Origin of the sequence: Streptomyces sp. NPDC046862 (assembly GCF_040704615.1) — a bacterium.
Classification (GTDB): Bacteria; Actinomycetota; Actinomycetes; order Streptomycetales; family Streptomycetaceae; genus Streptomyces.
The window spans coordinates 1-57,671 of record NZ_JBEYXP010000043.1 but is presented as its reverse complement, the minus strand read 5'-3'; the positions used below and the strand labels follow the sequence as shown (position 1 = coordinate 57,671).

Below are 57,671 nucleotides of genomic sequence, written 5' to 3'. Positions count from 1 at the left end.
CCTCGAGGTCCGGGTCCACCCCGACGACCTCGGCAAGGTGATCGGTCGCAACGGCCGCACCGCGCGTGCCCTGCGCACCGTCGTCGGCGCCATCGGTGGCCGTGGCGTCCGCGTCGACCTCGTCGACGTGGATCAGGTCCACTGACACATCGCAGCACCGGCTCGGGCCGGGGAAGGCCACTGGGCCGTCCCCGGCCCGCAGTCGTTCCGACAGGAGATCTTGACAAGTGCAGCTGGTAGTCGCACGGATCGGCCGCGCCCACGGCATCAAGGGCGAGGTCACCGTCGAGGTACGCACCGACGAGCCGGAGCTGAGGCTCGCGCCCGGTGCCGTACTCCACACGGACCCCGCTTCCACGGGCCCCCTCACCATCGAGACCGGCAGGGTGCACAGCGGCCGGCTGCTCCTGCGCTTCGAGGGCGTACGCGACCGCACCGGCGCCGAGGCCCTGCGCAACACCCTCCTGATCGCCGACGTGGACCCGGACGAGCTCCCCGAGGACGAGGACGAGTACTACGACCATCAGCTGATGGACCTCGACGTGGTCACCAAGGACGGCGTGGAGGTCGGCCGGATCACCGAGATCTCGCACCTGCCCTCGCAGGACCTCTTCATCGTCGAGCGGCCCGACGGGAGCGAGGTGATGATCCCGTTCGTCGAGGAGATCGTCACCGAGATCGACCTGGAGGAGCAGCGGGCGGTCATCGACCCGCCGCCGGGCCTGATCGACGACCGCGCCGAGACGGCCTCGTCGAGGGACGAGGCGGAGACGGCCTCGTCGGACGGGACAGCCTCGTCGAGGGACGAGAACGCATGAGGCTCGACGTCGTCACGATCTTCCCCGAGTACCTCGAACCCCTGAACGTGTCGCTCGTGGGCAAGGCACGCGCGCGTGGACAGCTGAATGTGCACGTGCATGATCTGCGTGCCTGGACGTACGACCGTCACAACACCGTCGACGACACGCCGTACGGCGGCGGCCCCGGCATGGTGATGAAGACCGACCCCTGGGGTGACGCGCTGGACTCCGTGCTGGCCGACGGCTACGAGACCGGCTCCCACGGTCCGGCCCTCATCGTCCCCACGCCCAGCGGCCGCCCCTTCACCCAGGCGCTCGCCGTCGAACTCTCCGAGTGCCCCTGGCTGATCTTCACGCCCGCCCGTTACGAGGGCATCGACCGCCGCGTCATCGACGAGTACGCGACCCGGATGCCCGTCCACGAGGTGTCCATCGGCGACTACGTCCTCGCCGGCGGCGAGGCGGCCGTCCTCGTCGTCACCGAGGCCGTGGCGCGGCTGCTGCCGGGCGTCCTGGGCAACGCCGAGTCGCACCAGGACGACTCCTTCGCGCCCGGAGCCATGGCGAGCCTCCTGGAGGGCCCGGTCTACACGAAGCCGCCCGAGTGGCGCGGCCGCGGCATCCCGGACGTGCTGCTCAGCGGCCACCACGGAAAGATCGCCCGCTGGCGCCGCGACGAGGCGCTGAGGCGTACGACGGCCAACCGGCCCGATCTCATCGAGGCCTGCGACCCCAAGGCGTTCGACAAGAAGGACCGCGAGATGCTCTCCATCCTCGGCTGGTCGCCCGACCCGGAGGGTGAGCCGCACGGCCGATTTTGGCGCAGGACGGACGGCGTGGAACAATAGACCGCTGTTGTGCGTCGTCCGGCGCGCGCCCCTGCCACAGGGGGACACGACGCCCGCCCCGACCCGGACAGCAAACCTCTCGAAGAACCTAGTTCCCGCCGATGACCTGTGGCATGGGCGAAGAAAGCAGACGAAATGTCTCACCTGCTCGACACCGTCGACGCCGCGTCGCTGCGCAGCGACATCCCGGCCTTCCGCCCGGGTGACACCGTCAACGTCCACGTCCGCGTCATCGAGGGCAACCGCTCCCGTGTGCAGCAGTTCAAGGGCGTTGTCATCCGCCGCCAGGGCGACGGTGTCCGCGAGACCTTCACGGTCCGCAAGGTCTCGTTCTCCGTCGGCGTCGAGCGCACCTTCCCGGTGCACACCCCGATCGTCGAGAAGATCGAGCTCGTCACCCGCGGTGACGTCCGTCGCGCGAAGCTGTACTACCTGCGCGACCTTCGCGGCAAGGCCGCGAAGATCAAGGAGAAGCGCGAGAACTGATCGCGCGCTCACCGCGAGCGAAAAGGTCGCTCACCGTGAGCCGAAAGGTGTCACAAAGCGGGGCCGGATAGCATCTGGCCCCGATGGACACCGAAGAACACCACGTGGAGCGCGACCGCTCCTCCCGCCCCTCTGGGGACGAGACACAATCGGACAACTCCGGCCGGACGCCGGGCGGTTCCGAAGAGATCTCGGACACAGCGGAGCCGGAGGGACGGTCGCGTTTCTCGTTGGTCGTCCGCGTCGCCGACTGGCTTCCCGGCGGACGGATCACCCTGACCGCACTGTTTTGCCTGGTTTTTCTGCTGCTTCTCAACACGTTCGTGATCCAGCCGTTCCAGATTCCCAGCAGCTCCATGGAGAGCGGATTGAGGATCGGGGACCGCGTTCTCGTAAATAAGTTGGCGTACCGTTTCGGTTCCGAGCCGCGGCGGGGTGACGTCGTCGTGTTCGACGGCACCGACTACTTCGGGAACGCCGACTACATCAAGCGCGTTGTGGGCGTTGGGGGAGACCATGTGGTCTGCTGCGACAGGGAGGGGAGGCTTGAGGTGAACGGCCGGTCGGTCGACGAGTCGGCGTTTCTGTACCCGGGGGACAGCCCGTCGGACGTGCCCTTCGACGTGGTCGTGCCCGACGGCACCCTGTTCGTCCTCGGTGACCACCGCAGCGATTCCAGCGACTCCCGCGACCACCTCGGGTCGCCGGGCGGCGGAATGATCCCTGTCGGGAGAGTGATCGGCAGAGCGGGCTGGATCGTCTGGCCCGTCGGCCACATGACGGTCCTGGACCGCCCCGGCGCCTACGCGCGCGTGCCCGCCGCGTCCGCCGCGGACGGTGCCCATGGGTAACCGCGGAAGGCCCCGCGGGGCGGTCGCCAGCCCCGCCGAGAACCTGCTGCCCACCGGTGCCCGCCGGGCCGGCGGAGCGGCCCGCCCGAGTCGGGTGGAGCGGCGCAAGCTCGCCCGCAAGATCAAGCGACGCCGGCGCCGCTCGGCCCTCAAGGAGATCCCGCTCCTCATAGGCGTCGCGGTGGTCATAGCCCTGGTCCTGAAGACCTTCCTGGTCCAGGCGTTCGTGATCCCGTCGGGCTCGATGGAGAACACGATCCAGATCGGCGACCGCGTCCTGGTCGACAAGCTCACCCCGTGGTTCGGCTCCGAGCCGCAGCGCGGGGACGTCGTCGTGTTCAAGGACCCCGGCGGCTGGCTGGATGACGAGCAGACGACGGTCAAGCAGGACGACCCCGTCGTGATCAAGCAGGTCAAGGAGGGCCTGCAGTTCATCGGACTGCTGCCCTCCGACAACGAAAAAGACCTGATCAAGCGGGTCGTCGCGGTCGGCGGCGACACCGTCAAGTGCTGCGACACCCAGGGGCGGGTCACCGTCAACGGCATGCCGCTCAAGGAGCCGTACATCCATCCGGGCAACGCGCCGTCGTCGATCAAGTTCCAGGTGACGGTGCCTCAGGGCCGCCTGTGGGTCATGGGCGACCACCGCGCCAACTCCGCCGACTCGCGCTACCACCGCACCGAGTCGTACAACGGAACCGTGGCCGAGAGCTCGGTCGTCGGCCGTGCCGTGGTGATCGCATGGCCCATCGGGAACTGGACCCAGCTGGAGGAGCCGGACACGTACGCTTCCGTGCCGAGCGGGTCGACCACCGCCCTCGGCACGTCGCATAGGGTGGCGTCAGCGGATCTGAACGGATTGATCCCGCTCCCGACCCCTGCGGAACTCCCGCTCGTTATGGGAGTGGTGGGCCTGCACCGGATGAGGCGCAGGCGGCGGTACGGCGTGAGGAGTGGATGTGGGGGATTTGGCGGTCGGCGCACGATCCGGACACGGTGGCCCCGAGGAGCCGGAGCGGCCCGACGAGGCGGCTTCCCCGGCCGCGGAGGACGCAGTGAGCCCCGGGAGTGCCCCAGGCCCCGGGAGTGACTCCCCGGAGGACGGGGCCGCCGGGCAGGGCCCGGACGCCTCGGACGACGAGCAGGGACACAGGCCGAGGAAGAAGCAGCGGTCCTTCTGGAAGGAACTGCCGATCCTCGTCGGCATCGCGCTGGTCCTCGCCCTGCTGATCAAGACCTTCCTGGTGCAGGCGTTCTCGATCCCCTCGGACTCGATGCAGAACACTCTCCAGCAGGGCGACCGGGTCCTGGTCGACAAGCTCACCCCGTGGTTCGGCTCCGAGCCGGAGCGCGGCGAGGTCGTCGTCTTCCACGACCCCGACAACTGGCTCGCGGGTGAGCCCACGCCCGACGCCAACCCCGTACAGCGGGTGCTCAGCTGGATCGGCCTGATGCCCTCCGCCGAGGAGAAGGACCTCATCAAGCGGGTCGTCGGCGTCGCGGGCGACACCATCGAGTGCAAGAACACCGGCCCGCTGAAGGTCAACGGCAAGGCGCTGAACGAGCAGTCGTACGTCTACGAGGGGAACACCCCGTGCAGCGTCGACGACCAGGGCGGTCAGTTCAAGGTGAAGGTACCCAAGGGCAAAATCTGGGTCATGGGTGACCACCGGCAGAACTCACTGGACTCCCGCTACCACCAGAGCGACAAGAACAAGGGCATGGTCCCCGTGGACAACGTCGTGGGCCGTGCCATCGTGGTCGCCTGGCCGCCCACGCGCTGGGCCACGCTGCCGGTTCCCGACACCTTCGACCAGGATCTGAGCGCGGCGGCTCCCGGAGCGCTCGGCCTCGCGGGCGCGGTTCCGCTGGTGTTGTGGCGCCGTCGCCGTCTCCTTACCGACGGAAACCCCAGGGTTTCTGGCGGCGGTACCGCCGGGTAGGGTGCCGTCCCAGATCGCCGATCTCCCGCCGCCGCGCACGGTCGCAGGGAAGTCGATTCTCCGACCTGGGGAGCACTGGGAATGAGCGGGACGACACGTCGTACGGACGAGGGCCACGGACGGCTCGGCAACACGTTGTCGGGGCTGGCCGTGGCCCTCGGCTGTGTGCTCTTCCTCGGCGGCTTCGGCTGGGGCGCCTTCGTCTACCGGCCGTACACCGTGCCGACCGACTCGATGTCGCCCACCATCACGGCCGGTGACCGGGTCCTCGCCCAGCGGGTCGACGGCACTGTGGTCAAGCGCGGTGACGTCGTCGTCTTCCGGGAGAAGAGCTGGGGCGAGGACATGCCGCTGGTCAAGCGGGTCGTGGCGGTCGGCGGCGACAAGGTCGCCTGCTGCACGCAGGGCAAGCTGACCGTCAACGGCAAGAAGATCGACGAGGGCTACCTCCCCAAGGGCCAGGACGCGGAGGCCATGGGCATCCCGGAGATCACGGTGCCCGAGGGGCGTCTGTTCCTCCTGGGTGACGAGCGCAGCGGCTCCCTGGACTCCACGGCCCACCTCACGGAGGCCGGCAGGGGCACGGTGCCCCGGAGCTCCGTGGACGCGCGCGTCGACGCCGTCGTGTGGCCCATGGACGGCATGCTGGCCCGCCCCACGGGCTTCGAGACACTCGGCCCGCTGTCGTCACCGGGCCCGCTGCGGCTGATCACGGCGGCGATCGTCGTGGGCGCGGTGCTCGTCCTGGGCGGCGGGGCGTACGGGCCGATCGCCAAGCGCATGGCCAACCGCCGCCGCACGACGACGGCGGCGGCGACGGAGCCCGCCGGTGCCCGCTGAGGCGCCGTACGAGGGCGGCCCCCGCAAGGTGGCCAGGGTCGTGCTGCTGGACCCGCAGGAGCGCGTCCTGCTGCTGCACGGGCACGAACCGGACGACCCGGCGGACGACTGGTGGTTCACACCCGGTGGCGGTCTGGAGGGCGCCGAGACACGCGAGGAGGCCGCCCTGCGGGAACTCGTCGAGGAGACCGGCATCACCGAGGTCGAACTCGGCCCGGTGCTGTGGCGGCGCAGATGTTCCTTTCCGTTCGCCGGCCGCCGCTGGGACCAGGACGAGTGGTACTACCTGGCCCGTACGCGCCAGACCGTGACCAGGGCAGCCGGCCTCACCGACCTGGAACGCCGCACTGTCGCCGGAGCGCGCTGGTGGACGTGTGAGGAACTGACCGAAGCACATGAGACGGTGTATCCGACCAGACTCGCCGAGCTGCTGCGCAGGCTGCTCGACGAAGGTCCCCCGGCCAGGCCCGAGGTCCTCGACACGGAAATCGTCTAGGGGCTCCCGGGGCTGGCGCACAATAGGGGGACGCACGGCTGAAGGGGAACATGCCATGAGCGCCGAGGACCTCGAAAAGTACGAGACCGAGATGGAGCTCAAGCTCTACCGGGAGTACCGCGATGTCGTCGGTCTGTTCAAATACGTGATCGAGACCGAGCGTCGCTTCTACCTGACCAACGACTACGAGATGCAGGTGCACTCGGTCCAGGGTGAGGTGTTCTTCGAGGTGTCGATGGCGGACGCCTGGGTGTGGGACATGTACCGCCCGGCCCGCTTCGTGAAGCAGGTGCGCGTCCTGACGTTCAAGGACGTGAACATCGAGGAGCTGAACAAGAGCGATCTGGAGCTCCCGGGCGGGTGACCCGCCGCGGCCGCACACCCCGTGTGGGTGACGGAGTTTTCCACAACCGCTGAGTTGTCCACCAAGATCCACTGCGTGGAGGCGGATGCGTGACGGTTGGCGCCGGAGGTGGTGCCGACATGAACACACGCGTCGACACGAACACACGCAACGCAGGAAACGCACGCAACGCACGCAACGCACGCAACGCTGGCAACGCACGCAGTGCGATCGGCAAGTACGGGGAAGAGCTGGCCGCCCGGCGGCTGACCGAGGCCGGGATGACCGTCCTGGAGCGCAACTGGCGCTGCGGCAGGACCGGCGAGATCGACATCGTGGCCAGGGACGGCGACGTCCTCGTCGTCTGCGAGGTGAAGACCCGCCGGGGCGGCTGCTTCGAGCATCCGATGGCCGCCATCACCCAGGTCAAGGCCGGACGACTGCGCGAGCTCGCCGAACACTGGCTCCACGCGCACGGAGGAGCGCCGCCGGGTGGCGTGCGTATCGACCTGGTGGGTGTCGTCCTGCCCGAGCGCGGGGCCGCCGTCGTCGAGCACGTGCGAGGGGTGGCCTGATGGGATTCGCCCGTACGTGTTCGGTGGCGTTGGTCGGCGTCGAGGGCGTCGTCGTCGAGGTCCAGGCCGACCTCGAACCGGGTGTCGCGGCGTTCACGCTGGTGGGACTGCCCGACAAGAGCCTGACGGAGAGCCGGGACCGGGTCCGGGCGGCGGTGGTCAACTCCGGCGCCGAGTGGCCGCAGAAGAAGCTCACGGTGGGACTGAGCCCCGCCTCGGTGCCGAAGGCCGGCAGCGGATTCGATCTCGCCGTCGCCTGCGCAGTCATGGGCGCCTCCGAGCGGATCGACCCGCGCGTTCTCGCGGACATCGTGATGATCGGGGAACTGGGGCTCGACGGCCGCGTCCGGCCGGTGCGCGGCATCCTGCCCGCGGTGCTGGCCGCCGCCGACGCGGGCTACGAGCAGGTGGTGGTCCCCGAGTGCGCGGCGGCGGAGGCGTCGCTGGTGCCGGGCGTGTCGGTGCTGGGCGTCCGCAGCCTGCGCCAGCTGATCGCGGTCCTCACGGACGAGCCCGTACCCGACGAGGAGCCGGACGACGGCCGCCCCGACCCGCTGATGGCCGGCCTGCGCATGCCGGGAGTGGGCGCCGCCACGGGCATGCACGGCGTGGGTGCCGCCCACCCCCACGACCACGGGCACGACCTCGCCGACGTCGTCGGCCAGCTCTCGGCACGGACCGCGGTGGAGGTCGCCGCGGCCGGCGGCCACCATCTGTTCCTGGAGGGTCCGCCGGGCGCCGGCAAGACGATGCTCGCCGAACGGCTGCCGGCCATCCTCCCGACGCTCAGCAGGCAGGAGTCGCTGGAGGTCACGGCCGTCCACTCGGTCGCCGGCCTGCTGCCCGCGGGCAAGCCCCTGGTCGACGTCCCGCCCTACTGCGCCCCTCACCACTCGGCCACCATGCAGGCACTCGTCGGCGGCGGTCAGGGCATCGCCCGGCCGGGCGCGGTGTCCCTGGCCCATCGAGGGGTGCTCTTCCTCGACGAGACGCCCGAGTTCAGCGGCCAGGCCCTCGACGCGCTGCGCCAGCCGCTGGAAGCGGGGCACGTCGTGATCGCCCGCAGTGCCGGCGTGGTGCGGTTCCCGGCGAAGTTCCTGATGGTGCTGGCGGCCAATCCGTGTCCGTGCGGTCGCTTCTCGCAGCGGGACGACCTGTGCGAGTGCCCGTCCGCCGCGATCCGCCGCTACCAGGCCCGACTCTCCGGCCCGCTCCTCGACAGGGTGGACCTCAGGGTGGAGGTCGACCGCGTCACGCGTTCCGAGCTGACGGAGCGCGGTGCGCGGGGCGAGTCCACCGCCGTGGTCGCCGACCGGGTGCGCGCGGCACGGGAGCGGGCGGCCGCGCGCCTGGCCGACACCCCGTGGCGGACGAACAGCGAGGTGCCCGGGCGGGAGCTGCGCAGCCGGTGGTTCGCCGCACCGGGCGCCATGGATGAGGCCGAGCGCGGACTGGAGAGGGGCGCGCTGACCGCGCGCGGCCTCGACCGCGTCCTGCGTGTCGCCTGGACCATCGCCGACCTCGTGGGTCACGACCGTCCGGACGCCCTGGACGTCGGCCTCGCCCTGCAACTGCGGACCGGTGTGCCCCGCGGAGTGCCCATGGCGATCGGAGCGCTGTCATGAGCGGCGTCCAGCGTTCAAGCGTCCGGCGCTCGGGCGAGGAGGAGCCGTGAGCCCGGGCGGTCTCTCCGACGCCGAGCGGCTCGACCGGGTCTTCCTCTCCCGGGTCATCGAGCCGGGGGACGAGCTCGGCGGGCGGTGGCTCCGCGGAGTCGGCGTCCGGGAGACGGTCAGGCGGCTCACCGAGGGCGGACCACCGCTGCCGGGGGCGTCGCAGAAGCGGTGGGCAGGGCTGCGCGCCCGCGCCGAGAGCGCGGACCCGCAGCGGGACCTGGAGCGGGCACGGAGCGCCGGAGCCCGGTTCGTCTGTCCGGGGGACACCGAGTGGCCCGGCCAGCTGGACGACCTTGGGGAGGCGCGGCCTGTCGGGCTGTGGGTGCGCGGGCGGGCCGGCCTGCGGATGTGGGCGTTGCGCTCGGTGGCGGTGGTGGGCGCCCGGGCCTGCACGGAGTACGGGGCCCACATGGCGGCCGTCCTGGGGTCGGGGCTCGCCGAGCGGGGGTGGGTCGTCGTGTCCGGTGGGGCGTACGGCGTCGACGGGGCCGCCCATCGGGGAGCTCTCGGTGCCGGGGGCGCGACGGTCGCCGTGCTGGCCTGCGGGGTGGACCGGCCCTACCCCCGCGGTCACACCCAGCTGATCGCCAGGATCGCCGAACAGGGGCTCGTGGTCGGAGAGCTGCCGCCCGGGGACCACCCGACACCCAGCAGGTTCATCCTCCGCAACCGCGTCATCGCCGCGCTCACGCGCGGAACCGTGGTCGTCGAGGCCGCGTACCGCAGCGGTGCGCTCGTCACGGCGCGGGCCGCTCAGCGGCTGGGACGGTTCACGATGGGCGTGCCCGGACCGGCGACCAGCGCACTGTCGGCGGGCGTGCACGAGCTGTTGCGCGGGGAGGCGGCGCTGGTCACCGATGCCGCCGAGGTCGCCGAACTGGTGGGCGACATGGGCGAGCTGGCGCCGGACCGGCGCGGTCCCGTACTGCCGCGTGACCTGCTGGAGCCGGGAGCCCGGCGGGTCCTCGACGCGCTTCCCGCCCACGGGGCCGCGAAGGCCGGCGCGATCGCCCGCGACGCCGGCACGGCGGAGGACGACGCGGTCGGCCGACTGTACGAACTCCGAGCACTTGGTTACGTCGAACGACATGGCGAGGGCTGGAAGTTGACACGCCAGGCCATGATCTCCGGCTCATCGGACCGACGCCGGAGTTGACCGAGCGTGTTCGTCCGTCCGGGCGAACGCCGACTACCTGGGCAATTCCCCGAGTTGGTGTCTTCGCGGGGTTACACAGCGCGACAGGTGCGACCTCGGGGAGCGCCCGGCGGAGAGGGTTCGCGTACGGGCGATCCCTCGCCCTTCGCGCACTGCGACGCTCCAGTCACGCTACGCTCACGAGGATTCCGGCGCAGACGGCAACTCGACATCACTCCGACACCTCACCATCACTCCGACAGCTCACCCAGGCAGCACCAGTTCACGGCAGAACGGCACAAGGCGACGAATGCCCCAGCACACCTCCGGGTCCGATCGGGCGGAAGTTCCCCCAGCCACCCGCGTCGACGTGCGACCGCCCGCCCCCTCGACGCTCGACGAGCTGTGGCGGTCGTACAAGGCGACGGGCGACGAGCGGCTGCGCGAGCAGCTGATCCTGCACTACTCGCCGCTGGTCAAGTACGTCGCGGGCCGGGTGAGCGTCGGCCTGCCGGCCAACGTCGAGCAGGCGGACTTCGTGTCGTCCGGGGTGTTCGGGCTGATCGACGCGATCGAGAAGTTCGACATCGACCGGGAGATCAAGTTCGAGACGTACGCGATCACCCGCATCCGGGGCGCGATGATCGACGAGCTGCGGGCACTGGACTGGATCCCGCGGTCCGTGCGGCAGAAGGCGCGCAACGTCGAGCGTGCCTACGCCACGCTGGAGGCGCGCCTGCGCCGCACCCCGTCCGAGGGGGAGGTGGCGGCGGAGATGGGCATCGCCGTCGACGAACTCCACGCGGTGTTCAGCCAGCTGTCGCTGGCGAACGTGGTGGCGCTGGAGGAGCTGCTGCACGTCGGGGGCGAGGGTGGCGACCGGCTGAGCCTGATGGACACGCTGGAGGACACCGCCGCCGACAACCCCGTGGAGGTGGCGGAGGACCGGGAGCTCAGACGCTTCCTGGCGCGGGCGATCAACACCCTGCCCGAGCGGGAGAAGACCGTCGTCACGCTCTACTACTACGAGGGCCTCACACTCGCGGAGATCGGCAACGTACTCGGGGTGACCGAGAGCCGGGTCAGCCAGATCCACACCAAGTCGGTGCTCCAGCTGCGGGCGAAGCTGGCGAGTTTCGGCCGTTGACCTGGCCGGAGGACGCCCCGTCCGGCGAAGCGTCTCCCCTGGCCGGTGATTCGTCCGTAAAGTGGTTGACGTGCCAAGGATTCGAGCGGCCTCCGTGGCCGAGCACCGGTCGATGCAGCGTGCCGCCCTGCTGGACGCGGCGCGCTCCTTGCTGTCCGAGGGCGGGACGGAGGCGCTGACGTTCCCCGCGCTCGCCGAGCGCACGGGACTCGCGCGGTCGTCCGTGTACGAGTACTTCCGTTCACGGGCCGCCGTGGTCGAGGAACTCTGCGAGGTCGACTTCCCCCTCTGGGCGGCGGAGGTCGAGGTGGCGATGGCCGTCGCGGACAGCCCCGAGGGCCAGGTCGAGGCGTACGTGCGGCAGCAACTGGCGCTGGTCGGGGACCGGCGGCACCGGGCCGTCGTCGCCATCTCGGCCAGTGAACTCGACGCGGGGGCGCGGGAGAAGATCCGCGCCGCGCACGGCGGGCTCGTCGCGATGATCGTCGAGGCGCTGGGGACCATGGGACACGCACAGCCCCGGCTGGCCGCGATGCTGCTCCAGGGCGTGGTCGACGCGGCCGTGCGGAGGATCGAGCTCGGCGCGGCGGAGGACCCCCGGGCGATCACCGAAGCGGCTGTCTCCATGGCCCTGCGTGGGGTCCGGGGCTGACCTTCCGCTTGCTCCGGCCGCTTACCCCGGCACTCCGAGCATCGGTTGCTCCGGTACTCCGATCACCGGCAGCAGACGCGACGGGCCCCTGCTCAGCAGCCACGGTGGCAGCAAGGACAGCGGGTCCAGGTAGGCGTCGCCTCTGAGCAGGCCCCAGTGCACGCACACCGACGGGCAGTGCGAAGCCGTCGCCTCCACGGTGCCCAGGACATCGCCCGCCGCCACCTCGTCGCCCTTCTCCACCGAGGCGCGGACCGGCTGGAAGGTCGTCCTGAGGGGCGGCTCGCCCGTGCCCGTCAGCTCCACCGAGACGACTCCGCGCCCCGCCACCCGGCCCGCGAAGGACACGCGGCCCGGCGCGACCGCCCGTACCGGGGCATCGGCGGCCGCCGCCAGGTCCACGCCCCGGTGGCCCCTGCCGTACGCCGTCGCCGGGGGCTCCCAGCCCCGTAGGACCGAAGGGCGCAGCCCCACGGGCCAGTTCCGCCCGACGGCCGGTACCGGCAGGTCGCTGTCCGGTGGTTCTCCCTGGCCTTCCGGCGGCTTTCCCCGACCTTTGGGCGCCTTTCCCCGACCTTCCGGTGGCTGCCCCTGGCCTTGCGTGGTCTCCGCCCCAGCCGTCGGCTCCGCGTCGGCCGTCGGCTCCGCGTCGGCCGCCGACGGGGCGGCGCCGGCCAGGGACATGGCCGTCCCGTCGCGCCACGCCGAAGCGACCGTGCCCGCTCCCGGCGAGCTCACCGTCACGCCGACGACCATCAACGCCACCAACGGCCCCACCAGCAGCCCCAGCCCTGGTCCCAGCCCCGGCCACGTCCGTGTCCACGCCCATCTCCCCGTCCACCTCCACGTCCCCGCACATCGTTTCGCTCGCATGCGAGAACCGTGCCGGAAGGTGGACGATCATGGCCGGGATCTGTGGACCACCGGCGGGTTGTGGATATCGGCGTCACCCGGGGCCCCGTGGGTCCATTACACTTCTGATGGCGACCCGGGCCACCGGGTCGACTTCGCACGCCCCGATACGAGGCCCGTCAGCGGTCCGTATCAGCGCCCCTCGGTCCTTAGCGGCACGGCGCGTCGTGGGCGTCAGGCGCGGGTGCCGTCCGGCACGCGCGGCACAACCGAGAAACACAAGGAGAACGGCCATGGCCGTCGTCACGATGCGGGAGCTGCTGGAGAGCGGCGTCCACTTCGGTCACCAGACCCGTCGCTGGAACCCGAAGATGAAGCGCTTCATCTTCACCGAGCGCAACGGCATCTACATCATCGACCTGCTCCAGTCGCTGTCGTACATCGACCGCGCCTACGAGTTCGTCAAGGAGACCGTCGCCCACGGCGGCACGGTCATGTTCGTCGGTACGAAGAAGCAGGCGCAGGAGGCCATCGCCGAGCAGGCCACCCGCGTCGGCATGCCCTACGTCAACCAGCGCTGGCTGGGCGGCATGCTCACCAACTTCTCGACCGTCTACAAGCGTCTGCAGCGCCTGAAGGAGCTCGAGCAGATCGACTTCGAGGACGTCGCGTCCTCCGGTCTGACCAAGAAGGAGCTCCTGGTCCTCTCCCGCGAGAAGGCCAAGCTGGAGAAGACCCTCGGTGGTATCCGCGAGATGCAGAAGGTGCCCAGCGCCGTCTGGATCGTGGACACCAAGAAGGAGCACATCGCCGTTGGTGAGGCCCGGAAGCTGAACATTCCGGTCGTCGCGATCCTCGACACCAACTGCGACCCCGACGAGGTCGACTACAAGATCCCGGGCAACGACGACGCGATCCGCTCCGTCACCCTGCTCACCCGCGTGATCGCCGACGCCGTCGCCGAGGGCCTCATCTCCCGCTCGGGCGTCAAGACCGAGGGCGAGAAGGCCGCGGGCGAGCCGCTCGCCGAGTGGGAGCGCGACCTGCTCGAGGGTGGCGAGAAGAAGGCCGAGGACAAGGCTGAGGAGAAGGCCGAGGACAAGGCCGAGGACAAGGCTGAGGACAAGGCTGAGGAGGCCCCGGCCGCCGAGGCTCCTGCCGCCGAGGCCGAGAAGCCGGCCGAGGCTCCCGCTGCCGAGGCCCCGGCTGCCGAGGCTCCGGCCGCCGACGCCGAGCAGGCCTGACACAGGGCGTTGACGGCGGGAGCGGTACCGCATCCCACCGCGCCTCCGGCGCGGTGAAGTCCGCTCCCGCCGTTCACCCGTAGGTCAACGGCGTGTCAGGGATCCACGGCTGTATGTGGATCGCAGACTCCGCAGATCTTCGATCTTCCAGACTTCGAGAAAGATTCACAGACTCATGGCGAACTACACCGCCGCCGACGTCAAGAAGCTCCGCGAGCTCACCGGCGCCGGCATGATGGACTGCAAGAAGGCGCTGGACGAGGCCGACGGCAGCGTCGAGAAGGCCGTCGAGGCGCTCCGCATCAAGGGCCAGAAGGGCGTCGCCAAGCGTGAGGGCCGCTCCGCCGAGAACGGCGCCGTGGTCTCCATCATCGCGGACGACAACTCCTCCGGTGTCCTGGTCGAGCTGAAGTGCGAGACGGACTTCGTCGCCAAGGGCGAGAAGTTCCAGGCTGTCGCCGCCGCCATCGCCGAGCACGTCGCCAAGACCTCCCCGGCCGACATCGAGGCGCTGCTCGCCTCCGAGATCGAGGCCGGCAAGACCGTCCAGGCGTTCGTGGACGAGGCCAACGCCAACCTCGGCGAGAAGATCGTCCTGGACCGCTTCGCGCAGTTCTCCGACGGCTTCGTGACGGCGTACATGCACCGCACGATGCCCGACCTGCCGCCGCAGATCGGTGTCCTCGTCGAGCTCGACAAGCCGAACGCCGAGATCGCCAAGGGCGTCGCCCAGCACATCGCCGCCTTCGCGCCGAAGTACCTCTCCAAGGAGGACGTCCCGGCCGAGGTCGTCGAGTCCGAGCGCCGCGTCGCCGAGGAGACCACCCGCGCCGAGGGCAAGCCCGAGGCCGCCCTGCCGAAGATCGTCGAGGGTCGCCTCAACGGCTTCTTCAAGGACGCCACGCTGCTCGGCCAGCCGTACGCGCTGGACAACAAGAAGTCCGTTCAGAAGATCCTGGACGAGGCCGGTGTCACCCTGAAGCGCTTCACGCGCATCAAGGTCGGCATCTGAGTCTGAGTCCGTACCGCGATCGACGCGCGACCCCGCTAGGGTCGACAGCAGTCGTCCGTGTCGCTCGCGTATGCCGTCCCGCACACGCGTGACGGACAGCAGCAGATCTGACGAGGAGGCCATTGCCGCGCATGGGATGCGAACCACTCCCCACCGGCAATGGCCTTCTTCGTATGTGGAACAGGTACAAAGAGGCGGGATCTCCATGACCACCAAGGCCCAGAAGAGCGACGACGGCAAAGTACGCGGCCGGTACATGCTGAAGCTGTCCGGAGAGGCCTTCTCCGGCGGCGGGGGCCTGGGCGTGGACCCCGACGTGGTGCACAAGATCGCCCGTGAGATCGCGGCCGTCGTACGGGACGGGGCGCAGGTCGCGGTCGTCATCGGTGGCGGCAACTTCTTCCGTGGCGCCGAACTCCAGCAGCGCGGCATGGACCGCGCCCGCTCGGACTACATGGGCATGCTCGGCACCGTGATGAACTGCCTCGCCCTCCAGGACTTCCTGGAGAAGGAGGGCATCGACAGCCGGGTCCAGACCGCCATCACCATGGGCCAGGTCGCCGAGCCGTACATCCCGCTGCGTGCCGTGCGCCACCTGGAGAAGGGCCGTGTGGTCATCTTCGGCGCCGGTATGGGCATGCCGTACTTCTCCACCGACACCACCGCCGCCCAGCGAGCCCTGGAGATCGACGCCGAGGCGCTGCTGATGGGCAAGAACGGCGTGGACGGGGTCTACGACTCCGACCCCAAGACCAACCCGGACGCGGTCAAGTTCGACTCGCTCGGATACGGCGAGGTCATCACCCGCGACCTCAAGGTCGCCGACGCCACCGCGATCACCCTGTGCCGCGACAACAAGCTGCCGATCCTCGTGTTCGAGCTGCTGGCCGAGGGAAATATCGCGCGGGCCGTCAAGGGTGAGAAGATCGGCACTCTCGTGGGTGAACAGGACAGCCGGGCCTGACCTGGGGCCACCCCTGCCCGGGGGACGGACCCTGACCGGGGGATGGACAATGTTCTGATGGTCGGGAACCGTGCAGGAAGAAGACGCGACGCAGCCGGCCGCCGACGTGACAGAGAACAGCAGCCGGGCCTACTCAAGACACGCAGGAGCAAGTGGTGATCGAAGAGACCCTCCTCGAAGCCGAGGAGAAGATGGAGAAGGCCGTCGTGGTCGCCAAGGAGGACTTCGCCGCGATCCGCACCGGTCGTGCGCACCCGGCGATGTTCAACAAGATCGTGGCGGACTACTACGGAGCGCTGACGCCGATCAACCAGCTGGCTTCGTTCTCGGTGCCGGAGCCGCGCATGGCCGTGGTGACCCCGTTCGACAAGAGCGCGCTGCGCAACATCGAGCAGGCGATCCGCGACTCCGACCTGGGCGTCAACCCGAGCAACGACGGAAACATCATCCGTGTGGTGTTCCCCGAGCTCACCGAGGAGCGCCGTCGCGACTACATCAAGGTCGCCAAGACCAAGGGCGAGGACGCCAAGGTGTCCATCCGCTCCGTCCGCCGCAAGGCCAAGGACGCGATCGACAAGCTGATCAAGGACGGCGAGGTCGGCGAGGACGAGGGCCGTCGCGCGGAGAAGGAGCTCGACGACACCACCGCGAAGTACGTCGCCCAGGTGGACGAGCTCCTCAAGCACAAGGAAGCGGAGCTGCTCGAAGTCTGATGAACGAGTCTTCCTGGGGGGCGCCGCCACAAGCCGGGTACTGGGGGCCTTCCGACCAGGGGCCGGTCCAGGGGGCAGCCCCGGCGGGTCCCGCATACGATGCGCCTGGGGCCCCGCACACTCGGCCCATGCCCATCGTGCCCGACGTGCCCGCGCATGGCGGAAACCAGGATGACGACCGGGGGGCCGCTCGGACGGGCGGCCCCCCGTTCCGCAACGAGACGCCGTCGGCGCAGCCCCACGGGGCCGTGCCGCAGAAGCCGGAGCCCATGCCCGACGCCCCTCAGCCCGCCCCGCAGAAGAAGAGCGCGGGTCGTGACCTGAGCTCCGCGATAGGGGTCGGCGTCGGGCTCGGGGCAGTGATCGTCGCCTCGTTGTTCGTCGTCAAGGCCGTCTTCGTCGGCGTGGTCGCGGTGGCCGTGGTGGTGGGTCTGTGGGAGCTCACGTCGCGTCTGCAGGAGCGCAAGTCCATCAAAGCGCCCCTCGTACCGCTCGCGGTCGGTGGTGCGGCGATGGTCGTCGCCGGCTACGTGCGAGGCGCCGAGGGCGCGTGGGTGGCCATGGCGCTCACCGCACTCGCGGTGCTGGTCTGGCGGATGACGGAGCCGCCGGACAACTACCTCAAGGACGTCACGGCGGGCGTCTTCGCTGCCTTCTACGTCCCGTTCCTGGCCACGTTCGTCGCGCTGATGCTGGCCGCCGACGACGGCCCGCAGCGCGTGTTCATGTTCCTGCTGCTGACGGTCGTCAGCGACACGGGCGCGTACGCCGTCGGCTGGCGCTTCGGCACGCACAAGCTCGCCCCCCGCATCAGCCCAGGCAAGACCCGCGAGGGCCTGCTCGGAGCGATCGCGTTCGCCATGGTGGCGGGCGCCCTGTGCATGCAGTTCCTCATCGACGACGGCACCTGGTGGCAGGGCCTGCTCCTCGGTCTCGCGGTCGCCGTCAGCGCCACGCTGGGCGACCTCGGCGAGTCGATGATCAAGCGTGACCTGGGCATCAAGGACATGGGCACGCTGCTGCCGGGCCACGGCGGCATCATGGACCGCCTGGACTCCCTCCTGCCCACGGCTCCCGTGGTGTGGCTGCTGCTCGTCCTCTTCGTGGGCTCCGGCTGACCGCCGTATCCCCGCGCTCGCTCTTCTCGCCACCCCTTCCGTCCGTAGGATCACCGCACGACGATCCGCGTGACGGGAGGGGTGGGGCGTATGCGGGACCCGCGAAGCCCGGGGAGCCTGGACGAACTCCAGGACTGGCTGCGGAGCAACGGCATTCCGTACGAGTCCTGGGGCGTCGGCGCCGTCAAGTCCGTACGGAACCTGTGGGACGAGATCACCGCGGGTGAGGCGGTCCTGTCCGGAGACCCGCCACTGCGCCGGGTCTCGGTCGTCAGCGTGCGCGTCGTGGTGGACGGCAGGCAACTCACGGAAGTCGGCCAGCAGATGGCGACCGGAGCCGTGCGGAAGAGGAACTCCCCGCCCACCGAGAAGATGAAGCCGGGGGAGACGGCGACCGCGGCGGCGCTGCGGTGCCTGGCCGAGGAACTCGGAGTCAGGGCAACGGACGTCGTGCTCGACCCGCGGTCCCTCTCGGTGACCGTCGAGAAGCTCGCCTCACCGTCGTACCCCGGCCTGCCCGGCGAATACCGTCTCCACACGGTGCACGCCCAGGTCTCCGGCCTCCCCGAAACGGCCTTCACCACGGCAGAGTCCCCCGGCGACGGCGATCCGGTGATCTCCACGCACCACTGGGAGTGGCGCTAGCGGGCGGAGAGGGCTCGCGGCGGGGTCCTGGGCCGTGATCGCCGTGATCGCCGTGATCGCCGTGTGCGGGGCCCGGGAGTCGATCTGCGACACTGGGTGGGTTATGCCTGCACCCGGAGAACTCACTTTCGTCGCGCCGCGCGGAGCCAAGAAGCCGCCGCGGCATCTCGCTGATCTCACGCCTGCCGAGCGCAAGGAGGCGGTGGCCGCGGTCGGGGAGAAGCCGTTTCGTGCGAAGCAGCTGTCGCAGCACTACTTCGCGCGGTACGCGCACGACCCGGAGCAGTGGACCGACATCCCTGCCGGTTCGCGCGCCAAGCTGCAGGAGGCGCTGCTTCCGGAGCTGATGACGGTCGTGCGGCATCTGTCGACGGACCAGGACACGACCCGTAAGACCTTGTGGCGGCTCTTCGACGGCACGCTCGTCGAGTCGGTGCTGATGCGTTATCCGGACCGGGTGACCATGTGCATCAGTTCGCAGGCCGGGTGCGGGATGAACTGTCCCTTCTGCGCCACCGGGCAGGCCGGGCTCGACCGGAATCTGTCCGCCGCGGAGATCGTGCACCAGATCGTGGACGGGATGCGGGCGCTCAGGGACGGGGAGATCCCGGGGGGCCCCGCGCGGTTGTCCAACATCGTGTTCATGGGGATGGGGGAGCCGCTTGCCAATTACAAGCGGGTCGTGGGGGCCATTCGTGCGCTCACCGATCCCGAGCCGGACGGTCTCGGGCTGTCCCAGCGCGGTATCACCGTGTCCACTGTCGGGCTCGTGCCGGCCATTCACCGGTTCGCCGAGGAGGGCTTCAAGTGCCGGCTCGCCATCTCGCTGCACGCTCCGGACGACGAGCTGCGCGACACCCTCGTACCGGTCAACACGCGGTGGAAGGTGCGGGAGGTGCTGGACGCCGGGTGGGAGTACGCGGCGAAGTCCGGGCGGCGGCTGTCCATCGAGTACGCGCTGATCCGGGACATCAACGACCAGGCGTGGCGTGGTGACCGTCTCGGGCGGCTGCTCAGGGGCAAGCCCGTGCATGTGAACCTGATTCCGCTGAACCCGACGCCCGGTTCCAAGTGGACCGCCTCGCGGCCCGAGGACGAGAAGGCGTTCGTCGAGGCGATCGCCGCGCACGGTGTGCCGGTGACCGTCCGGGACACCCGTGGGCAGGAGATCGACGGGGCCTGCGGTCAGCTGGCGGCCACCGAGCGGTAGTCTGAGCCAGTACAACGTCGTACCTGTATATCTTCATATTCCGACAGGGGAGCGCCACAGCGCTGAGAGTGCGGCACAGGCCGCAGACCCTCTGAACCTCGCCCAGGTCATTCTGGGTAGGGAGATCGGTCACCACTCGAGCTGTTGCGCCCTGCCCGGGATCCCCAGGGAAGTCCCGGGCAGGGCCGCGTCTCTTCCTGGTCACCCCAGGAGGAATCCAAGTGAGCACCACCAAGAAGGTCGTGGCCGTCGCCCTCGGGCTCGGTCTGGCCACGCTGTCCGCCTGCACTTCGTCCGGCTCCGGCAGCGGCGGCTCGGACTCCGGTTCGTCCAGGACCGTCACCCTCGTCAGCCATGACTCGTTCGCCGTCTCCAAGAACGTCCTGAAGGCGTTCGAGAAGGAGTCCGGGTACGAGGTGAAGGTCCTCAAGGACGGTGACGCCGGTCAGGCCGTCAACAAGGCCATCCTGACCAAGGACAACCCGCAGGGCGACGTCTTCTTCGGCGTCGACAACACGCTGCTGTCCCGTGCGCTGGACAACGGGCTCTTCCAGCCGTACGAGGCCAAGGGTGCCGATCAGGTCCAGTCGCAGTACCAGGTCGACCAGGACAAGCACCGGGTCACTCCCATCGACTCCGGTGACATCTGCGTCAACTACGACAAGGCCTACTTCAGCGAGAACAGGCTGAAGCCGCCGAGCTCCTTCGAGGACCTCGTCGAGCCCGAGTACAAGAACCTCCTCGTCACCGAGAACGCCTCCACCTCCTCGCCCGGCCTCGGCTTCCTGCTGGGGACGGCGGCCAGGTACGGCGACGGGGGCTGGCAGGACTACTGGAAGAAGCTCAAGGCGAACGGCGTGAAGGTCGTCGACGGCTGGGAACAGGCCTACAACGAGGAGTTCTCCGGGTCGGCCGGCGGCAAGAAGGCGAAGGGCGACCGCCCGCTCGTGGTCTCGTACGCCTCCTCACCGCCCGCAGAGGTGGTCTTCGCCGATCCGAGGCCGAAGACCGCGCCGACCGGTGTCGCGACCCGCACCTGCTTCCGGCAGGTCGAGTACGCGGGGCTGCTGAGCAACGCGCGGAACACCAAGGGCGGCAAGGCGCTCGTCGACTTCCTGATCAGTAAGAAGTTCCAGGAGGACATGCCGCTCAACATGTTCGTGTACCCGGTGCTGATGGGCGCGCAGGTGCCCGAGGAGTTCGTGAAGTACGGCCCGCAGGCCGCGGACCCCGAGACCATGGCGCCTCAGAAGATCGCCGACAACCGTGATCAGTGGGTCAAGTCGTGGACGTCGCTCGTACTGAAGTAGAAGCAGAAGCAGAAGCAGAAGTAGCTGAAGCGGCCGAGGCCGCGCGCGAGGGCAGGCGAACGGGCGTGCGCGGGAGCGCGGCGCGGCTCGGGCTGATGGCCGTGCCCGTTGCGTTCTTCGCGGTGTTCTTCGCCTACCCCGTCGCCGCGATCGTCGCGCGTGGTCTGAAGGTCGACGGGGCCTGGCGGTTCGGGCGGATCTGGGACGTGCTCGCGCAGTCCGACATCCGGCACGTCCTGTGGTTCACCACCTGGCAGGCGCTCGCCTCCACGGTGCTCACGCTGCTGATCGCGCTCCCCGGCGCGTACGTCTTCGCGCGCTTCGATTTCAGGGGCAAGCAGGTCCTGCGGGCGGTCGTGACCGTTCCCTTCGTGCTGCCCACCGTCGTGGTCGGGACCGCCTTCCTGGCCCTGGTCGGGCGGGGAGGACTGCTGGACGAGCTGTGGGGCGTACGGCTCGACACCACCGTCTGGGCCATCCTGCTCGCCCATGTGTTCTTCAACTACGCCGTCGTCGTACGGACCGTGGGCGGACTCTGGGCGCAGCTCGACCCGCGGCAGGAGGAGGCCGCGCGGATGCTCGGCGCCTCGCCGCTGAGGGCCTGGCGGAAGGTCACCCTGCCCGCTCTCGCGCCGGCGGTGGCGGCGGCCGCGCTGATGGTCTTCCTCTTCACCTTCACCTCCTTCGGTGTGGTCCAGATCCTCGGCGGGCCCACCTTCTCCACCCTCGAAGTCGAGATCTACCGGCAGACCTCGGAGATCTTCGACCTCTCCACAGCCGCGGTGCTGACGCTCCTGCAGTTCGCCGCGGTGGGCGCGATCCTCGCCGTGCACGCCTGGACCGTACGGCGGCGGGAGAGCGCGCTGCGGCTGGTCGACCCGGCCGTGACCGCGCGCCGGCCACGCGGGGCGGGGCAGTGGGCGCTGCTCGCCGGTGTCCTCGGGACCGCCCTCGTGCTGCTGGTGCTGCCGCTCGCCGTGCTCGTCCAGCGGTCGTTCGACGCGCCCGGGTTCGCGTACTACAAGCGACTGACCGGCGCCGACAGCGGGATCTTCCTCGTCGCGCCGATCGAGGCCGTGGGGAACTCGCTGGAGTACGCGGTCACGGCCACCGCCATCGCCGTGCTGATCGGCGGCCTGGCCGCCGCGGCCCTCGCCCGACGCGACGCCGGGCGGCTCGTGCGCGGCTTCGACGCGCTGCTGATGCTGCCGCTGGGCGTGTCCGCGGTGACCGTCGGGTTCGGGTTCCTGATCGCGCTGGACGAGCCGCCGCTGAATCTCAGGGCCTCCTGGATCCTGGTGCCGCTCGCGCAGGCACTGGTGGGCGTCCCCTTCGTCGTACGGACCATGCTGCCCGTGCTGCGGGCCGTGGACGTACGGCTGCGGGAGGCGGCGTCCGTGCTCGGGGCGTCGCCGTGGCGGGTGTGGCGCGAGGTCGACCTGCCGATGGTGCGGCGGGCGCTGCTGGTCGCGGCCGGGTTCGCCTTCGCCGTGTCCCTAGGGGAGTTCGGGGCGACCGTGTTCATCGCCCGGCCCGACAACCCGACGCTGCCGGTCGCCGTGGCACGGCTGCTCGGGCACCCGGGCGCCCTCAACTACGGTCAGGCGATGGCTCTGTCGACGATTCTGATGGTGGTGTGCGCGGTGGCGCTGCTGGTGCTGGAGCGGCTGCGCACCGACCGGACCGGGGAGTTCTAGATGACGGTCGGGGAGTTCCAGATGGCGACCGGGGAGTTCGGGATGCTGCTGAGCCTTGAGGGTGCGACCGTGCGGTTCGGTGGGCGGGCCGTGCTCGACGCCGTGGACCTGGGTGTCGCCGAGCACGAGATCGTGTGTGTGCTCGGGCCCAGCGGCAGCGGCAAGTCGACGCTGCTGCGGACGGTCGCGGGGCTGCAACCCCTGGACGCCGGGCGGGTGTCGCTCGACGGGCGGGACCAGGCGGGCGTGCCCGCGCACAAGCGCGGTGTCGGCCTGATGTTCCAGGACCACCAGCTGTTCCCCCAGCGGGACGTGGGCGGGAACGTGGCGTTCGGGCCGCGGATGCGCGGCGAGTCGAAGGGTGAACGGGCGGCGCGGGTCCGGGAGTTGCTGGAGCTCGTCGGGCTGCCGGAGGCCGAACGCCGGGCCGTGGCCTCCCTCTCCGGCGGCGAACAGCAACGCGTCGCGCTGGCCCGCGCCCTCGCTCCCAGGCCCAGGCTGCTGATGCTCGACGAACCCCTCGGCCAGCTGGACCGGTCGCTGCGTGAGCGGCTCGTCGTGGAACTCAGGGAGCTGTTCGGCGAGTTGGGCACCACCGTGCTGGCCGTGACGCACGACCAGGGCGAGGCGTTCGCGCTCGCCGACCGGGTCGTGGTGATGCGGGACGGGCGAATAGCCCAGTCGGGCACGCCCCTTGAGGTGTGGCAGCGGCCGGCGGACGAGTTCGTGGCGCGCTTCCTCGGCTTCGACAACGTGGTCGCGGCGACCGTGAGCGGTCAGGTCGCGGACACCCCGTGGGGCAAGGTGCCCGTACCGGAGGGCACGCCGCAGGAGACGGTCGCGCTGCTGGTCAGGCCCGCGGGCGTACGGCTCGTGGAGCCCGCGGAGGGGGTGCGCTGCACCGTGGCGGCGCGCACGTTCCGGGGCACCCACGTCACCGTTCACCTCCAGCCGGAGGACGCGCCGCGACTGGAGGCGGCGTGCGCCCTGCGCGAGGCACCGGAGCCCGGGGACGAGGTCGGGGTGACGTTCGACGCAGCCGAAATTGTCGTACTCCAAGGGCCGTCCGCCCTCTAGGGTCAGGACCATGACGCCACTTGGACATGACCGGTACTGCGACGAAATCGACACCCAGGTACGGCAGTTGAGAGCGGTGGTGACCTCCGGCGCCGACCTCGCGGCGACCGTGCCGACCTGCCCCGACTGGTCCCTGGAGCAACTGGTGCGGCACACCGGAGGGGCACTGCGCTGGGTGGACCACATCGTCCGCTCGCGGGCGCAGGGGGAGGTGCCCGAGGGGGAGGTACCGCACGCGGAGGGCCCCGAGGAGAAGGGCGATGCGGCGGCACTGGACGCGTGGCTCGCCGACACCGGGGCGTCGGTCGTCGAGGCGCTGCGCGAGGCAGGGCCCGACACGGCGGTGTGGACCTGGGGCTGGGAGCACACCACCGGCTTCTGGGCCCGGCGGATGGCCCACGAGATCACGGTCCACCGCGCGGACGCGACGCTCGCGGCCGGACTGCCGTACGAGGTGGCACCGGAGATCGCCGCCGACGCGATCGATGAGTGGCTGCAGATCGTCGAGTACGTGCAGCGGGTGATGCCGGACGATCCGGCGAGGGACCTGCGGGGGCCGTATCGCAGCATCCACCTCCACGCGACCGACGCCCCGGACGGAGTGCACGCGGAGTGGGTGGTCGAGCTCACGGAGGAGGGTGTCCGCTGGCGCCGGGGCCACGAGAAGGCGACGGTCGCGCTGCGCGGTCCGCTCACCGAGGTGCTGCTCGCCTTCTACCGCCGGCTCCCGCTCGATGGCGGGCGGCTGGAGGTGCTGGGCGAGCGGAAACTGCTGGAGTTCTGGCTGGAGCGGGCGACGTTCGGCTGAGCGCCTCGCGCGTCACGGGCACGCGAAGGCCCGCCCTCTGGTCGAGAGGGCGGGCCGACAGGGCCGTACGGTTCTACGAGTGGTGCGCGGCGTACGGCCTGGAGCGCGTCAGCGGGACGAGGTCCCGCGGCGGCGCGTGCCGTAGTAGATGGCGCCACCGCCCACCGCCAGGAAGGCGGCGGCGACCCCGGTGATGACCGGGGTGTTGGAGTCGGCACCGGTCTCGGCGAGGTTCGAGTCGCCCTCGGGCGCCGGGGCGTTGCCGTCCCCGGCAGGAGCCGGGCTGGTGCTCTCGGACTCCGACGGCGTGGGCGTCGGCGTGTCGGTGTCCGCGGGGGTGGACGGCTTGTCCGACGGCTTCGGGGTCTCCGATGCCGGCGGCGGGGGGTTGTCCGAGTTCTTCTTGCAGGCCTCGGCCGGCGTCACCAGGTTCGGCTTGATGTCCTCGTCGACGTAGCCCTTGGCCGTGACGTGGATCCGGTACTCGGCGTTCGGCTTCCAGTTCTCGGAGAACGTGACGGTGACGCCCTTGGCGGTCGAGTCCTTGATCGTCTGGGTTCCGACCAGCCGCTCGTCCGCCCCGTTGTTCTCCAGGAAGACGGAGACCTCGGCGGTGACGCCCGTCGGGTCCACGTCGGTGACGCTGATGACGCCCTTGCCCTTGGCGTCGCACTCGGCCTTGGCCGAGAAGTCACGGATGGTGCAGGCCATTGCGTTGCTCGCGACGCCGAGTACGAGGGCGGCGGACGCGGAGACAACACCCAGGAGCCGCACCGATCGTGCGGTACGTGGAGATATGGACACGGTTGCCCTTCACGGGAATTGCGGGGGGTTCGGGTTACATGTGTGGCAGCTGTAACCCCATGTGGCACCCAGGTTTATAAGCGCGGCATAAGTACTGTCAATCCGGAGGCCGGTCTCCGCAGTTGGCTTTGCCGCTTCATTAACCACCGTGACGTTTAGGCGCCCAGACGTTCGAGTGCCTCCGGGGCCTCCTCGATACGGTCCACCAGCGCGATCCGTGACTCCATCGAGCGCTCGCGGGCCAGGGCCTTGAGGAGGGGCCAGGTGGGGAGGTGGTCCGTCCAGTGGGCGCGGTTCACGAGGACCATGGGGGTGGGTTCGCCGCGGGACTCGTAGTAGTTCGGGGTCGCGTTGTCGAAGATCTCCTGGACCGTGCCGGCGGCGCCGGGCAGGAAGACGACGCCCGCGTTCGAGCGGGCCAGCAGACCGTCCTCACGGGTGGCGTTGGCGAAGTACTTGGCGATGTGGGAGGCGAACGCGTTCGGCGGCTCGTGGCCGTAGAACCAGGTGGGGATGCCGACCGAGGTGTTGCCCTTGGGCCAGCGGGCGCGCACCTCGAAGGCGAATTGGGCCCATTCGGTGATCGAGGGAGTGAACGAGGGTGCCTTCCCCAGGAGTTCGCAGGCCTCCTCCAGCATGGCGTCGCGGTAGGGCGCCGCGTACGCGCCGAGGTTCGCCGCCTCCATCGCGCCCGGGCCGCCGCCGGTCGCCACCGTGAAACCGGCGCGGGTCAGGGCGCGGCCGAGGCGGGCCGCGCCCTGGTACTCCTCCGTGCCGCGGGCCATCGCGTGGCCGCCCATCACGCCCACCACCCGCGCCCCGCGCAGGAGTTCGTCCACGGCGTCGGAGACGGAGTCGTCGTGGATGGCGCGCAGCATCGACGCGTGGATGTCGCCGTCGGCCTTGGTGCGCTGGAACCAGGCGTACGCGAGAGCGTCCGGTGTCTCCTCGTAGCCCTTGTCGAGCGCGGCGAACAGTTCGTCGGGCGTGTACACATGTCCGCGGTAGGGGTCGAAGGGCAGGTCCGGGACGGGCGGGAAGACCAGGGCGCCGTCGGTGCGTATCTTCGCCGCCGCGTTCTCCCGCATCGGGCAGCCGAGGAAGACGGCGCCCGCGGTGTCCGCGGCGAGCAACTCCCTTGTACGGTCCGTCAGGTCGACGGCCTGCACGCGATATCCGGCGAGGGTGCCGCGGGCCGAGACGGTCGCGTCGAACTCCTCCAGCGTCTCGATCTCACGGTCGTTGTGGTGGGCCGCATGGGCGGGGCTCGTCTGCACCCGCCCATGCTAGGCACGGCCGGTCAGCCCTGGATGGCTTCCGGGTTCATCCACACGATCTCCCAGGTGTGGCCGTCGAGGTCGTCGAAGGAACGGCCGTACATGAAGCCCTGGTCCTGGATGTCGGGGTTGGCGGTGCCGCCGGCCGCGGCCGCCTTCTCCACCAGCTCGTCGACCTTCTCGCGGCTCTCCGCGCTCAGGCAGATCGCCACCTCGCTGGTCTTCGTGGCGTCCGCGATCTCCTTCTTCGTGAACGTCTGGTAGAAGGGCTTGGTGAGCAGCATCGCGACGATCGTGTCGCTGATCACCACGGAGGCCGCGTTCTCGTCGCTGAACTGAGGGTTGATCGTGTAGCCGAGCTCCGTGAAGAACTTCTTCGAGGCGTCCAGGTCGTTCACGGGCAGGTTCACGAAGATCATCTGCTGGTACATGCGCGGTCTCTCCCGTCGGTGTCGATCCGTTCGGTGGGTAGACCGGGGTGCCGCGCGGAACTCATCGCCGATCGCGGAACTTTTCTCGCGGGGTTTTCCGGCGGCTTCCGTGGGGCCTCGGCGGCTGCTTCCCTCGGGCTACGGCAACGGCTTCCGTGGGGCCTCAGGGAACCAGTGGCGTGGCCGCCAGCTCCGCCACCGCCCAGGTCAGCGGGCCGAACACGGCGAGCAGGGTGCCCGCGCGGAGCAGGGCCGCGGAGCGCAGCACGGTCGCGGGCGCCCCGAGGCGCAGCAGAGCCGCCACTGTCTCCACGCGCGCGTTGCGTGCCTCGACCGCGGCCGTCGCCAGCGTGAGGAGCGCGCAGCCGATGACCAGGAGCGCGCCCAGCCCGGTGAGCGGACCGATGTCGGGGCGCGTCCCGGAGTGCATCGTGGCCAAGGCGTACGCGCCGGAGGCGGCCGCGCACACCACGCCGAGGGGGCGCCCGATCCGGCGCGCCTCCTCCTGGAGAACGCGCCCGGCGAGCAGCCGCAGCGCTCCCGGTCGTGCGGACTGCAACAGCCGCCCGCACAGATGCGTCAGTCCCGGCCCGGTGAGGATCAGCCCCAGTGCCGTCAGCATCCATCCGCCCAGCACCCCCGCCGGGCTGTCGGCGGAGCCCCCTGGGAGCGCGAGGCCGGGCGCGGCACCGGGCGCGGGGGCGGAGCGGCTCGCGTACATCTCCATGGCGAGCCCGGCGGCGAGTACGGCGATCCCCCAGGGCAGGCCGCCGGGAGCGGGCCGGGGGGCGGTGGAGCGGTAGGGGTCCGACTGGCTGGCGGTCCCGGGCGCAGGGGCGTACGAGCCGGACGCGCCCGGCGCCGGCGCCTCGGACAGGGCGTGCGAGCCGGTGTTACCGCCCCGCGCGTCCTGGTGCTGAGGGTCCTCAAGGCCCTGAGGGGCCTGGGCCTGGCCCTGAGACCCGGCCCGGTGTTCCGCGTCCGTGGTCCGCGCCGTAGCCGTCCGCCGCGCGCCGTCCCGTGCCCCGGCCCGCGGGCGCAGCGCCAGCGCGGTCGCCAGTGAGGCGATCGCCGGGAGGAGTGACAGCAGGGTCAGGGCGGCCGGAAGGGGCAGGGCGTGGTTCGCCGCCAAGGTGTCCGGTGCGGGGCCGTCGAAGCGGGCACCCGTCAGGTCGCCGCGCAGGTGGAGGAAGCACACCAGGGCGAGCAGCGAGCCGAGCGCGGTGGACAGGGCCGTCGTCAGCGCCGAGACGGCCATCAGGCGGGCCGGGCCGAGACCGATCGCCGACAGGCCCGGGCGGGGGCGCGTCCCCGGGTCCGTACGGGCGACCGTCACGGCGAAGTACGCCGTGGCCGCCAGCGGCGCCCCGCACCACACGAGCCGCAGCACGGAAGAGGCGGCGGCGTCCGGGTGGGCCAGCGCGTGCCCCAGCGCGCACAGCAGCAGGAAGCCCGTGCCCGCCGACGCCGCGGTGACCAACAGGCGGCGCAGGTGGACGGCCGGCTGGGCGCCACGGGCTAGACGGAGAGCGAGCACGCGGCCCGGCCTTCCGCCTCGGGGGGCTGGGGCAGGCTGACGTTGTGCACGCGCCGTCCGTCGAGCAGCGTCACCGTACGGTCGGCCAGCGCGGCGGTGTCCGCGCAGTGCGTGGCGAGAACGACCGTGATGCCGTGCGAACGGGCCGCCGCGGCGAGGGTCCGCAGGACGTGGGAGCACTCGGCGCGGTGCAGCGGCGCGGTCGGCTCGTCCGCGAAGAGCACGGTGGGGGAGCCGACCAGCGCGCGGGCGACCACCACGCGCTGACGCTCGGAGTACAGCAGGGCGTGCGGGCGCTTGCGGGCGCAGCCGCCGATGTCCAGGCGCTCCAGCCACTCCAGCGCGGCCGTCTTGGCTGCCCGGCGGCCGGTGCCCCGCAGCATCAGCGGCAGAGCCGCGTTCTCCCAGGCGGTCAGTTCGGGGACGAGGGCCGGTTCGGGGTCGATCCAGCCGAAGCGGTCCCGGCGCAGCCGCTCGCGGGTGAGCGGCCGCATGGTGTGCACGGGCGTGCTGTTGAACCACACCTCGCCCTGCTGCGGCAGGATCTGTCCCGACAGACACCGCAGGAGCGTGGTCTTGCCGCTGCCGCGTGGACCGCTGACCGCGAGGATCTCGCCCTCGCGGACGCCGAGCGACACACCGTGAAGCGCGGGCGAGCCGTCGTGGGCGTGGGTCAGGCCGCGTGCCCAGAGCACGTCGTTGTCCGGCGGGGCCACCATGGGCGTACACCTCGGTTCAGATCAGTATTGCCGTGGGGAGTCCCCCGTCCGGGGGAACGAAGGCAGGGCCGATCGGTCACTGGGCACGCTAGGCAGCGGGTGGAGCGGGGCCGGACAGCACATGGCCCCGGGCCGCCGTTTCTCACTCGAACGGACGACGCCGGGGCCGGTGTTGATCACAGATTCAGCTCATCGGACCGCGAAGACGGTCTGTGAAGACGGCCGTGAAGAGGACCGTGACGATCACAGCTTGGTCCACGCCTCCGACAGGGTCGCCCGCAGGATCTGCTCGATCTCGTCGAACGTCCCCTGGTCCGAGATCAGCGGCGGCGCGAGCTGGACGACCGGGTCGCCGCGGTCGTCGGCGCGGCAGTACAGGCCGTTGTCGAAGAGGGCCTTGGACAGGAAGCCGTACAGGATCCGCTCGGTCTCGTCGTCGTCGAACGTCTCCTTGGTGGCCTTGTCCTTGACGAGTTCGATGCCGTAGAAGAAGCCGTTGCCGCGGACGTCGCCGACGATCGGCAGGTCGTGCAGCTTCTCCAGGGTGGAGCGGAAGGCCGCCTCGTTGTCGAGCACGTGCTGGTTCAGGCCCTCGCGCTCGAACAGGTCGAGGTTGGCGAGGCCGACCGCCGCCGACACGGGGTGGCCGCCGAAGGTGTAGCCGTGCAGGAAGGTGTTGTCGCCCTTGTAGAAGGGCTCGGCTATGCGGTCCGAGACGATGCACGCGCCGATCGGGGAGTAGCCCGAGGTCATGCCCTTGGCGCAGGTGATCATGTCAGGCACGTAGCCGAACTTGTCGCAGGCGAACATCGTGCCGAGCCGGCCGAAGGCGCAGATGACCTCGTCCGAGACCAAGAGCACGTCGTACCGGTCGCAGATCTCGCGCACCCGCTGGAAGTAGCCGGGCGGGGGCGGGAAGCAGCCGCCCGCGTTCTGCACGGGCTCCAGGAAGACCGCCGCGACCGTCTCCGGGCCCTCGAAGAGGATCTCCTGCTCGATCTGGTCGGCGGCCCAGCGGCCGAACGCCTCGGGGTCGTCCCCGAAGATCGGTGCCCGGTAGATGTTGGTGTTGGGCACCTTGTGCGCGCCCGGGACGAGCGGCTCGAAGGGCGCCTTGAGGCCGGGCAGGCCGGTGATGGACAGGGCGCCCTGCGGGGTGCCGTGGTAGGCGACCGCGCGGGAGATGACCTTGTACTTGGTCGGCTTGCCGACCAGCTTGAAGTACTGCTTGGCGAGCTTCCACGCGGTCTCGACCGCCTCGCCGCCGCCGGTGGTGAAGAAGACCTTGTTCAGGTCGCCGGGGGCGTAGTCGGCCAAACGTTCCGCCAGCTCCACCGCCTTCGGGTGGGCGTACGACCAGACCGGGAAGAACGCCAGCTCCTGCGCCTGCTTGGAGGCGGTCTCCGCCAGTTCGCCGCGGCCGTGACCCGCCTGGACCACGAACAGACCGGCGAGGCCGTCGAGGTAGCGCTTGCCCTTGTCGTCGTAGATGTGGGTGCCCTCGCCCCGGACGATGGTGGGGACGGGGGACTTCTCGTACGAGGACATGCGGGTGAAGTGCATCCACAGGTGGTCGTACGCGGTCCGGCTGAGGTCCTTGGTGTCCTGGGGGTCCTTGGGACTGTCGGTGCTCACGGCTATCGGGTCCTCACGGTTATCGGGTTCCCCACATGTAGGTCTGCTTCTTGAGCTTCAGGTAGACGAAGCTCTCGGTGGAGCGCACCCCGGGGACGGCCCGGATGCGTCTGTTGATGACCTCCAGGAGGTGGTCGTCGTCCTCGCAGACGATCTCCACCATCAGATCGAAGGAGCCGGCGGTCATCACCACGTACTCGCACTCGCCCATGGCGCTCAGCGCGTCGGCCACGGACTCCACGTCGCCCTCGACGTTGACACCGACCATCGCCTGGCGGCGGAAGCCCACGGTGAGCGGGTCCGTGACGGCGACGATCTGCATCACGCCCTGGTCGAGCAGCTTCTGGACGCGCTGGCGCACGGCCGCCTCGGAGAGGCCCACCGCCTTGCCGATCGCGGCGTACGGCCGGCGGCCGTCCTCCTGGAGCTGCTCGATGATGGCGAGGGAGACGGCATCCAGGTGCGGAGTGCCGCCGTTCTTGGACTCGCGGGTGCCCCGGGACTCCCGGATGTCCCGGGAGTCCCTGGGGTCTGCGCTTCGACTGGCCACGGGCTCACTGTGCACGAGGAGTCGACAGTTTCGCAAGGCTCGATCAATGAAATCCGTTGTTTACACACCTTGAACTTGCGGATTCCGTAGCCATGTCGCGATCCCCGCTGTTGAAAACGTGGCTGGGCGGACTAGGGTGGGTGTCTCAGAGATTGGACACCCGGGCCTGTCCGGGCACGGGGACACCAGGACTTGGAGGGCCGGGAGTGAGCACCGAGCTGCGTCGTCTGCGCAACTACATCGACGGTGAATTCCGCGACGCCGCCGACGGGCGGACCACCGAGGTCGTCAATCCCGCGACCGGCGAGGCCTACGCTACGGCGCCGCTGTCCGGGCAGGCGGACGTCGACGCCGCGATGGAGGCCGCGGCCAGGGCCTTCCCCGCGTGGCGCGACACGACCCCCGCCGAGCGCCAGAAGGCCCTGCTGAAGATCGCGGACGCCTTCGAGGAGCGCGCCGAGGAACTGATCGCGGCCGAGGTGGAGAACACGGGAAAGCCCATCGGGCTGACCCGCACCGAGGAGATCCCGCCGATGGTCGACCAGATCCGCTTCTTCGCGGGTGCCGCCAGGATGCTCGAGGGCCGCGCGGCCGGCGAGTACATGGACGGCATGACGTCGATCATCCGCCGGGAGCCCGTCGGTGTCTGCGCCCAGGTCGCCCCCTGGAACTACCCGATGATGATGGCCGTGTGGAAGTTCGCCCCGGCGCTCGCCGCGGGCAACACGGTGGTCCTCAAGCCGTCGGACACCACCCCGGCCTCCACGGTCCTGATCGCCGAGATCATCGGTTCGATCGTGCCCAAGGGCGTCTTCAACGTCATCACCGGCGACCGCGACACCGGCCGCCTGATGGTGGAGCACGACACCCCGGCCATGGCGTCCATCACCGGTTCCGTACGCGCCGGCATGCAGGTCGCCGAGTCCGCGTCCAAGGACCTCAAGCGCGTCCACCTGGAGCTGGGCGGCAAGGCCCCCGTCGTCGTCTTCGAGGACGCCGACATCCCCAAGGCCGTCGAGGACATCTCGGTCGCGGGCTTCTTCAACGCCGGCCAGGACTGTACGGCCGCCACCCGCGTCCTCGTCCAGGAGTCCATCCACGACGAGTTCGTGGCCGCGCTCGCCAAGGCGGCCGCCGAGACCAAGACGGGCCACCCGGACGACGAGGACGTCCTGTACGGGCCGCTGAACAACCCGAACCAGCTCAAGCAGGTCTCCGGCTTCATCGAGCGGCTGCCCGCCCACGCCAAGGTGGAGTCCGGCGGCCACCAGGTCGGCGACAAGGGCTACTTCTACGCGCCGACCGTCGTCTCCGGCCTGAGGCAGGACGACGAGATCATCCAGAACGAGGTCTTCGGACCGGTCATCACCGTCCAGTCCTTCTCGGACGAGACGCAGGCGATCACGTGGGCGAACGGCGTCGAGTACGCCCTCGCCTCCTCCGTCTGGACCAAGGACCACGGGCGTGCGATGCGGCTGTCCAAGGCGCTCGACTTCGGCTGTGTGTGGATCAACACGCACATCGCGCTGGTCGCCGAGATGCCCCACGGCGGCTTCAAGAAGTCCGGGTACGGCAAGGACCTGTCGGCGTACGGCTTCGACGACTACACGCGGATCAAGCACGTGATGACGTCGCTGGACTGAGCCAGGAGAGAGTAATTGGCTTCTGAGTCCCGGCGACACGCCGTGCATGCGGCGTGTCGCCGGGACTCCAGAGCCAATTGAGGCCTCGCCACGCATGGCGGCCGGGTGCCCGTTGCCCGTACTCCCTCCGCACCGGCATGCTTCCCGGATGTCCCGAGCACAGACCGCCCGCATCTCCCGCCTCTCCCGCCGCTCCCTGCTGCGCACCCTCGGCGGCGGCGCGGTGCTCGGCGCCCTCGCCGGCTGCGGAGTGCCCGCCGCGTACGTGGCACCCGGCGACCGGGCCGCCGCCGACCGCTCGGCGCGCGAGAGGCGGGTGACGTTCGCCAACTGGCCGCTGTACATAGACACGGACGACTCCGACGCCTCGAAGCGGCCCACGCTGGAGGCGTTCGAGAAGCGCACCGGCACAGCGGTGGACTACGTCGAGGAGATCAACGACAACGACGAGTTCTTCGGCAAGATCAGCCCGGCCCTGATGAACCATCAGCCGACGGGCCGCGACCTGATCGTCATCAGTGACTGGATGTGCGGCCGCTTCGTCCGGCTGGGCTGGGTCCAGGAGATGGACCGGGCGAGCCAGGCGAACGTCACCAAGTACCTGGATCCACAACTGCGTTCACCGGCCTTCGACCCCGGACGCCGGTACACCGTGCCCTGGCAGTCCGGGATCACCGGCCTCGCGTACGACCGGCGCCGGCTGGGACGGGAGATCCGGCAGGTCTCCGACCTGTGGGCCGACGACCTGAAGGGCCGTGTGACGCTGCTGTCGGGGCTGGACGAGGCGTTCGCGCTGCTCATGCAGGGCAACGGCGTCGACATCACGCGCTGGACCGCGGACGACTTCCACACGGTCTGCGACCAGGTGGAGGCCCGCGTCCACGACGGCCACATCCGCCGCTTCACGGGCAACGACTACACGAAGGACCTGGTCAGCGGCGACGTCCTGGCCTGCCAGGCCTACTCGGGCGACGTGATCCAACTCCAGGCGGACAACCCGGACATCCGCTTCGTCGTCCCCGAAGAGGGCGCGGAACTCTGGTCGGAGTCCCTGATGATCCCCGACCTGGCCCGCCACAAGACCAACGCGGAACGGCTGGTCGACCACTACTACGACCCCGAGGTCGCCGCGGAACTGGCGGCCTGGGTCAACTACGTCTGCCCGGTCCCGGCCGCCCAGGACGTCCTCGCCTCCGCCGGTGACAAGGACACCGCCGCCCTGGCCGAGGACCCCCTGATCTTCCCCGACACCACCATGCGCCGCCACCTCGCCGTCGCTCGTGACATCACGCCGGGGGAGCGGAGGGATTTCGCGAAGCGGTGGAACGGGATCGTGGGGTTGTGAGGGGGCGGGCGACGCGCGCTTCCGCCCGAGTGGGGGTGGTCGCCCGAGGGGAACAGCGCCCGGCGGGCCCTGCCGCTGTCCCTCCCCGGGCGTCGTGCACCGTGAGCACCGCACACGCCCGGCCGACCGGGGGCCCCTCGACGACCTAGCAGTCCCGGGCACACGCATCCAGTACGACCATGGTGTAGACCCCTCCCCTCTGCCGGGCGGCGAGAACGGTCGTCGGGTCGGCCTGCCAGCGTCCGTCGACCCACTGCATCGGGAACGAGCGGCGGTGTGCGTTTCCGAGGCTCAGCAGTATCTCGACGGAGGTCTCGTCGTCGTTCACCTTTCCGATCGATGACGAGACTCGGAGAACCGCACGGCGGGCAGGCTTCGATGCCTCGAAGCTTCGTTCCATGGTGGTCGTGCAGTTCCTCGAAGCGGGATCGGCGAGGACGCACCACGTTCTGCCCGCACCCTGGTACTCGGCAATCTGGATCCGCCTGGCCGTTTCGTAGGCCCCGAAGGCATCCGGGCGCTGAATTGCCGAGTCGCCGTCGGTGACGCTGTCGCGCTCGGATTCGTCCCTGTCCGGAAGAGGGGTCTCTTGGAGGAGACTTCGTGGCGTCTCGTTCCGGTCGCCTCCGCCCACGCCCCTGAATTCGGATGATCCGGGCGCGGCGGAAGTGTCCCGTGGAGGAGCGAACCGCTCCTGGGAGAGCAGGGGGAAAATGCTGACGAGGACCGCCAGGACGGCCACCATGGACATCCAGTGGCCGTGCTTCACAGCATGCGTTTCGGCGCGGGGCAGTTCCTCTTCGGTGTCGTTGGAGGAGTCCTGGTCGAGGACGCCCACGTTCGACCGCGTATCACCGGAGGGAAGCGAGCCGGCCGAGGCCTCCTTCCTGCCCGAGGCCGAGTTCCTTTGCTGGCCGGCGGCCTGAACGCCCGAACTCTCCTGTGCCGTCGTCGCGGGCGCGAGTGATGTCATGAGGTCGGCCATCAGGTTCACTTCGGCGCGTTTCCGTTCGAGTTGCTCGGGTCCCCACTGCCCGAGCGAGGACCCGAGTGCCTCCGACAGTTGCCGATCCCGATGCCGGCGCGACTCGGCCCGAGCGGCCGCGCGCTTCTTCTCGGCTGCCCGCAGCGTCCGTCCCAGCGGGGAGAAGCGGCGCCATCCCCAGCCCGATGCGATGCTGATGAAGGTCCTCAGCACGGGTGCGATCCGGGCGCGCATCATCGGACCTCCTTCGTGACCTTCTGCGTCAGAGTCCGCCGCAGCTCGCCGTCACAGGTGTGATGGAACCTCTCCCGGGCGCGGCGCAGGCGCTGACGAATGGTCACGGGCTTTTCGTCCAGCAGGTCGGCAATCTCTGTCGGGGTGTGTCCCGCGTAGGCCAAGACCAGCACCTCCTTGTCTTTGGGGGGTAGTTGGTGCACCACCTCCAGGACTCGCCTGAGCAAGTCGCCACTGGTTGTCGACTCTTCCGGAGTGGGAGCCGAGTCGGGAGGGTCGACGGAGAACACCTCGCCGTCCTGCGAGGTCTGCAGGAGCGGAATCATGCGGGGGCGATTCCGTCGAGTGTGTGAGGAAAGGGAGTTCGTCAACGCGTGCCGGGCGTAGCCGACCGCTTTGGCATGGTCGATGGTGTTCCAGTTGATCTTCATCCTGGCGAGGATCATGTTCATTTCGCCCTCGCCGTCGAAATCGGGAACACCCCAGGACAGATAGTGAGCGAATCTGTACAACTTTTCCGCGCAGTCGGTGAAGAACTCGTCCCACGTCTCAAATGGCTTACCTCGCACTCTTTTACGGGGCAGTGGAGTCATGGGCGCGCTGCTCCTCGTTTGACAGGTGCCGACTGACTTCACCCATGACGCGCCCGCCGCGAGGAGCGTTACCGACTTTCCTCGCCATCACCCATTCGGGTGATCGATCGGTGTGGGGCAAGCCCTGCGAAAGCGGCGGCGGTAACGCGCGCCACCGCTGCCGCGTCTACGGCGCGGGGAACGCCCCCGAGCCCGAGGACGCAAAGGAAGTGGCGCACCGTGGAAAGGCGCACCGGAAGTTGCCGCGACGTGTCGACCCAGACCCTTCAACGAGTGGCCCTGCACACCGGAGTTCCCGGGGTGCTGGGGACGGCCCTGCTGGCCGTGGGCGCGGACGGCGCCGGCCAGACCGGTCCGGATCCGCTGGCCGTGCTGTGTGTGACCGTGGGCGCCCTCTGCGTGGGATGCGGGGTGGTGAGCCTCCTCGGCTGGGGGCTCCCGTTGCTGGCCCGCTCGGCGCGCGGCCTTCTCGGCCGTGCCGCGAAGCACACGGCGTACGGCACCCTCGCCCACTGGTGGCGGGAGTCGAAGGCCGCGATGGTCTGCGCCCTGCTGGCCGCCGTGGCGATCGAGCCGGTCTGGCACGTGCTGACGTACGTACTGCACGACCTGGGGCTGGTGTGGCCGTGGGAGTTGTACTTCCCGCTGCACTGAGGGAATGGAGGCGCACGGACGGGAACTGAGGGGCACGGACGGGAACCGATGGGCAGGGACGGGAACTGAGGCCGATTCACGCACCGTGGCTGCCGGGTGCCGTTGCTCCTACCATGGGAGGTCGCCGTCGGGGGAGGGTGGGACGTGACGCGTAACGCACCGCAGACGTCCGGGCGCCGGCTCGAGGACCGGATCGCGTGGGCGGTCAGGAACGCGGACGGTGTCGTGGCCATCGGTGTCGCGCTGGTCATCGGCGTACTGGACGTCCTGGACGAGAACTTCGACAACAACATCGTCTCCGGCGCCACCCTGCTGGTCCTGGCGGCGCTGGTCTACGGGTCGCTGACCGAGCGACGGCGGCGGGTGGCCGACATCAGGGGCGCGACCGAGGGCACGAGCCGGGCGATCGAGGACCTGGCCATGGTGCGGACCCTGTCCGGACCGGAGGTGGCCGTGGCGCACGAGAAGGCCCGCCGGAACACCGCCCGCTGGGTGTTCAAGGGCGGCACCGGCACCTATCTGCGCGCCGTCACGCTGCCGGAGTGCGTCGAGGAGGCGAAGCGACAGCGCCGCTCCCTCAGCATGAAGATCGACATCCTCAATCCGGCCGACGACCGCGTGTGCGCCGCGTACGCGCGGTTCCGGCGCACCTTCGGACACCGGGGCGAGGGCGGGGCGCTCCCCGAGTGGACCGCCGAGCGCACCAGCAAGGAGTCGTACGCCACCGTGCTCGCCGCCGCCTGGTACCGGCAGCGGCTGGACACCCTGGAGATCGACGTGCACCTGTCGTCGGTGGCACCGACCCTGCGTTTCGACCTGTCCGACACCTGCCTGATCATCACCCAGGACGACCCGCGCCGGGTGAGCCTGTACGTGGAGCGGGGCCGGCCGCTCTACGACTACTACGTCACCGAGTTGCACCAGAGCCGGGAACAGGCGGTCAAGCTCGATCTGCGGGAGGCCACACCCCTCAGCGACGAGCCGACCGTGGACGAGGCCGGACGGCTGCTCGACCGGCTCGGTCTGCCGCTGCCGACGAGTTTCACCGACCGGGATGTCGGCGACATCATCGACAGGGCGTTGAAGGCGGAGGACCCCTATCGAAGATGAGCGGCGTCTCGGAGACGAGCGGCGCGTTGGCGGTGACAACTCGGCCCACATGTGGTCTGAAGGGGGAGCGATGGACTACCCGGCCCTGGAACGGGCCGCCCGGCGGGAAGCCGCCGCCGAGCTGATGCGGCACGCCGTGTCGGAACTGGAGCAGGTCGTCTCGGGACGCCTTGCCCTGCGCGCCGTGCGCCATCCGCTCGGATTCATCTGCCTGCCGATCCTCCGCGACGGTCCGCGGGGGGTCTGCGTCCATGTCTTCGGAGGAAGCGGGGCCGCCGGGCAGCCCGGTCCGCCGGAGCCCGCCCCCTCGGTCCCCCAAGTGCACTCCCACAGCTGGGATCTGACCAGCACGGTGCTGTACGGGCGGCTCGGCAACCGGCACATGGGGGTCTACGAGGAGACCGTGAAACCCACCCACCGGGTGTTCGAAGTGCACAGCGATCCGTCCGGGGTGGACGAACTGCGGCCGACCGAGCGGCTGGTGCGTTGTCTGCCCGGTGTCGAACGGACGAGCGTACGAGGTCAGACGTACGCCCTTCCCGCGGGCGAGTTCCACACCACCGTGCTGCCGGACGACCGCCCCACCGCCACGCTGGTGCTGGGACGGACACGGCCCGGCCGGGCGGACCTCTCACTGGGCCCGTTACGGGCTCCGGGACACCGGATGGTCCGCAGGACCTGTGACGCGACCCAGACGGCCCGGATCGCCGCGAGCGCCGTCAGGAGGATCCATGAGCCCGAGTCCCCTGCTGCCGAACCACCCGCCTGACCCTTCGGCCCGCTTCGCCTCCGAGTGCCGCACGGCGGTGGCCGCCGCCGAGGAGGCCGGGGCGTTGCTGCGGTCCCGGTTCCCGGACGGCTTCGCCGCCCGCCCCAAGGGCGCACACGGCGACGTCGTCACCGATCTGGACCTGATGGCCGAACGCCTCGTCGTGGACCGCATCCGCGATCGCTTCCCGCACGACCGGATCCTCGCCGAGGAGTCCGGGGAGCTGTGCGGCGACGGCGACGGGGGTGACGGCGACGGTGGTGACGTCTGTGGCGGCCGCACCTGGCTCGTGGACCCGCTCGACGGCAGCAACAACGTGGTGATCGGGCTGCCCGCCTACGTCGTGGGCATCGCCCTGTGCGTCGACGAGGCACCGGTGGTCGGCGTGGTCCACGACCCGGTGACCGGACGCACCTGGTCGGCGCTGCACGGCGGCGGCGCGCACGGGCCGCACGGACGGCTCGCCCGCGTCGCCGACGGCCGTCCGCTCTCGTCGGCGGGACCGCTGCTGGCCTGGACCCAGGGCCACGCGGTGGGCCGCGACGACCCCGCCGCCCGCGCCCTGAAACACACCCTGGAGACCCGGTCCCGGCGGCTGCTCCAGCTGTGGGCGCCCCTGCTGACCTGGGCCATGCTCGCCCGTGGGGACATCGACGGGTTCGTCGGATACCGGGCGGAGGCGATCGACCTGCTGGCCGGGGCCCTCTTGGCCCGCGAGGCGGGAGTGACCGTCCGGCACCTCGACGGCCGCGAGTTCCGCGGTGGCTTCACCGGGCCGGACACCGAGCGTTCCTTCGTCGCGGGGCGGCCGGAGGTGCTGCCGTATCTGCTGGAGCTGGTCGCGGCGTCCGCCGCCCCAGGGCTCGGCCGGCCTTCGTTCGCGTCCGAGGGCGACTCCGTCCCGTGACCTCGCCTACTCCGGCTACTCCGCCTACCCCGTCAGCGTCAGCGCCAGCACCGACGCCGCCACCGCGGCGACGGCCAGTACCGCGCCCGTCCCCATCAGCCGCGCGACCGGCACCCGCACCCCGTACGCATGGCACCGCTCGTACCACAGCAGCGTCGCCAGCGAGGCCCACGGCGTCACCACGGGGCCCACGTTGGTGCCGATGAGCAGCGCGAGCAGCTGGTCGTGGTTGCCCATCGGGACGGCCGCCTCACCGGCCAGGTAGACGGGGAGGTTGTTCAGGACGTTCGACAGGCCCCCGCCGACCGCGGCCGCCCGGAACAGGCCCCACAGGCCGCCGTCGTGGCCGACCGCGGAGGCCAGCAGGTCGTGCAGCCCGTTGGCGTTGACCGTCTCCACGACCAGGAACATCCCGGGCACCATCACCAGCAGCCGCCAGGGGACCAGCGACAGTTTCAGCGTCGAGCGGCTGCGCACCGCGAACGCCGCCACGGCGACTGCCGCGGCCGTGGCGGACGCCACCCACAGCTCCACGTCGGCGACCAGGATGGCGAGCAGGAAACCGGCGCAGGCCAGCCCGCAGGCCCGGAACAGCACCGGGTCGGCGGGCCGGTGCACCTCGGGCGGCCGATAGCGGTCGGAGTTCCCGGACCGCGGGTCGCCTGCGCGTACGTCGTCCGCGCGGGCCGCGCCGGGCCCGGACGCCGGAACGCCGGTACGGGCGGGCACACCCGTCTCCGGGCTCTCCGTCTCCGGGCTCTCCGTCTCCGGGCTCTCCGTCTCCGGATCCAGGCTCTCCGTCTCCGGCCCCAGGGCCTCCGCCCGCCTTCCGCGCCGCCAGTAGAACAGCCACAGGCAGACCATGGTCACCGCTATGGCCGCCAGCTGCGGTGCCCACATCCGGCCGGCCAGGCCGAGTGGGGACAGCGCGACCCGGTCCGCGGCCAGCAGGTTCGTCAGGTTGGAGACCGGCAGCAGCAGACTCGCCGTGTTGGCCAGCCACACCGTCGTCATCGCCAGTGGCACCGGCGCGATGCCGACCCGTGAGGCGAGCGCCAGCATCACCGGTGTCAGCAGCACGGCGGTGGTGTCCAGGTTCAGGGCGATGGTCGTGACGGAGGCGAAGGCCACGCACAGCAGGAACAGGGCCGCGTAACTGCCCCGGCCGGCCCGTGCGACACGCGCCGCCACCACGTCGAACACCTCGGCCTTACTGGTCAGCTCCGCCAGCACGATCACCGTGCCCAGGAACGCCAGCAGCGGGGCGATCCGCGTCATCGCGTCGCCCGCCGACCCGGTGGGCAGTAACCCCGTCGCCACGCACAGCAGCCCGACCGCCAGCAGGCCGATCGCCACCCGGTCGAGCACATGCAGACGCAGAAAAACACGCACGCAGGGAAGGGTCGCACATCTGTGCCCGGCTGTGACCAGGGGCTGTTCGCGACCACCGGCCCCGGTCGGGCCTTTCAGCCACAGGAGTCGTCGCGGAAACGGTTCATACCGACGCTCTCTCGTTGCATCATGAATATATGGTGGCTCGTCAGATCACCCCGGGGGAAACCGGGCCATTGGACTTCTTCGTCAGCTACTCACCGGCCGACGAACGCTGGGCGTCATGGATAGCGTGGACCCTGGAGGAGGCCGGGTACCGCACCGTCCTCCAGGCATGGGACTTCGTACCCGGCACCAACTTCGTCGACTTCATGGACCGTGGGGTCAGCGAGTCCGCCGCCGTGATCGCCGTACTGTCCCGCAACTACGAGCGCTCCCGCTACGGCCGGATGGAGTGGCAGGCCGCGTTGCGCGCCGACCCCGACGCCCCGGAGCGAAGACTCCTCACCGTCCGTGTCGAGGACATCCCGGTGGAGGGCCTGCTGGCCACCATCACCTACGTCGACCTGGTCCCCGTCACCGACGCGTCGGCCGCCCGGGAGCTGCTCCTGACCCGGGTCCGCCAGGCCCTCGACGGCCGCGCCCGGCCCAGCCTGCGCCCCGGCTACCCCGGCGGGAACGGCAGCCACCCGGCGCACCCCGCCCCGACGGCGCCGCCCGCCCCGCCATCGCCCGCACGACCCCTCGGCCGCCCGGGCTGGGCCGGACGGCGCAGGCCCGCGGCTCCGCCGGTGTACCCGCGCACCCAGCAGGACGCGCGGGCGCGCGAGGCCGTCACCGTGCTCCACCTGGCCGGGCCCGCCTTCGGCCGCGGGCAGGACCCCGCCGAGTTGCAGGCGGCGATCTGGGGCGACCTCGTCGAACTCACCGACGCCGGGGCCCCCGCTCCCGACCTGCTGGTGGTCACCGGCGACCTGACCGCCTCCGGCAGCCCCCGGGAGTTCGAACAGGCGCTGGCCTTCCTCACGGGCCTGCGGGCGCTGCTCGGCCTCGAACCCCACCGGGTCGCCCTCGTCCCCGGCGGCCGGGACGTCAACCAGGCCGCCTGCCGGGCCTACTTCAGCACGTGCGAGGCCGACGAGATGCCGCCCCGGCCGCCGTACTGGCCCAAGTGGCGCCACTTCGCCCGGCTCTTCCAGGAGCTCTACCAGGGCCTCGACGCCGTCTTCGACAGCGACCAGCCCTGGACCCTCTTCCCGGTGCCCGAACTGCACACGGTCGTCGCGGGCCTGAACTCCTCCATGGCCTACAGCCACCGCCTCGACGACCAGTACGGCATGGTCGGCCCCGAGCAGGCCGCCTGGTTCGCGCAGGCGCTGCGTCCGTACGAGGAGGAGGGGTGGCTGCGGATCGGCGTCCTGCGCCATCCACCCGGGGCGGCGGCTCGTACCGCCGCGTCCCGCACCGGCTCCCCGGACGGCGCCGGTCCGTTGCGCGACATCGACGTACTGACCCGGCTGACCGCACCCAGGCTGCACCTGCTGCTGCACGGCCCGACCGGCCCCGGGGCGCAACCGGTCCTGACCACCGCCTCCGGTGAGGTGCAGGTGCTCGGTGCCGCCGGGCCCGGCCGGCACCAGCTGCTCCGCATCAGCCGCGACGGCCTGACGAGTTGGCAGGGGCAGGGCCAGGGGCAAGGGCATGGGCATGGGCACGGCCAGGACCTGGGGCACGGCCAGGGAGAGCAACAGCAACAACAGGCACAGCCGCGGCGGCGACCGGTCGAGTGGCGGCGGGCCCACCGCGCGTTCGGTCCCGACCCGGACGAACCGCCGGTCGCCGGGGGCCCGGGAACCATCACACCCGACACCGCGGAAGGCCCGGCCGCCATGCGCGAACCCGAGCCCCGCGCCGTGCAGTCCCCGGCCGAGGCGCTGCTCGCGCGCGTCGCGGAGGTCTGCCGCACCCGCCACGAGGGCGCCCAGATCCGCCCGGTGGCCGGACCGGTGCCCCAACTGCTGGTCACCTGGACCCAGTCGGGCTTCGTCCGGCAGCAGCGGGTCGCCGTGCACACCGGCACCCCGACCGCACAGGACGTCGAGCGTTTCGTGGCCCTCGTGCACGCCGCGGACTCCGAGACCGAGGCCGAACTCGTCCACGACGGCCCGCCGCCCGCCCGCGAACTGCGCGACCTGGCCCGCCGCAGGGGCGTGCGGGTGCGCAGCTTCACCGAGTTCCAGGGCCTGCTCGACCTGCGCGGGTACGTGGGCGCGCAGAGCGAGCGGCTGCGCACCGACCCCCGCTACCCCCCGGACATGTACCTTCCGCAGCGGTACCGGGAGGTGGAGCGCCTCGGTGCCGAGGAGCGGGACGGGCTGGTCGACGACATGCTCCGGCTGCTCGACTCCGACCAGGGCCGCTTCCTGCTGCTGCTCGGCGACTTCGGGCACGGCAAGACGTTCGCGCTGCGCGAGCTGGCCCGCCGTATCCCGGCCGAACTGCCGCACCTGGTACCGCTGTTGGTGGAGCTGCACGCGCTGGACCGCGCCTACTCCTTCGAGGGACTGGTCGCCGCCCACCTCGCCGCCCACGGCGTCGACAACATCGACCTGCGGGCCTTCCGCTACATGCTCCAGCAGGGCCGGATCGTGCTGCTCTTCGACGGCTTCGACGAACTCGTCACCCAGGTCAGCTACGACCGCGCCGCCGAACGCCTCCAGGTGCTGCTGGACTCCGCCGTGGACAGCGCCAAGATCGTGGTCAGCAGCCGCACCCAGCACTTCCGCTCCCAGGGGCAGGTGCTGACCGCGCTCGGCGAACGCGTCGGGCTGCTCCCGCAGCGCCGGGTGCTGGCGGTCCAGGAGTTCACGCCGCGGCAGATCCGCGCCTACCTGGTCAACCGCTACGACGGCGACGAGCGCGCCGCCGACCGCCGCGTGCGGCTCCTCGACGCGATCCCCGACCTGCTCGCCCTGTGCCGCAACCCCCGGCTGCTCGGCTTCGTGGCCGACCTCGACGACGACCAGCTGCGCGCGGTCGCCGGAGCGGGCCGCGCCCTCAGCCCGGCCGGGCTCTACCAGGAGGTCCTCACCGCCTGGCTGCGCTTCGAGGCGCACCGCGGCAGCGGCGGCCCCGGCAGGGCACCCGGACTCGGCCTCGACCAGCTGTGGGACGCGGTCACCGCACTCGCCCTGCGACTGTGGGAGAGCGGCCAGGACTCGCTGCGGCTCGACGAGCTCACCGACGTCGCCGAGACCCTGACCGGACTCGCCGACAGCCGCCTGTCCGTGCCGCAGGCCGCGCACGCCGTCGGCTCCGGCAGCCTGCTGGTCCGCAGCGAGGACGGTGTGTTCCGGTTCATCCACGGCTCGGTGGTGGAGTGGCTGATCGCCCGCGAGTGTGCGCGGCGGCTGGCCACCGGCGACACCACGCTGCTGGCACGACGTCAACTGAGCCGCCTCGCCGTGGAGTTCCTGTGCGACCTCGCCGACCACCGGGTCTGCCAGGAGTGGGCCGAGGGCGCGCTCGGCGGCACCGCCGGGGACGAACCGGAACCGACCGTGCGCGGCGAGGAGACCGCCCGCGCCAACGCCGTGAAGATCCTCACCCGGCTCCGCGTCCCCGCCCACACCGACCTGCGCGGCGCCGCCCTGGCCGGGGAGGACCTGTCGTACCGCGACTTCTCCGGTGTCGACCTCACCCGCGCCGACCTCACCGACGCCCGGCTGATCGGCGCCAACCTCTCCGGCGCCGTGCTGCGCCACGCCCGGCTGACCGGGGCGTGGCTCGACGGCGCCGACCTCACCGGAGCCGACCTGCGCGGCGCGGATCTGCGGCGGGCCCGGCTGATCCGTACGGACCTGACCGGCGCCCGGGTGGAGGGCGGCCGGTGGCGACGGGCGGCGCTCGTCTCGGCGACCACCGGGCCCGGCCTGACGGACAGCCCCGAACTGGCCACCGCAGCCGTCGCCCCCAAGATGGCCGTCGACTCCGGCTTCCGGCCCTCCGCGGTCGGCGTGCCGTACGGCTACGACATGCGCACCAGCCGCCTGCCCGAACCCATCTCGTACAGCCCCGACGGCGAACTCCTCGCCGTGGGCAGCGAGGACGGCGGCGTACTGGTCTGCGACGCCGTCACCGGCACCGCCCTGCGCACCCTCCAGGGCCACACCGGCCGGGTCTACGCGGTGAAGTTCCGCGACCGGGTCCTGGCCACCGGCAGCGCCGACGGCACCGTACGCCTGTGGGACCCGGTCTCCGGACGGTGCCGCCACGTGCTGCGGATCCACGCAGGCGGCGTCTGGCCGGTCGCCCTCGACGCCGACGGTTCCCTGCTGGCCACCGGCGACGCCGACGGCGTGGTCACCCTGTGGGACACCGCCTCGGGCACCCCGCTGCGGCGGCTGCCGGGCCACTCGGCGCCCGTCTACACGGTGGCCTTCGGACCGGACGGCACCACCCTCGTCACCGGGGACGCCTCCGCCGCCGTACGGCTTTGGGACATCGCCACCGGACAGCGGCTCGGTGAACTGCCGGGCCACCGGGGCGCGGTGTTCCGGGCGAGGTTCAGCCCCGACGGGACACTGCTCGCCACCGGCGACATGGGCGACGGGCAGGGAGCCGGAACGGTCCGGGTGTGGGACGTCACCGGGCGAAGGGTGCTGCACGAGTTCACCGGCCACCCTGGCCGCGTCTACACCCTGGACTTCCACCCCGGCGGCCGGTTCCTGGTGAGCGGGGACACCGAAGGCGACGTACGGCTGTGGGACCTGGTCGCGGGCGGCCCCGCCGGGCTGCTCGGCGGCTGCCGCGGCGCCGTCTACCAGGTGCTGTTCGACCCCGACGGGACGCTGCTCGCCGCGGGCGACAGCGCCGGAGTGGTCCGGCTGTGGCGGATCGACCCCGAGGCCGACCCGGCCTCCGGCGGCCCGCCCGTCGCCGTCCCCCTGACCCGGCAGCCCTCGGAGCACCGCGGCTCGGTCTGGGTGTGCAAGTTCCGTCCGCACGGCGACACGCACGCCCCGGAGCCGGGGTCCCTGCTGGGGGCCGGATCGCTGCTGGTGACCGGCGGCAACGACGGTGTCGTACGGATCTGGGACCCGGCCACCGGACAGGGACGGCGCATCCTGCGCGGCCACGGACGGCGCGTCGGCACCCTGTCGTTCAGCGCCGACGGCTCCCTGCTGGCGGCCGGCGGCAACGACGGAGTCGTCGGCGTGTGGCACTGTGCCTCCGGACGGCGGCTGCGTGAGCTGACCGGCCAGGGCGACCGCCTGGTCTCGGCGGTGTTCAGCCCGGGCGGCACCCTGCTGGGCACCGCGAGCAGCGACGGCGACATGTACCTGTGGAACGCCGCCACCGGCGAGTACCAGCGCGAGATGGACGTCGAGACCGACCACGTGTGGGCCGAGGCGTTCAGCCCCGACGGCGAACTCCTCGCCACCGCCAACGACGACGACACCGTGCGGCTCTGGTACCGGGCCACCGGCGCCCACGTCACCACCATCGGCGAGCACTTCGGCCGGGTCCGCTCGATCGCCTTCCGGCCCGACGGCGCCGTCCTCGCCACCGGCTGCGACGACCGCAAGGTGCGGATCTGGGACCTGGCCGACCACCGGATCACCGCTGTCCTCGACGGACACACCGACCGGGTGTACGCCGTGGCGTTCGCGCCCGACGGATCCTGGCTGGCCAGCGCCTCCTGGGACGGGCATGCCGTGATCTGGCAGGACGGCACGCCCGTGCACCGGCTGACCGGCCACACCGGCAAGCTGTGGACGGCCGCGGCCCATCCCCTGCGCCCTCTCCTGGCCACGGCCGGCGACGACCGCACGGTACGTCTGTGGGATGCCCGCACCGGCCGCGAGACCGCCGCCCTGACCGGCCACACGGGCCGCGTTCTGACGGTCGCCTTCAGCCCCGACGGCTCCCTGCTGGCGAGCGGCGGCGAGGACGGCACGGTACGGCTGTGGAACGTGCCCGGCGACGCACCCGTGGATGGCTCCGCCGACGCCCCCGCCGACGCCCTCGCCACCTTGCGCGCCACCCTCGTCGGGATGCCGGGCGGCTGGGCCGCGCTGTCGCCGTCGGGCGGCTACAAGTACGAGGGCGACGTCACGGGCGAGTTCTGGCACGTGGTCGGCATGTGCCGTTTCGAGCCGGGCGAACTCGACGGCAATCTGCCGGGGGTGCGTCAGGTGCCGTTGGAGGAGCAGTTGGGGTGAGGCGGGCTCGGCTTCTTGTCGCGGTATCCGAGCGCGGCCTGGACGATCCGGTCGGTCACCGGGTTCACCTCCTCGGACTTCGCGTCGGTCGCGTTGACCGAGTACACGAGGGTGAAGCACAGGTCCTCGGTGGCGCCGATGGCCGTGCTGTAGCCCGGGCGGGCACCCGACTTGAACCACAGCTTGCGGCCGTCAGGGAGCTCCTCCAGTGCCAGTCCCGCGCTCATCTTCGCACCGGGGACGTCCGCCACCGTGAGCATCTCCTTCTTCAGCAGCGGTTGCGGCACGACCTCTGCCCTGAACAGCGCGACCAGGAACTTCTCCAGGTCCTCCGTGGTCGAGATCATGTCGCCCACGGCCCACCGGTCGGACATGTTCCACTCGGTGGCGTCGGCCAGACGGCCGTCCGCGAGGAGCTGGTAGCCGCGGTTGTGCGGGCCGTGGATACGGGGGTCCGGGCCGCCGGGGAAGGAGGTGTCCCGCATACCGACCGGCTTCAGCACGCGCACGTACGCCTGGTGCTCGTAGGAGTCGCGCGTCACCCGCTCGATCAGCAGGCCGAGGACGGTGTAGTCGATGTTCTGGTACTTCTGCTGGTCCCCGGGATCGAAGGCGGGGCCCTGGGCGACGGACGAGGCCACGACCTCCTCGGGAGTCAGGGTGACGTAACGGTTGTCGTAGCCCTCGCCGTTGACCGGGCCGAGACCCTTGCCCGGCTTCAGCCCGCTTGAGTAGGTCAGCAGGTGCCGCACCGTGACGGGCTTGGTGAAGGCGTCGGGGAGGAGGCCCGGGAGGTACGTCTCCACGTTCTCGTCCAAGTCCACGCGGCCTTCGGCGGCAAGCTGCAGCACCATCGCGGCCGTCACCACCTTCGTCGTGGAGCCGGCGCGGAAGCGCCCGTTCTCCAGGGCCGGGCGGTTCGTCCTCAGGTCGCGGACCCCGGCGGTGCCCCGCCAGGCGCCCTCGGCGCCGCCGACCCGGACGAGCGCGGCCGTCGCGTCGTCGTTCGGCAGCCCGGAGATCGCCTCGCACAGCGCGGTGTGGTGCGGGCCCGTGGTGTCACAGCGCGCCGCCGGCGGCGCCGCCGCGGGGGAGGCGGCGGCCACCGCGGGGCCGGCCGCCATGCCCAGGGCGAGGACGGAGGCGAGGGCGACGGCTAAGCGCGTACGGGTGGGCATCGGCAACTCCTCGGTGAGGGGCGGGTGTTGATGTTGATCATGCGGCGTGGAGCGCGTCCCGCGGATCATCACTGAGAAGGGCGGCTGCCCCCGAACCGGCCCCAGGGGAACCCTTAGGGGGCGGGAAAAAACCGTTATCCGTGCCGCCTCCACCCCGTCTCCACACGCATCACCTGTTCCCCACGCACAGGAGCGAGACTGTGATCTCCGTCGCGAGCCGAGACCGGCTTCGCCCGGATTGGGATGCCCTGCGGCGATTCAATAGTCGCCGTTCAGGACTCCCGGGCCCGTCCCTCGCCAGGTTGGCTGAGAAAGTACCTCCGGAGGGAGCGTGACGGCGGAGAGGACGCACGTGGACGGGCGACAGTGGCGCGCCACCATCGCGGCCGCGCAGGCCGGCGACCGGCGTGCCCTGGACGAACTCGTCGAGGGCTGGCTGCCGCTGGTCTACAACATCGTCGGCCGCGCCCTCAACGGCCACGCGGACGTCGACGACGTCGTGCAGGAGACCATGCTGCGGGCCGTCGACAACCTCGGCACGCTGCGCGATCCGGACAGTTTCCGTTCCTGGCTCGTCGCGATCGCCATGCGGCAGATACGGGACCGGGCGCGCCGCAGGTCCGCCGACCGGCTGACCGAGGACGTGGCCCACGAGGCCGCCGACTTCGCCGAACTCACGGTCTTGCGGCTGCAGTTGGAGGGGCAGCGGCGCGAGGTCGCCGAGGCGGTGCGCTGGCTCGACGACGAGGACCGGCAGCTGCTGTCCCTGTGGTGGCTGGAGGTCGCCGGCGAGCTGACCCGGCGCGAGCTCGCCGCCGCGGTCGGCATCAGCCGGCAGCACGCCGCCGTGCGCGTCCAGCGGATGAAGGCCCGCCTGGAGACCGCGCGCGGCATCGTCCGGGCCCTCGGCGGGGCCTGCCCCGAGCTGCGCGAGCTGACCGGCCGCTGGAACGGCCGGCCCGACTCCGTATGGCGCAAGCGCTTCGCCCGGCACATCAGGGGCTGCGCCTACTGCGCCGCACCCGGCCGGGCGGTCGTGCCGGCGGAGCGGCTCCTCGTCGGGATCGCGCTCGTCCCGGTCCCGGTCGGGTTCACGCTGTCGCTGGTGTTCGGCGGCAAGACCGCGGTGGCCGCCACGGCCACCACCGTCGGCTGGTCCGCCAAACTCCTGGGCGCGCTCACCCAGCCCGCCGTGGCGGTGACGGCCGGAGCGACGCTCGTCGCGGGCGGCGCGTACGTCGTCACGCAGCCCCCGGACGCCCCGCCGCCGCGCGCGGCGGCCCCCACGGCCGCGAGCACGGCCCGCCCACCGGCGCGCACCCCGTCGTCGTCCCCCGCCCCGTCCGCATCCCTCTCCCCCTCACCCTCGCCGACGCGCACGAAGAAGGCCGACCCGTACGGCACGGTCGTCGACGCCGTCGACAGGGCCCCCGACCCGGACACCGAGCCCGCGGCCCTGCCGCACCGGCCCGAGTCCGGCGTCACCAGCACCGGCGGCGCCCACGCCACCATGAACCACCGCGGGGACAGCGTGACGCTTCAAGGGGAGGGCTATGTCCTCGTCCGCTGGCAGATCTCGCCGCAGTACCGGGCGGGCAGCCTCGTCATGCCGGCCTGGACGGGCCTGAAGGGCGAGCTCTTCCACGTGGCCTCGGGCGGCGGCCGCCGCATGGACGACCCCGTCAGCAGCACCGACCCCTCCGCCACCGGCATGGGCAACTCGACCACCGGTTACGCCGTCCTGCCTCCCGGCACCCAGCAGATGTGGCAGAACGAGTACTTCTACGTCGACGGCAGCGTCACCCTCACCGTGAACGAGCGGGGCGCCGACTACGGCCTGAACGTCTTCCCGACCACCTGGGACAAGGCGGAGGAGGACGTGCGGACCGGTCCCCTCGACGGCGCGAAGCGCTACGGCCTCGTCCGCGACAACGGCAAGGAAACCGCCCCGGTCCCGCAGTACCTCACCCGCAAGACCCCGGCCGACCCGGCGACCGTTGCTCAGGAGTCGCGCGTGTAACGGTTCCTGTCCCGTGTACGGCGGCCGGTCGGCTCCGCACTCCGCAACGCGCACAGCATCTCGATCCGGTTCGTGGTGATCGAGTCGACTCCCGCGTCCAGCAGCCGCCGCATCGAGCGGCGGGTGTCGGGCGTCCACACCGACAGCAGGTAGCCGTCCCGGTGGACGCGGGTGGCGAGCTCCCGGGTCACCAGGGCGAATCGGTAGTTGAGCCAGCGCGGGCGAACGGCGTCGAGGAGCGCCGGGCGGGGCGGGGCGAGCGTCGTCCAGGTCAGGGCGATCTCGGCGGAGGGGGAGGCGGCGCGTACGGCGAGCATCGTGTCGGCGCCCGCACAGTAGTAGACCCGCTCCTCGGCCCCGCACTCCCGGACGACGTCCACGACCTGCCGAACCGCGCGGGGATCGGCCGCGCCCGGCAGGTCGATCATCAGGCGGCTGTCCCCGGCGGCGAGGAGCGCGTCCGCCAGCGTTGGAACCCCGCCGCCGGTGAGGCCGCGCACCTCGGCCGAGGACAGCGTGGCCAGCGGCCGGTCCTGCTCCCACAGCCGCTTCAGGGTCGCGTCGTGCAGCAGGACGGGCACGCGGTCCCGGGTCAGCCGTACGTCGATCTCCACCGCGTCCGCGCCCGCCTGGAGCGCGAAGCGCAGGGAGTCGATCGTGTTCTCGCGGACACGGTAGGGGTGGCCGCGATGGGCCACGGCTGTCACGGTGCGCATGGCCCCCATTGTGGTGGTTCAGGGGCCGGGACCAGAGTGCGGGATTTCGTGGATTTCGCCGGTCTTGTGGTTCTCGTGGGTCTCAGGGGGCGAGCCAGGCGGAGGTGTACGTGTCGATCTCGCCCGTGATCCGTGCCTTGCCCGCCGCGTCGAGGAAGGACGCCTCCACCGCGTTCTTGGCGAGCGCGGCCAGCCCTAGCTCGTCAAGGTCGAGGAGGCGGGCGGCGACGGCGTACTCGTTGTTGAGGTCCGTGCCGAACATCGGCGGGTCGTCGGAGTTGATGGTGACCAGGATTCCGGCCCGCACGAACTCCTTGATCGGGTGCTCGTCGAGCGTGCGGACCGCGCGGGTGGCGATGTTGGAGGTCGGGCAGACCTCCAGGGCGATGCGGTGCTCGGCGAGGTGGGCGAGGAGCTCGGGGTCCTTCGCGGAGCTGGTGCCGTGCCCGATGCGCTCCGCGCGCAGCTCCTTCAGGGCGTCCCAGACCGTCTCCGGGCCGGTGGTCTCGCCGGCGTGCGGCACGGAGTGCAGACCGGCGGCGATCGCCCGGTCGAAGTACGGCTTGAACTGCGGCCGCGGTACGCCGATCTCGGGCCCGCCGAGCCCGAACGAGACCAGGCCCTCCGGGCGCAGACGGTCGGTCGTGGCCAGCCGGGCCGTCTCCTCGGCGGAGCCCAGGCCCGCCTCGCCGGGGATGTCGAAGCACCAGCGCAGTACGGTCCCGAAGTCGGCCTCGGCCGCCTTGCGGGCGTCCTCGATCGCGTCCATGAAGGCGCGCTCGTCGATGCCGCGCCGGGTGGACGAGTACGGCGTGATGGTCAGCTCGGCGTAGCGCACCTGCTGCCGGGCCATGTCCCGGGCGACCTCGTACGTGAGCAGCCGCACGTCCTCGGGGGTGCGGATGAGGTCGACCACGGACAGGTACACGTCGATGAAGTGGGCGAAGTCCGTGAACGTGAAGTAGTCGACGAGGGCCTCGGGGTCGGTGGGGACCTTGGAGTCGGGGTGCCGGGCGGCCAGTTCCGAGACGATGCGGGGGGAGGCGGAGCCGACGTGGTGCACGTGCAGTTCGGCCTTCGGGAGACCGGCGATGAAGGCGTGCAGGTCGCGGGCGGCGGCGCCGGCGGCGCTGGTCGGGCCTTCGGGTACGACGACGTGGTGGTCGGTCAAGGTTCCTCCCCGGGAACGGCGTCCCCCGGACCGTGGCCGGGGACGCGGGTGATCGGCTGATCGATGACTCGGGGATCATCGTAGGCGGCGGCCCGTGCGGGGGAGGCGTGGGCCGTAGCATGACGGAACGTACGACAGAGGGGATCCCGCGCATGTCCGACGAGGCCCAGCCGCCGCACACGCCGGACACTCCGGGTTCCTCGGATATATGGGGCGCGTCGGACTCCTCGGGCTCCTCGGACACCCAGGGCGCGTCGGACTCCTCGGGCGCCCCGGCCACCCGGGGCGCGTCGGTCCAGGACCCCTGGGCTTCCCCGGAGAACCGCGTCCCGGCCGCGCCCCAGCCCTCGGAGAACCCGCCGTCGACACCTCCGACCGGTCCTGGCGCCGATCCCGGCCCCGGCCCCGGCCCCGGCCCTGACCGTGACCGCGGCTTTGTCTCCGGGGCCGAGCCTGTCCCTGGCCCTGGCCTAGATCCGGGCCCCCGTCTGGGCCTCGGCCCCGGCCCTGACCGTGACCGCGGCTTTCCCCCCGGGGCCGAGCCTGTCCCTGGCCCCCGCCTCGATTCCGGCCCCGGTCCGGGCTCCGACCCGGGCCCCGAACTGGTTCCCCATCTCGGTCCTGGCCCGGATCCCGAGCCCGGCCCGGCCACCGAGACCCGCGCGGGCACCGATCCCCGCCCCGAACCGCAGGACGCCGTCCCGGCGCCCGAGGTCCGGCTGGACAAGCCGGTCTCCGCGTCGAAGGTGCAGCTCGACAAGCCGTCAGCGCCCGCGCCGAACCCGGCCGGCCCCGCGCCGAACCCGTGGGCGCCTCCCGCGGACTCCGTGTCGTCGGCGAGTACACCTCCGGTCCCGTCCCCCGCTTCCCACCAGCAGCAGGTCACGTACGGGTATCCGATGGCCACCCCGGCATCCCCGGCGCCCGGCACTCCGCCGCCCCCGCACGCCCAAGCCCAGCAGTGGGCCAATCCCTTCGCCCCGCCCCAGTCCCCGCCTCACGCCTCCTACCCGCCGCCCACGGCCCAGGCGCCCTTCGCGCCGCCCGCCGCCAACGCCTCCTACGCACCCCCTGGCCACGGCGAGCCCGTCCCTCCGCCGCCCATCGGCCCCGACGGCCCGGGACACGTGCACGTGCCGTACGGATACCCCCAGTACCCGGGCCAGTACGCGGCCTACCCCGCCTATCCGGCCTACGGCGACCAGATCGCCTCCCATCACGGCGCCCCGTACCAGGGCACTCCCGGCTACGGCACCCCCGGCTACGGCACCCCGGGCTACGGCTGGCACGGCATGCCGCTCGCGCCGAGCAACGGCATGGGGGTCGCCTCGCTCACCCTCGGGATCATCGCCGCCGCCGGGTTCTGTCTGTGGCCGCTGGCCATCGTGCTGGGCGTACTGGCGGTGATCTTCGGTGTGATCGGCCGTGCCAAGGCACGCCGGGGCGAGGCCACGAACCCGGGGCAGGCCCTGGCCGGGATCATCTGCGGAGCGGCCGGCCTCGTCCTCGCAGTGGTCGCGTTCGTCGTCCTCGTCATGGTCTCGGACGATGGCGGAAGCTCGGACGGCGACGGCTACTCCGCCTCGCCGGCCTCCACGTCACTCGTGGTGGGACACATGGTGAGCCACACCGACTAGGCGAGCCGCTCGCGCGCCTGCATGAGGGCGAACCCCAGCAGGTTCGGCCCCCGCCAGCGCTCGGGATCCGCGGCCCGCTCGTCGTCCGCGGCCAGGCCGATGCCCCACACCCGGTCCAGCGGGCTGGCCTCCACCAGGATCCGGTCGCCCGTGCCCAGCAGGAACTCCCGCAGGTCCGCGTGCGCGGCGAACTTGTGGACGCTGCCCTCGACGACGATCCCGAACCGCTCCCGCTCCCATATCGACTCGTCGAAGCCGCGCACCAGCCGTCCCGCCTTCTTGGCGACCGCCGGGTTCGCGGCCGTGACCGCCTTCTTCTCCGCCTCCGCGTCGCCGAACAGCCGGGCCTTCGACGCCATCATCCAGTGCTCGGCCGTCGCGTACTCCACCCCGTCCACTGTGAACGGCGAAGGCCACCACTGGCTCAGACAGCTCGCGCCGACGCGCCCGTCGGGCCGCGGCCGATGCCCCCAGAAGTGCAGGTACTTGACCCTCGACCCCGCGCGGACCGCGCCCACGAGGGCGTCCCACGAATCGATCTTCCCCATGCCGACGAGTCTGGCACGCACCACTGACAGTCCGTCCTTTGTTTTCCATGCCGACTGGACACCCGGTCGACAGATTCCGTCGCGTAACCAAAAGGCAACAACGGAATCCCTTGTTGAGGTGCCGGTGCTCTGCCAGGATCGGCACTCAAATCGAGCCTGAGCTACGCCGGCCCTCGGTGAGGGACGCGGAGGAGAGCCATATGGACCACCCGGGCACCGCCACCCCGGACCGTTTCCCGGCCCAGGACCGCCTCGCGGACGGCGCGCAGTTCATCGCGGGCCGCCTGAGGAAGGGAACCTCGGGCCGTACCCACGCCGTGGTCGACCCGGCCACGGGAGCCGAGGTGTACACCTACGAGCTCGCCGGTGCCGAGGACGTGGACGCCGCCGTCGCCGCGGCCCGCGCGGCCTTCCCGGGCTGGGCCGCCGCCACCCCCGGCGAGCGTTCCGACGCGCTGCACCGCTTCGCCGCCGTGCTCGCCGGCCGTGCCGAGGAACTCGCCCGCGCCGAGTCGCTCCAGTGCGGCAAGCCGCTGAAGCTGAGCCGTGAGTTCGACGTCCCGGGCACCATCGACAACACCGCCTTCTTCGCGGGCGCCGCCCGGCACCTGCAGGGGCAGTCCGCCGGCGAGTACTCCGGCGACCACACCTCGTACGTACGCCGTGAACCCATCGGTGTGGTCGGCTCCATCGCGCCCTGGAACTACCCGCTCCAGATGGCCGCCTGGAAGATCCTCCCGGCGATCGCCGCGGGCAACACGATCGTCCTGAAGCCCGCCGAGCTCACCCCGTTCACCTCGCTCCTCTTCGCCGAGGCCGCCACCGAGGCGGGCATCCCGGACGGGGTCGTCAACATCGTCACCGGCACCGGCAAGGAGGCGGGCGAGCGCCTCGTCGCGCATCCGGACGTGGCCATGACCTCGTTCACCGGGTCCACCGCCGTCGGCAAACGTGTCGCCGAGATCGCCACCGCCACCGTCAAGCGGATCCATCTGGAGCTGGGCGGGAAGGCGCCCTTCGTCGTCTTCGACGACGCCGATGTCGAAGCCGCGGCGCACGGCGCGGTCGCGGGCGCGCTGATCAACACCGGGCAGGACTGCACGGCCGCCACGCGCGCGTACGTGCAGCGGCCGCTGTACGAGGAGTTCGTCGCGCGGACGGCCGCCCTCATGGAGACCGTCCGGCTCGGCGACCCGTTCGCGCCCGGCACGGATCTCGGGCCGCTCATCTCGCACGCCCAGCGCGACCGGGTGGCCGGTTTCGTCGACCGGGCGCGTGCCCACGCGCGCGTGGTGACCGGCGGCGAGGCTCCCCAGGGCGAGCTCAAGGGCGGCGCCTACTACCGGCCCACGCTCATCGCCGACGCCGCCCAGGACAGTGAGATCGTCCAGTCCGAGATCTTCGGGCCCGTCCTCGTCGTCCTGCCCTTCGACACCGACGACGAGGGCATCCGGCTCGCCAACGACACCCCGTACGGCCTCGCCGCCTCCGCCTGGAGCCGTGACGTCTACCGGGCGAACCGCGCCACCCGCGAGATCAAGGCGGGCTGCGTGTGGGTCAACGACCACATTCCGATCATCAGCGAGATGCCCCACGGCGGGTACAAGGCGTCCGGCTTCGGCAAGGACATGTCCGCGTACTCGTTCGAGGAGTACACGCAGATCAAGCACGTCATGTTCGACAACACCGCGGTCGCCGCGAAGGACTGGCACCGCACGATCTTCGGGGACCGGCCCTAGGGCCCTGGCCACCGCACCGCCCTCCGCCGACCACGGCCACACCTCCCGAAAGGGCACCACGCGCATGGAGCAGTACGAGCCCGACCGGCTGTCCCCGGTCCAACTGGCCGCGATACGGCGCAGTTTCCGCAACGGCCGGGCGTCCCTGACGCGCCGCTCGCTGCTGCGTGCCTCCGCCGCGGGCGCGCTCGCGGTCGGCGGTGCCGGCGCGCTGAGCGCCTGCGGCATCCCCGCGGCGGGCAGGACCCAGGGAGGGGTCTCCGCGGAGGACCACTCGGCGAAGGAGAAGGTGGTCGACTTCTCCAACTGGACCGAGTACATGGACGTCGACGACAGCGAGAAGCACCACCCCACACTCGACCGGTTCACCCGGCGGACCGGCATCAAGGTCAAGTACACCGAGGACATCAACGACAACAACGAGTTCTTCGGCAAGATCAAGCCGCAGCTCGCCGCGGGCCAGGACACCGGTCGCGACATCATCGTCCTCACCGACTGGCTGGCCGGCCGGCTGATCCGCCTGGGGTGGGTCCAGAAGCTGGACCCGGAGAACCTGCCCCACGCCTACGCCAACCTGTCCGCCCAGTTCCGCAGCCCCGACTGGGACCCGGGCCGCGCCTACTCGTACCCCTGGCAGGGCATCTCGACCGTCATCGCGTACAACAAGAAGGCACTCGACGGCATCGAGGTGACGTCGGTCTCCGACATGCTCGACAACCCCCGGCTCAAGGGGCGCGTCGGCTTCTTGTCGGAGATGCGCGACAGCGTCGGCATGACCCTGCTCGACATGGGCAAGGACCCGGCGACGTTCACCGACGACGACTACGACGCCGCGATCGCCCGTCTGCAGAAGGCCGTCGACAAGGGCCAGATCCGCCGCTTCACGGGCAACGACTACACGTCCGACCTCACCAAGGGCGACCTCGCGGCCTGCGTCGCCTGGGCCGGTGACGTCGTCCAGCTCAAGGCGGACAGCCCCGACGTCGACTTCGTCATCCCCGACAGCGGCTACCTGACGTCCAGCGACAACATGCTGATCCCCAACAAGGCGCGTCACAAGACGAACGCCGAACGGCTCATGGACTACTACTACGAGCCCCGGCCGGCCGCCGAGCTCGCCGCCTACATCAACTACGTGTGTCCGGTCGACGGGGTGAAGGCGGAGCTGGAGAAGATCGACAAGGACGCGGCGGACAATCCGCTGATCATTCCCGACAAGGCCATGGCCGCGAAGTCCCATGCCTTCCGGCTGCTGAGCGGGAAGGAAGAGACGGCGTACGAGGAGAAGTTCGCGAAGCTGACGGGGGCGTAGGCCTCCGGCGGGTGCGGCAGGGGGTTCCTCGCCGCCGCCGCCCCTGCCCGTCCCATCCTGTCCCTGGGGGCTGCGCCCCCAGACCCCCGCATCGGCCTGCTGGCCTCGTCCTCAAACGGCAGACATATTAACGGTCTGAGTCTCGAGGTAGAAGGCATT

The 57,671-nt window shown here is 71.0% G+C and carries 51 protein-coding genes, 1 pseudogene and 1 riboswitch (1 of these 53 running past the window's edge); of the genes and pseudogenes, 37 read left to right on the top strand and 15 right to left on the bottom strand.

Going from position 1 to position 57,671, the window contains the following annotated elements:
* The 15 genes from AB0959_RS36955 to AB0959_RS36885 all read left to right on the top strand — a co-directional run.
* A protein-coding gene (locus AB0959_RS36955; RefSeq protein WP_030361979.1) for an RNA-binding protein crosses the window boundary here: on the top strand, positions 1-145 show its 3' portion. Its footprint begins 95 nt before the window's first position; 145 of the gene's 240 nt are visible here — the last part of the coding sequence; the start codon falls outside the window, past its left edge; its stop codon occupies positions 143-145.
* A gap of 82 nt (positions 146-227) precedes the next feature.
* Entirely contained in the window at positions 228-818 is a 591-nt protein-coding gene (gene rimM / locus AB0959_RS36950; RefSeq protein ID WP_366831135.1) for a ribosome maturation factor RimM, read from the top strand.
* On the top strand, positions 815-1,648 hold the full coding sequence (trmD, locus tag AB0959_RS36945; protein WP_366831134.1) for a tRNA (guanosine(37)-N1)-methyltransferase TrmD: 834 nt from the start codon (positions 815-817) through the stop codon (positions 1,646-1,648). The genes rimM and trmD overlap by 4 nt, the downstream gene beginning before the upstream one ends.
* A gap of 135 nt (positions 1,649-1,783) precedes the next feature.
* Positions 1,784-2,134 (top strand): 50S ribosomal protein L19, encoded by a 351-nt coding sequence (rplS, locus tag AB0959_RS36940; RefSeq protein WP_152772491.1) that lies wholly within the window; start codon positions 1,784-1,786, stop codon positions 2,132-2,134.
* An 83-nt stretch (positions 2,135-2,217) separates the two neighbouring features.
* The gene (gene lepB / locus AB0959_RS36935) at positions 2,218-2,985 is read left to right on the top strand and encodes a signal peptidase I (protein ID WP_366831133.1); all 768 of its coding nucleotides are present in this window, start codon (positions 2,218-2,220) and stop codon (positions 2,983-2,985) included.
* On the top strand, positions 2,978-4,075 hold the full coding sequence (gene lepB / locus AB0959_RS36930) for a signal peptidase I (protein WP_366831132.1): 1,098 nt from the start codon (positions 2,978-2,980) through the stop codon (positions 4,073-4,075). Before lepB (AB0959_RS36935) ends, lepB (AB0959_RS36930) begins: the two co-directional genes overlap by 8 nt.
* Positions 4,041-4,928 (top strand): signal peptidase I, encoded by an 888-nt coding sequence (lepB, locus tag AB0959_RS36925; RefSeq protein ID WP_366831131.1) that lies wholly within the window; start codon positions 4,041-4,043, stop codon positions 4,926-4,928. Before lepB (AB0959_RS36930) ends, lepB (AB0959_RS36925) begins: the two co-directional genes overlap by 35 nt.
* Positions 4,929-5,009: 81 nt before the next feature.
* On the top strand, positions 5,010-5,768 hold the full coding sequence (lepB, locus tag AB0959_RS36920) for a signal peptidase I (protein ID WP_366831130.1): 759 nt from the start codon (positions 5,010-5,012) through the stop codon (positions 5,766-5,768).
* A complete protein-coding gene (locus tag AB0959_RS36915; RefSeq protein WP_366831129.1) occupies positions 5,758-6,264 on the top strand; it encodes an NUDIX hydrolase in 507 nt (168 codons plus the stop codon). Before lepB (AB0959_RS36920) ends, AB0959_RS36915 begins: the two co-directional genes overlap by 11 nt.
* Before the next feature lie 55 nt (positions 6,265-6,319).
* Positions 6,320-6,628 carry a DUF2469 domain-containing protein gene (locus AB0959_RS36910; RefSeq protein WP_003965949.1) on the top strand — a complete coding sequence of 103 codons (309 nt, stop codon included), beginning with the start codon at positions 6,320-6,322 and terminating at the stop codon, positions 6,626-6,628.
* A 119-nt stretch (positions 6,629-6,747) separates the two neighbouring features.
* Positions 6,748-7,182, top strand: a complete 435-nt coding sequence (locus AB0959_RS36905) for a YraN family protein (protein WP_366831128.1) — start codon at positions 6,748-6,750, stop codon at positions 7,180-7,182.
* A complete protein-coding gene (locus AB0959_RS36900; RefSeq protein ID WP_366831127.1) occupies positions 7,182-8,807 on the top strand; it encodes a YifB family Mg chelatase-like AAA ATPase in 1,626 nt (541 codons plus the stop codon). Before AB0959_RS36905 ends, AB0959_RS36900 begins: the two co-directional genes overlap by 1 nt.
* A gap of 46 nt (positions 8,808-8,853) precedes the next feature.
* The gene (gene dprA / locus AB0959_RS36895; protein ID WP_366831126.1) at positions 8,854-10,014 is read left to right on the top strand and encodes a DNA-processing protein DprA; all 1,161 of its coding nucleotides are present in this window, start codon (positions 8,854-8,856) and stop codon (positions 10,012-10,014) included.
* A 289-nt stretch (positions 10,015-10,303) separates the two neighbouring features.
* Positions 10,304-11,140, top strand: a complete 837-nt coding sequence (gene whiG, locus AB0959_RS36890; protein WP_366831125.1) for an RNA polymerase sigma factor WhiG — start codon at positions 10,304-10,306, stop codon at positions 11,138-11,140.
* A gap of 94 nt (positions 11,141-11,234) precedes the next feature.
* Entirely contained in the window at positions 11,235-11,792 is a 558-nt protein-coding gene (locus AB0959_RS36885) for a helix-turn-helix domain-containing protein (protein WP_366831169.1), read from the top strand.
* A 21-nt stretch (positions 11,793-11,813) separates the two neighbouring features.
* On the opposite strand, the gene AB0959_RS36880 is transcribed toward AB0959_RS36885, so the two are convergent.
* The gene (locus AB0959_RS36880) at positions 11,814-12,536 is read right to left on the bottom strand and encodes a peptidoglycan DD-metalloendopeptidase family protein (RefSeq protein WP_366831124.1); all 723 of its coding nucleotides are present in this window, start codon (positions 12,534-12,536) and stop codon (positions 11,814-11,816) included.
* Positions 12,537-12,937: 401 nt separating this feature from the next.
* Between AB0959_RS36880 and rpsB the strand changes: the two genes are divergently transcribed.
* The 11 genes from rpsB to AB0959_RS36825 all read left to right on the top strand — a co-directional run bounded on the left by rpsB (position 12,938) and on the right by AB0959_RS36825 (position 24,442).
* Complete coding sequence (gene rpsB, locus AB0959_RS36875; protein ID WP_366831123.1) at positions 12,938-13,888, top strand: 30S ribosomal protein S2; 951 nt, start codon at positions 12,938-12,940, stop codon at positions 13,886-13,888.
* A gap of 175 nt (positions 13,889-14,063) precedes the next feature.
* Complete coding sequence (gene tsf, locus AB0959_RS36870; RefSeq protein WP_366831122.1) at positions 14,064-14,900, top strand: translation elongation factor Ts; 837 nt, start codon at positions 14,064-14,066, stop codon at positions 14,898-14,900.
* Positions 14,901-15,105: 205 nt separating this feature from the next.
* Positions 15,106-15,864, top strand: a complete 759-nt coding sequence (gene pyrH, locus AB0959_RS36865; protein ID WP_366831121.1) for a UMP kinase — start codon at positions 15,106-15,108, stop codon at positions 15,862-15,864.
* A gap of 155 nt (positions 15,865-16,019) precedes the next feature.
* Positions 16,020-16,577 (top strand): ribosome recycling factor, encoded by a 558-nt coding sequence (gene frr, locus AB0959_RS36860; RefSeq protein WP_131559753.1) that lies wholly within the window; start codon positions 16,020-16,022, stop codon positions 16,575-16,577.
* A complete protein-coding gene (locus AB0959_RS36855) occupies positions 16,577-17,695 on the top strand; it encodes a phosphatidate cytidylyltransferase (RefSeq protein ID WP_366831120.1) in 1,119 nt (372 codons plus the stop codon). Before frr ends, AB0959_RS36855 begins: the two co-directional genes overlap by 1 nt.
* Positions 17,696-17,785: 90 nt before the next feature.
* Complete coding sequence (locus AB0959_RS36850) at positions 17,786-18,340, top strand: NUDIX domain-containing protein (RefSeq protein WP_366831119.1); 555 nt, start codon at positions 17,786-17,788, stop codon at positions 18,338-18,340.
* A gap of 103 nt (positions 18,341-18,443) precedes the next feature.
* Positions 18,444-19,550, top strand: coding sequence for a 23S rRNA (adenine(2503)-C(2))-methyltransferase RlmN (gene rlmN, locus AB0959_RS36845; RefSeq protein ID WP_366831118.1), 1,107 nt, complete (start codon positions 18,444-18,446; stop codon positions 19,548-19,550).
* Between the two features lie 35 nt (positions 19,551-19,585).
* Positions 19,586-19,691, top strand: a riboswitch (TPP riboswitch).
* Between the two features lie 80 nt (positions 19,692-19,771).
* The gene (locus tag AB0959_RS36840) at positions 19,772-20,860 is read left to right on the top strand and encodes a thiamine ABC transporter substrate-binding protein (protein WP_366831117.1); all 1,089 of its coding nucleotides are present in this window, start codon (positions 19,772-19,774) and stop codon (positions 20,858-20,860) included.
* Positions 20,861-20,955: 95 nt separating this feature from the next.
* On the top strand, positions 20,956-22,557 hold the full coding sequence (locus AB0959_RS36835; protein WP_366831116.1) for an iron ABC transporter permease: 1,602 nt from the start codon (positions 20,956-20,958) through the stop codon (positions 22,555-22,557).
* A gap of 42 nt (positions 22,558-22,599) precedes the next feature.
* Positions 22,600-23,634: an ABC transporter ATP-binding protein gene (locus tag AB0959_RS36830; RefSeq protein ID WP_366831168.1), complete on the top strand. Its 1,035-nt coding sequence runs from the start codon at positions 22,600-22,602 to the stop codon at positions 23,632-23,634.
* Positions 23,635-23,644: 10 nt separating this feature from the next.
* A complete protein-coding gene (locus tag AB0959_RS36825; protein WP_366831115.1) occupies positions 23,645-24,442 on the top strand; it encodes a maleylpyruvate isomerase family mycothiol-dependent enzyme in 798 nt (265 codons plus the stop codon).
* Positions 24,443-24,550: 108 nt separating this feature from the next.
* On the opposite strand, the gene AB0959_RS36820 is transcribed toward AB0959_RS36825, so the two are convergent.
* From AB0959_RS36820 to AB0959_RS36790, 7 genes are all read right to left on the bottom strand, one after another.
* Positions 24,551-25,216: an LAETG motif-containing sortase-dependent surface protein gene (locus AB0959_RS36820; RefSeq protein ID WP_366831114.1), complete on the bottom strand. Its 666-nt coding sequence runs from the start codon at positions 25,214-25,216 to the stop codon at positions 24,551-24,553.
* 185 nt (positions 25,217-25,401) lie between these two features.
* Complete coding sequence (locus AB0959_RS36815) at positions 25,402-26,523, bottom strand: LOG family protein (protein ID WP_366831113.1); 1,122 nt, start codon at positions 26,521-26,523, stop codon at positions 25,402-25,404.
* Between the two features lie 23 nt (positions 26,524-26,546).
* On the bottom strand, positions 26,547-26,954 hold the full coding sequence (locus AB0959_RS36810; protein WP_366831112.1) for a VOC family protein: 408 nt from the start codon (positions 26,952-26,954) through the stop codon (positions 26,547-26,549).
* A gap of 163 nt (positions 26,955-27,117) precedes the next feature.
* Entirely contained in the window at positions 27,118-28,491 is a 1,374-nt protein-coding gene (locus AB0959_RS36805; RefSeq protein ID WP_366831111.1) for a hypothetical protein, read from the bottom strand.
* The gene (locus AB0959_RS36800) at positions 28,473-29,210 is read right to left on the bottom strand and encodes an ATP-binding cassette domain-containing protein (protein WP_366831110.1); all 738 of its coding nucleotides are present in this window, start codon (positions 29,208-29,210) and stop codon (positions 28,473-28,475) included. Before AB0959_RS36800 ends, AB0959_RS36805 begins: the two co-directional genes overlap by 19 nt.
* 243 nt (positions 29,211-29,453) lie before the next feature.
* The gene (locus AB0959_RS36795) at positions 29,454-30,845 is read right to left on the bottom strand and encodes an aspartate aminotransferase family protein (RefSeq protein ID WP_366831109.1); all 1,392 of its coding nucleotides are present in this window, start codon (positions 30,843-30,845) and stop codon (positions 29,454-29,456) included.
* Positions 30,846-30,864: 19 nt separating this feature from the next.
* Positions 30,865-31,410 carry an Lrp/AsnC family transcriptional regulator gene (locus tag AB0959_RS36790; protein ID WP_366831108.1) on the bottom strand — a complete coding sequence of 182 codons (546 nt, stop codon included), beginning with the start codon at positions 31,408-31,410 and terminating at the stop codon, positions 30,865-30,867.
* Positions 31,411-31,601: 191 nt separating this feature from the next.
* Between AB0959_RS36790 and AB0959_RS36785 the strand changes: the two genes are divergently transcribed.
* Positions 31,602-33,038 (top strand): gamma-aminobutyraldehyde dehydrogenase, encoded by a 1,437-nt coding sequence (locus AB0959_RS36785; RefSeq protein WP_366831107.1) that lies wholly within the window; start codon positions 31,602-31,604, stop codon positions 33,036-33,038.
* 148 nt (positions 33,039-33,186) lie between these two features.
* Positions 33,187-34,383: a spermidine/putrescine ABC transporter substrate-binding protein gene (locus AB0959_RS36780; protein WP_366831106.1), complete on the top strand. Its 1,197-nt coding sequence runs from the start codon at positions 33,187-33,189 to the stop codon at positions 34,381-34,383.
* Positions 34,384-34,528: 145 nt separating this feature from the next.
* Here the strand turns inward: AB0959_RS36780 and AB0959_RS36775 are convergent, their stop codons facing one another.
* Together AB0959_RS36775 and AB0959_RS36770 are read right to left on the bottom strand one after the other, a co-directional pair.
* Positions 34,529-35,605 carry a hypothetical protein gene (locus AB0959_RS36775; RefSeq protein WP_366831105.1) on the bottom strand — a complete coding sequence of 359 codons (1,077 nt, stop codon included), beginning with the start codon at positions 35,603-35,605 and terminating at the stop codon, positions 34,529-34,531.
* The gene (locus AB0959_RS36770; protein ID WP_366831104.1) at positions 35,602-36,195 is read right to left on the bottom strand and encodes a sigma-70 family RNA polymerase sigma factor; all 594 of its coding nucleotides are present in this window, start codon (positions 36,193-36,195) and stop codon (positions 35,602-35,604) included. Before AB0959_RS36770 ends, AB0959_RS36775 begins: the two co-directional genes overlap by 4 nt.
* 273 nt (positions 36,196-36,468) lie before the next feature.
* On the opposite strand from AB0959_RS36770, the gene AB0959_RS36765 reads away from it, so the two are divergent.
* From AB0959_RS36765 to AB0959_RS36750, 4 genes are all read left to right on the top strand, one after another.
* Complete coding sequence (locus AB0959_RS36765; protein ID WP_366831103.1) at positions 36,469-36,849, top strand: hypothetical protein; 381 nt, start codon at positions 36,469-36,471, stop codon at positions 36,847-36,849.
* Positions 36,850-36,993: 144 nt separating this feature from the next.
* A complete protein-coding gene (locus AB0959_RS36760) occupies positions 36,994-37,959 on the top strand; it encodes a hypothetical protein (RefSeq protein ID WP_366831102.1) in 966 nt (321 codons plus the stop codon).
* A 70-nt stretch (positions 37,960-38,029) separates the two neighbouring features.
* Positions 38,030-38,728, top strand: a complete 699-nt coding sequence (locus tag AB0959_RS36755) for a hypothetical protein (RefSeq protein WP_366831101.1) — start codon at positions 38,030-38,032, stop codon at positions 38,726-38,728.
* Positions 38,691-39,635: an inositol monophosphatase gene (locus AB0959_RS36750; RefSeq protein WP_366831100.1), complete on the top strand. Its 945-nt coding sequence runs from the start codon at positions 38,691-38,693 to the stop codon at positions 39,633-39,635. The genes AB0959_RS36755 and AB0959_RS36750 overlap by 38 nt, the downstream gene beginning before the upstream one ends.
* 24 nt (positions 39,636-39,659) lie before the next feature.
* Here the strand turns inward: AB0959_RS36750 and AB0959_RS36745 are convergent, their stop codons facing one another.
* Complete coding sequence (locus tag AB0959_RS36745) at positions 39,660-41,027, bottom strand: SLC13 family permease (protein ID WP_366831099.1); 1,368 nt, start codon at positions 41,025-41,027, stop codon at positions 39,660-39,662.
* A 137-nt stretch (positions 41,028-41,164) separates the two neighbouring features.
* On the opposite strand from AB0959_RS36745, the gene AB0959_RS36740 reads away from it, so the two are divergent.
* Entirely contained in the window at positions 41,165-47,191 is a 6,027-nt protein-coding gene (locus AB0959_RS36740; protein WP_366831098.1) for a TIR domain-containing protein, read from the top strand.
* On the opposite strand, the gene AB0959_RS36735 is transcribed toward AB0959_RS36740, so the two are convergent.
* Complete coding sequence (locus AB0959_RS36735; RefSeq protein WP_366831097.1) at positions 47,161-48,369, bottom strand: serine hydrolase domain-containing protein; 1,209 nt, start codon at positions 48,367-48,369, stop codon at positions 47,161-47,163. The two genes, AB0959_RS36740 and AB0959_RS36735, sit on opposite strands and share 31 nt — an antisense overlap.
* 331 nt (positions 48,370-48,700) lie before the next feature.
* Here AB0959_RS36735 and AB0959_RS36730 point away from each other — a divergent pair, with 331 nt between their 5' ends.
* A complete protein-coding gene (locus AB0959_RS36730; RefSeq protein ID WP_366831096.1) occupies positions 48,701-50,389 on the top strand; it encodes a sigma-70 family RNA polymerase sigma factor in 1,689 nt (562 codons plus the stop codon).
* Here AB0959_RS36730 and AB0959_RS36725 read toward each other — a convergent pair.
* Positions 50,371-51,105, bottom strand: coding sequence for a glycerophosphodiester phosphodiesterase (locus AB0959_RS36725; RefSeq protein ID WP_366831095.1), 735 nt, complete (start codon positions 51,103-51,105; stop codon positions 50,371-50,373). The genes AB0959_RS36730 and AB0959_RS36725 overlap by 19 nt on opposite strands.
* 82 nt (positions 51,106-51,187) lie before the next feature.
* Positions 51,188-52,341: pseudogene (locus AB0959_RS36720) on the bottom strand (adenosine deaminase).
* Positions 52,342-52,428: 87 nt separating this feature from the next.
* Between AB0959_RS36720 and AB0959_RS36715 the strand changes: the two are divergent.
* Entirely contained in the window at positions 52,429-53,913 is a 1,485-nt protein-coding gene (locus AB0959_RS36715) for a DUF4190 domain-containing protein (RefSeq protein ID WP_366831094.1), read from the top strand.
* On the opposite strand, the gene AB0959_RS36710 is transcribed toward AB0959_RS36715, so the two are convergent.
* Complete coding sequence (locus AB0959_RS36710) at positions 53,910-54,461, bottom strand: NADAR family protein (RefSeq protein ID WP_366831093.1); 552 nt, start codon at positions 54,459-54,461, stop codon at positions 53,910-53,912. The genes AB0959_RS36715 and AB0959_RS36710 overlap by 4 nt on opposite strands.
* Positions 54,462-54,661: 200 nt before the next feature.
* On the opposite strand from AB0959_RS36710, the gene AB0959_RS36705 reads away from it, so the two are divergent.
* Positions 54,662-56,200: a gamma-aminobutyraldehyde dehydrogenase gene (locus tag AB0959_RS36705; RefSeq protein WP_366831092.1), complete on the top strand. Its 1,539-nt coding sequence runs from the start codon at positions 54,662-54,664 to the stop codon at positions 56,198-56,200.
* A gap of 64 nt (positions 56,201-56,264) precedes the next feature.
* The gene (locus AB0959_RS36700; RefSeq protein ID WP_366831091.1) at positions 56,265-57,512 is read left to right on the top strand and encodes a spermidine/putrescine ABC transporter substrate-binding protein; all 1,248 of its coding nucleotides are present in this window, start codon (positions 56,265-56,267) and stop codon (positions 57,510-57,512) included.
* Positions 57,513-57,671 lie beyond the last annotated feature (159 nt).

Coding starts and splice junctions, on each gene's coding strand:
- trmD (WP_366831134.1), top strand. CDS start 815: ATGAGGCTCGACGTCGTCACGATCTTCCCCGAGTACCTCGAACCCCTG.
- rplS (WP_152772491.1), top strand. CDS start 1,784: ATGTCTCACCTGCTCGACACCGTCGACGCCGCGTCGCTGCGCAGCGAC.
- lepB (WP_366831133.1), top strand. CDS start 2,218: ATGGACACCGAAGAACACCACGTGGAGCGCGACCGCTCCTCCCGCCCC.
- lepB (WP_366831132.1), top strand. CDS start 2,978: ATGGGTAACCGCGGAAGGCCCCGCGGGGCGGTCGCCAGCCCCGCCGAG.
- lepB (WP_366831130.1), top strand. CDS start 5,010: ATGAGCGGGACGACACGTCGTACGGACGAGGGCCACGGACGGCTCGGC.
- AB0959_RS36910 (WP_003965949.1), top strand. CDS start 6,320: ATGAGCGCCGAGGACCTCGAAAAGTACGAGACCGAGATGGAGCTCAAG.
- AB0959_RS36905 (WP_366831128.1), top strand. CDS start 6,748: ATGAACACACGCGTCGACACGAACACACGCAACGCAGGAAACGCACGC.
- AB0959_RS36900 (WP_366831127.1), top strand. CDS start 7,182: ATGGGATTCGCCCGTACGTGTTCGGTGGCGTTGGTCGGCGTCGAGGGC.
- whiG (WP_366831125.1), top strand. CDS start 10,304: ATGCCCCAGCACACCTCCGGGTCCGATCGGGCGGAAGTTCCCCCAGCC.
- rpsB (WP_366831123.1), top strand. CDS start 12,938: ATGGCCGTCGTCACGATGCGGGAGCTGCTGGAGAGCGGCGTCCACTTC.
- tsf (WP_366831122.1), top strand. CDS start 14,064: ATGGCGAACTACACCGCCGCCGACGTCAAGAAGCTCCGCGAGCTCACC.
- pyrH (WP_366831121.1), top strand. CDS start 15,106: ATGACCACCAAGGCCCAGAAGAGCGACGACGGCAAAGTACGCGGCCGG.
- AB0959_RS36855 (WP_366831120.1), top strand. CDS start 16,577: ATGAACGAGTCTTCCTGGGGGGCGCCGCCACAAGCCGGGTACTGGGGG.
- AB0959_RS36850 (WP_366831119.1), top strand. CDS start 17,786: ATGCGGGACCCGCGAAGCCCGGGGAGCCTGGACGAACTCCAGGACTGG.
- rlmN (WP_366831118.1), top strand. CDS start 18,444: ATGCCTGCACCCGGAGAACTCACTTTCGTCGCGCCGCGCGGAGCCAAG.
- AB0959_RS36835 (WP_366831116.1), top strand. CDS start 20,956: ATGGCCGTGCCCGTTGCGTTCTTCGCGGTGTTCTTCGCCTACCCCGTC.
- AB0959_RS36830 (WP_366831168.1), top strand. CDS start 22,600: ATGCTGCTGAGCCTTGAGGGTGCGACCGTGCGGTTCGGTGGGCGGGCC.
- AB0959_RS36825 (WP_366831115.1), top strand. CDS start 23,645: ATGACGCCACTTGGACATGACCGGTACTGCGACGAAATCGACACCCAG.
- AB0959_RS36810 (WP_366831112.1), bottom strand. CDS start 26,954: ATGTACCAGCAGATGATCTTCGTGAACCTGCCCGTGAACGACCTGGAC.
- AB0959_RS36800 (WP_366831110.1), bottom strand. CDS start 29,210: ATGGTGGCCCCGCCGGACAACGACGTGCTCTGGGCACGCGGCCTGACC.
- AB0959_RS36780 (WP_366831106.1), top strand. CDS start 33,187: ATGTCCCGAGCACAGACCGCCCGCATCTCCCGCCTCTCCCGCCGCTCC.
- AB0959_RS36775 (WP_366831105.1), bottom strand. CDS start 35,605: ATGATGCGCGCCCGGATCGCACCCGTGCTGAGGACCTTCATCAGCATC.
- AB0959_RS36770 (WP_366831104.1), bottom strand. CDS start 36,195: ATGACTCCACTGCCCCGTAAAAGAGTGCGAGGTAAGCCATTTGAGACG.
- AB0959_RS36755 (WP_366831101.1), top strand. CDS start 38,030: ATGGACTACCCGGCCCTGGAACGGGCCGCCCGGCGGGAAGCCGCCGCC.
- AB0959_RS36750 (WP_366831100.1), top strand. CDS start 38,691: ATGAGCCCGAGTCCCCTGCTGCCGAACCACCCGCCTGACCCTTCGGCC.
- AB0959_RS36740 (WP_366831098.1), top strand. CDS start 41,165: ATGGTGGCTCGTCAGATCACCCCGGGGGAAACCGGGCCATTGGACTTC.
- AB0959_RS36735 (WP_366831097.1), bottom strand. CDS start 48,369: ATGCCCACCCGTACGCGCTTAGCCGTCGCCCTCGCCTCCGTCCTCGCC.
- AB0959_RS36725 (WP_366831095.1), bottom strand. CDS start 51,105: ATGCGCACCGTGACAGCCGTGGCCCATCGCGGCCACCCCTACCGTGTC.
- AB0959_RS36715 (WP_366831094.1), top strand. CDS start 52,429: ATGTCCGACGAGGCCCAGCCGCCGCACACGCCGGACACTCCGGGTTCC.
- AB0959_RS36710 (WP_366831093.1), bottom strand. CDS start 54,461: ATGGGGAAGATCGATTCGTGGGACGCCCTCGTGGGCGCGGTCCGCGCG.
- AB0959_RS36705 (WP_366831092.1), top strand. CDS start 54,662: ATGGACCACCCGGGCACCGCCACCCCGGACCGTTTCCCGGCCCAGGAC.
- AB0959_RS36700 (WP_366831091.1), top strand. CDS start 56,265: ATGGAGCAGTACGAGCCCGACCGGCTGTCCCCGGTCCAACTGGCCGCG.